This is a genomic window from Nostoc sp., assembly GCF_036919555.1.
Lineage (GTDB): Bacteria > Cyanobacteriota > Cyanobacteriia > Cyanobacteriales > Nostocaceae > Nostoc.
Map to the genome: position 1 here is coordinate 1 of NZ_JBALCS010000083.1, position 57,671 is coordinate 57,671.

Below are 57,671 nucleotides of genomic sequence, written 5' to 3' on the forward strand. Positions count from 1 at the left end.
GAATCCGCAAAAAACTAGCGCAGTTTGATTGTTTACGAGATGCCATTGAGCACGTCTTACATTTTACGTCCTAAGTACCTTGGCGGTTGCTATACGTCCAAGATAGTTAAAACAAGCCTTTAATCCCTGAGTAACTCCCAACTCTTCAACTCCAATGCCTTTCAAGGTCGAGTTATCGTAGCTGAAGCTGCCATTGAACGATTTGCCTGCTAACTATCCTTTGGTGACATTGATTGTGAAGTAATAGCTAACAGTAGAGTTTTGGGCTTGACTTGTTGCAATTACACCAGTGGTAAGAGCAGCAGTTGCGATCCAAATTGAAAATTTGGGCAATAGTTTGAGCATGGTAGTATTGATGGTTGAAGTTTAGTGCTTTCGGATAATTTGTATGATCGCCTATTGAAGCGATCACCATTTTTTATTTTACTGTCTAACCCCGATTTCTATTTTTCCTCTGCATAGAGTGAGTGACAAAAGAAGGTTAGTCAACTCTTCTAATACTGTTCGCTCTTCGGCTGTCAAGGTGACGATGTACTTTTTCTTTGGCATCAGTGCTAAGTTTTTTCAGTCACGATTCCTTTTAGATTATTTTCCCTGACTCTATCCCTCAATTCAAACTTTACAGAGTAGAGTCTGCCAAGCTAATTTTGCTAAGTAGCACCTCTAATTGGTAAACTTTTAAGAATTTGTATACTGTCAATGCCACATAGGAAGTAAGTAATGCGCCTATTTTCTACAAGAGGTTTGCCCAAGTCCCGTCTCTGGCGCAGAGCTGTCACCGCGCTAGTACTGGTAGGTGCGGTGACAGGTTTGATTGCCGATCATACTCGCAAGAGCAATGCCTTGTGGCGCATCGTCCATGAGGCTTGCGTCCCCAACCAAGAAAAGCAAGGCAATCCCGCGCCTTGCACCTTGGTTGATTTGAAACAGGGCTATGTCCTGTTGAAAGACCGGGTAGGAAAGACGCAATATCTGCTTCTACCAACTGCCCGGATTTCCGGCATTGAAAGCCCTAGCCTGCTGGTGAGGGATACCCAAAATTACTGGAAGGCCGCCTGGGACTCGCGCGCTCTAATATCGCAGCGCTTGGGACGAACGCTGGCGAGGGATGCGATAGGCATGGCGGTCAATTCCGCCTTTGGACGCAGCCAGAACCAGTTGCACATTCATATCGATTGCATAGCCCCCGACGTGCGGGCGCAACTACGCGCCCACTTAAGCGCCATCGGGTCGCACTGGGCGAATCTGCCTTTCCATCTGGATGGGCATTCCTATCGGGCTAGGCGCGTCGATTCCGCAAGTTTGCAAGGCGTGAATCCATTCGTGCTGCTGGCACAAGATGTACAACAATCCATGGTACATGACATGAAACGCCAGACTCTCGTGGTGCTGGGGGTGGTATTCGAGGATGGAAGCGATGGCTTCATTTTGCTGACAGATACGGCGGATGCACTGCAAGGCGACTTCGCCCATGGGGAGGAATTACTTGACCATGCCTGCACCATGACTCAGAAACCTTGACGATAGGCGTTGTTGCGTGAATAGGGAAAAATGGTAAATTTTACTTAGCCCTCTTTCATCATCAGTCTTGGAGAAAGCAATCGCTGCAAGGCTTACGAGACTTTGGTTTCCAAGTTTTAGCTATATTTTTGAATTTCTATTAGAAAATAAAGCCTCAAACCTTGATTGGGTGATAGTGGCAGCATAGTGCAAAGGGTGAAATGAGCAGTGATACCGAAAGTTACGCGCTTGGACTTGATGAGCCACTTTCAATACTGCGATCACCAAAACGCACACTATGACAAACCCCGAAAACCTCAGCGATTGCCGAAACGGGGAAATTGTTCGTTAAGGCTGTAATCGTAATCCTTTTACAGTAATAGTTTCAGCAATGTATATCTGGGGTGATATTTTGTCAATAACACAACGTAAGTGACCAAAAAGCTGATTATTTCGTTCACCAATCCAGGCGATTAACCCAGACTTATAAATAAGACACATAGCAAACCTACTTACATAGATTATATTGTTAAACCTCCTGAGCGATCGCTGGAGGAGTTTTGTCGCTGGGTGTAACACTTCATGGGTAATGCTCAGTTCATCTCTCTTTAACATTTAGCTGAACAACACCAGAAATTTGCTCGTGCATTAATAAATCGGTATTCTTCCAAAGCCACATAAATCAGGATGATTGACCGCCCAACTTCAACAGAAATTCTTGCCCAGTTTTTGTAATACAACCCTCTTGCGAATTCACCATAATTGCCTGCTTCAGAAAGGGACTGATCCTCACTATAACCAAGATGGAAATGCAGCGATAAATATTAGAGTAGAAGGTATTAGATGGCTATTGGGAGAAGGTTCAGCCGTCTCTGCTGTAAAAGGGGAGGTAAGACCTCATCCTGGGCGAAAGTCTAAGTAGAGGCACTGGCTAATTAGTACAGAAACTGGGTCTAACCCGGAACTCCGGGTTAGTGGTAGTTCACACTCAATCTTCATGCCGTAACTGCCATACTGCACCGAAAGCAGCCCCAGCCCCAGCTAACAATCCGGTACTCATCCCTTCGATAGTTTTTTGGATTGGATTTTGAGTTAGACACTCACTTGTAACCTTACTGTCTTCCAAGCAGAGACTACTTTCTGCCCAACCGGCAGTACCTCCTAAAATTACACCAGTTATACTACAGCAAATAACTAGCAGTAAAAGACGTTTATTTTTTCTAACCATAGATAGATGTTTCCAAGATTGAATATAGTAAATCCCACTCACTTACTTTACACATTCTTGCCAGCAAATGTCAGCTGGTTTCAAGAGAACTGGCTCCCCTGAAAAGCTCCCGATTTTTATAGACAAAAGTTTTATAGAGAGGTTAAAGTTTATTTTGCCTGTAATTAAGGATATAAATTTGACTGATATTACCTCTTTTGAGGTACTAATACAGGCAGTTGACGGGCGCCGGCTACGAATTTGGCGTGTTGTCCAACAGTCAAAACATTGAACTGACTGGATATAAGTTCTAAACTTTTATTCACTATTGCTAGCTTTTTGTAGGTGGGAACGCTCATACCAGGAAAGAATGATAGTTCTGGCACATCCTCTTGACTTAAAAAGTCTGTAGGATGGAGTAGCAAAGAAGGTTGGACGCGTGTAAGTTTACACAGCCATAGGGCAATTCGCAGGTAGAGTAACGCTACTTTCGAAGAAAATGTACTCAGATACATTATGTAACTGAAGTGAATTGGCACCTTAAAAATTGGCATAGTGGTAACGGGAATCTCAGTGAGTTTATCCTTACCCATCTGCCACTGGTAAGCTTTTAGAGGCTGCAAACCGTCTTTGAAACCGCCAAACAGAGCTTCCCGTTTCTTGCGTTCTTCCTTGCTCAGTTTACAAGTCATCAAATAATACGCTCGTGCTATCGGCCCCAAAAATGTGGGAAAAGTCGAAGCATCATATTCGTATCCCCGTCGTGCTAAGACTTTCAATACCGCAGGAGAAAAACTGTATCCAGGCCCCCGAAAGCCGATAGGATGTTGATGAGTGACCCGCTTGATATGTTCTTCAGCGATCGCCACTTCTTCTTCAATCTCATCCTCTGAATACAGATGTAGCCAAGGATCATGGTAAAATGAATGATTGCCAATTTCGTGACCAGCATTAGCGATCGCTTGTAATACCTTGGTGTTCTTTTCTAGCGCTGCATCCTGACCCACAATGAATACTGTGATTGTCAAATCCCATTGCCGGAGAATATCTAAAAAACGAGGTACTGCGATATCCAGGTAAGAGGGGAAAGTCTCCCAACCCGGAGCACCCTGATTTTTTAGATAAGACCAAATATTATCCAAATCTAAAGAAAGACTGGCTATTCGTTTGTTTACTGGTCGCTTGGTTTGCATTATTAGTTCAAGTATTTGGACAATTTTTTTTTGCGTAAATTATAGTCTTAGGTTTGGGCTTTATCGGTCAAGTTTCGCACTTCAACTCAGGGCTTGTAAGCACTTTAGTGTTTACTAGAAACCCTTGATTACTAGCTTGACAAAGTACTCGTATACTGTAGCGGAAGTTTGCCTACCTTTAACAACGAGTTTGAGTAGGGGCAATTCATGAATTGCCCCTACTTGTCTGGTTAATTGAGATAATAGCTGGATTTTTGCCAAGCTGTACTAGATATTGATTTGCTGCCTCTGAGTTAAACACATTGCAATTCCCTTTTCGTAGTAAGCTGCCTCATTAATAAAAATAGGCCAAACGGTAGATGTTCCCTCATAAATAATTGTTTTATCATCAAAGCCGATAAAAATTGGATCTCCTGGATTCAAGGGTTGATAATCCTTGTCCTGAAGCTCTGGATGAATCATTCCAAAGATTGTCCCATCCTGTTTTTTTGGATAGTCCACAACTGATAAGTGGTCATAGAGAATCAAAGTTTCGTTAGTTGATAGAATTTTACCTTGGTTAAATTGTTCCAGATAGTCCAAAACCGCATAAACAAGTTCCTCTGTTTGTTGGAACAGTGTCGCTGTTAAGATACCTTGGGCAATTGGACCAACCTCGATCGCAAAGCCTAATTCGCACAGAGAATTTACAAATGGGTTTTCTTCAATTGATTTAAAAGAGCAGCGATAAATCCTAATCAAAGGACTTATATGGCTCAGATAAGCAGCCAATTTTAAGTTTAAGGGATTACTGTTTACCAAAATAACTGTCAGACCCATATTAGCTGTACTGCTGTGCAAATCTAAGATGAAATCTGCTTGTTTATCCCCATTTGATGCTAGGGTGTCCTGGATTGATTTAGCTTGTAATTCTTCGTAACTGTTCCGAGTTGGATCTTGTAAATCTTGTTTGAGAAAACAGCGATTTAAATCCTTCTCTACATATCGCCTCCCCGCCGCAAAAGCGTGAGGATTTGCTAAGAGAGTGACTGTCTCAAAACTTGCTCTAGTAATTAAATGGGGAAACTGGGCAAATTTTTCGATCAGGTAAGCCCCTGTAAACTCATTGCCATGAGTTCCACCAACAATTGCAACTCGATTAATCTGGTTCACGATTACACCAACTCCCGAATGCAGCCATCGAGGTATCAGTTTTCAATGTACCTTATGAAGGATTCAGTTTGCCGATGCGATCGCGCCCATGTGGTTGATTAAGATCAGACATATCAGGCCCATCGGGAATTATCCCACCGGGATTGAGTGGGAATAGGTTCCCGTAGTAATCTCGTTTCACACTCTCTACATCGCAGGTGTCAGCAACACCTGGAAGCTGATATAGATCACGTAGATAAGCTCCCAGGTTCTGATAGTCTCGAATTCGCCGCCTATTACACTTAAACAACCCGTAGTAGGCACTATCAAACCGAAATAACGTTGTAAATAAACGGACATCTGCGAGTGTGAGATTGTCCCCACACAGATATCGACTATTTTGCAATGCAATCTCAATCTCATCAAGAGTTGCGAACAGTTCATTACAAGCTTGATTGTATGCTTCTTGAGTTTGGGCAAAACCGCAACGATATACACCGTTATTTACGGCGTGATAAATCTTCTCATTCCACCAGTCAATTTTTTCTTTAAGTTCTTCTGGGTAGAGATTTAGGGTCGGATTATTGGCGAACTCGTTAAACTGAGAGTTCAGGATCACGATAATCTCTGAACTCTCATTATTGACAATAGTTTTTGTTTGGTTATCCCATAAAATTGGAACTGTGACGCGTCCACTATAGCCAGGTTCTGCCAGCTGATAAAATTCAGCTAGTGTACGGCAACCCTGTTCTTCTTGGTTGAATATCCAACCGCCTTCAATGGGAGAAGGAGAGACGATACATACTGATATTACCGCTTCAAGTTTTTTGAGCGATCGCACAACCAGGGTTCGGTGCGCCCAAGGACAGCCCAGCCCAATATAGAGTTTGTAGCGCCCCGTTGCTGGTGGGTAAGGATTCCCTGACTCTGTGCCAATGAACTTCCGAAACTGGCTATTAGGACGAATATACGCTCCCGACTGATTGCTAGGAGCAAGCTTTGACATCATGATCTGCCACATAGTCGTCCAGACATACTTTCCCAGCCAGATGATCAGCTTGGGAGGGAGTGTCCTGCCCTTTTTCTTTGGGAGATTTTTCTCGTCATCCATTGGAGTTGAGTTGCTCATGGCGACAATCTTGCTTTGGGAGGGATTGACGTTACCACTGTTTCTACTCAGTAGGTTTCCATACTTACAACCCACTCTGAGTTTTACTACTTTACTTTACTACGCTTTGCCTGTGTTGTGTATCACGTTTCTTACAAAAAGTTTTTAAGCCAGGCCGAACGCACAGAATTCATGAAACACTTACTGGATAAGGATCTTGATGGAAAAATAGGCTAAACTAGAAAACGCCGAAACCCTTGCTATTAAAGGATTTTTATACTTTAGATGCGTTTGCCCTAGTTTTTAAGCTAATCGTCATTTGAATTGCATCTTGGTGTCTAGATTTAAAACCATCGTTCACCCTGACCTCAAAAACCCAGTGCAAGGCTTAATTGGATACTGGACAATATATAGTAATCCGAATTGAAACGTGAGAAAATACTGAGATTAAAAGTACGTATTTTAAAGCCTTTCAGCAATTTTCTGTCTCAGGAATGATTTAGGATTGCTATAGACATTTAACAGTGTGATTACATATTTATCAAGTTTATTTTACATGAACTTGATATAAAAAACATCGGATCTTGACATTAAGGAAGCCGAAAAAAGTATAAATGAGTATGGATATAAACTTAGAAGAAATTACTGAAAGAAAGAACAAGAACATCAAATTTATGTAGGAGCAATTGTAAATAAAGTGACTCAATCAAATCACGAGACTAACCTTCGAGAGGAAACGGATTTAGGGACTTTTATAGCTCAGGGTGTTGCTACAGACAAATGGCAGGTATTGTCGTACAGTCTTCCAATCCTACCTATTCATGCCGCTCTACTTCGTACTGGTAAGATATTATTTTTCTGTGGTTCAGGTAATGATCCCAATCAGTTAAATACTCCCTATGACAGTGTGGTCTGGGATGTAAACAAGGGAACCTTGTCCCATCAAGCGCCTTTATTGGATAGTAATAATCAACCTATTGACCTTTTTTGCGCCGGTCACTCCTTCACCCCTGATGGTCTGTTAATGGTTGCGGGTGGAACTCTGCGTTACGATCCATTTTATGGTTCATTCTCTGTTCTGGTGTTTGATCCCATTACCGAGAAATGGATGAAGAAGCCATCAATGAATAATGGCCGATGGTATCCTACTTTGTTAACACTAGGCAGTGGTCGGATATTCGCAGTGTCTGGATTGGATAAAGATGGCAACCTCAACAGACAACCAGAAATTTATTCTTCTACATTTGCAAATGGTTGGAACGCTTTTCCAACAACTAGTTCCATACCGCAATTCGCACACCTATTTCTACTAAGTAGTGGAAAGATATTTTATTCAGGTGCTTACATGGGCGGCAGTGGAGTAACATCAAGGATACTAACCCTGCCAGGGACATTTACCCAATCCATTACAGAAAAACCGGTGCCAGGGCTGCAAGCCCCAGATTTCGGTAATCAAGCTGCCAGTGTGCTTTTACCACCTGCACAAGATCAAAAGGTGATGATTATGGGTGGGGGTAATAGTACTACGACAACAAACCCTACGGCAACAAACAGGGTGAATATTGTAAATCTAAAAGCTACTAACCCAACTTACATACCAGCAAGGTCTCTAAAAAATGCTCGGATGCATCTCAGCGCCGTTTTGTTGCCCGATCGCACAGTGTTTGTTTGCAATGGTAGCAAAATGAATGAGGACATAACACAATCAATGCTACCAGCAGAAATCTACAATCCAGCCACAAATACGTGGACATCAGTAGCTAAACAAAATGTCCCCCGCGTATATCACTCGGTGGCCTTGCTCCTGCCAGATGGTAGGGTAGCCACAGCTGGGGGTAATCCCAAACGCAGGGTCAATGAACTGCGATTAGAAATCTACAGTCCTGCGTATATGTCGCAGTCACGACCAATCATTCAGAAGGCTCCTCAAAGATTGAGCTACGGGCTGCAATTTACGATTCAGACACCCCAGGCTGCAAATATTAAATGGGTTAGTCTGATTAGACCAACGGCAACCACCCATTCCTGCGATACAGAACAAAGGTTAGTGGATGTACCGATTAATTTTAGGAACTCTACTTCTCTGAATGTCACGGTGACAGACAATCGAAACATAGCACCACCAGGCTGGTATATGCTTTTTATTAGTGACAACAATGGCATACCCTCAGTAGCAACCTGGACGCAATTATCTTAGCCTTAGGGATTTCCAACAAATAAATTCAGTAGTTGAGTATTTTTTTATTTGTCAGTCTCTTGCGCGTTTATGTTCAATACACTGCACTTTAGCTAAATTCTAGGAGTGGAAATATGAGTTACAAGCTATCACGTCGAAAATTTGGCCAGTTGGCACTTGCTGGAACTGTAGTATCTGGACTTAGCTATCTAAGCAACAAAGCCTTGGCGCAAACACCAAGTTTAAAAATTATTGGTATAAGTTCTGGCAAGATCATCAGTACTGACCAAAGGGTTATTCCAGAGGTAAACACCACTGAATTAGACAGCACTGACTTAAACAGTCTACTTACAGATATTAAGCCTGTGGGACTAGGACTTGTTATGCAATCCTTAGTTTCAGGAAAGACTCAAGTTCTAACTCCACTAGCCTCTCAGATACTTGCCAAGCACGATACAGCTTTAGTAGAGTCTAATGATGCATTGAGTGTGTTCAGTTCTTTAAGTGATGGTACGCTTGCCGATCGCATTAGAGCTTTAGTAGACCCTAATCAGATATTGAGTAACTTGACTTCTTTAAGGGATGGCAAACCTGCCAATCACGTTACACCTTTAGTAGAGTCTAATGAGATATTGAGTGGTTTCACTTCTTTAAGCGATGGCACACTTGTCGTAGCCGTTACTCCTGTTAGCACTACTAGCATCCAGGCGCCAGCTACTCGCATTACATTTTTGAGTACACCTGTAAAAACTTTGATAGTCTCAGGACTTAACCAGGATCAAGAACTTGGGAGCTTGCTAGGCACTAATGATGGGCGACTCATCGGTTTAGTAGGTAAGAAGAACGGTACACCGCCGATCAGATTGGTAGATATTAACATTCAAACAGGAGAGATCAGTTCCATTAGTAAAGTTCAATTCCCAAGCGATGAGCGAGTCAGCAATCTAGCTCAGTCCCCAGACGGAATACTCTATACCTCTTTAGTTGGATTCGATGGTAGTACAACTCTGATACAGCTAGATTCAAATCAAAAAGAACCGATCAAACTGGCACAATTACAACTTAATGGTCAAGCATGGAATAATGGCTTACAAAGCTTGGTTTGCTCTGCAACAGGTCAACTCCTCGCTTTTGGAGTCATGAGGTATCAAACACCTAATGTTGTGTATAGCATAGATAAGAACAGTGGAAACATGACTCGGCTACAAGACTTTGATGCTACTCAAATTACGCTTGCTCGTAAGTAGAAAGGATTGAGCCGATATCTAGCAAAAAAGTGCCAAGCCCTCGTCTGCACTTGAGGGCTTTTTATCAACAATAGCTTCGCCAATTTACGAGTATTGATATAGAGCAAACCTAGATACAGCAGATTGCAACAAGCGTGAGGTAGAGATTATTGTAAGGGCACAACATTGTTGTGCCCTTATATCATGTCCGCTTGATTACTTATTAAACCCGAAGAACCCCACCCCGCCAAAGCTACACTTTGTCTCCCTGCCCCTAATCCTCAGAGGGGACACCGAGTTCCCCGCCGGCGGGGAGGGGCTGGGGGGTGGGGTGCAATGACTGTGGCAATCGTAACTAATTATGCGGACATGATATTACCTGTTGTCTTGGGCTATTTAGGCAAAAGCTAGACTACCTCTATTTTTGGCGAAGGTATTCTGACTTGGAGAGCATTTTAGGTATATAATCTGTTGGAGATCAACAATATGCCTCAAGTGAAAGTCTTTATCACTCGTCGCCTGCCCATCGAATTGGAGCAACTGCGATCGCTTGCTACTGTCGAAGTGTGGCCAGAACGTCAACCCCCTCCCTACGAAATTTTACTAGAAAAAGTCAAGGAAATAGATGGATTGCTCTGCCTGCTGACTGACCAAATTGATCGGCAACTGATAGAGTCTGGGAAACTCAAAGTTATCAGTCAAATGGCGGTGGGTTACGATAACATTGATATTTGTGCCGCTACTGGACGGCAGATTCCCGTCGGTCATACTCCAGGTGTGTTAACTGATGCTACCGCAGACTTTACCTGGGCATTATTGATGGCAGCTGCACGGCGAGTCGTGGAGGCAGATCGATTTACTCGTGCAGGGTTGTGGCAAACTTGGGAACCAGACTTGTTATTGGGGCCGAATGTTACAGGTGCTACCTTAGGGATTGTTGGTTTTGGGCGCATTGGTCAGGCGATCACTCGTCGTGCCAAAGGGTTTGAAATGCGGATTTTGTATACGAGTAGGCAACGATCCAAGCCAGAATTAGAACAATCTCTAGGTGTGGAGTTTGCGACGTTGGAACACGTACTTCAAGAGTCAGACTTTGTGACACTGCATACACCATCTGCTGATGATACTTATCATCTGATTAGCGATCGCCAATTTGAGTTGATGAAGCGATCGGCTATTTTGATTAATACAGCGCGGGGAAATATTGTAGATCCCGATTCTCTGTATCGTGCCCTTGCAAGTGGTCAAATTGCCGGTGCGGCTGTGGATGTCACCGAACCAGAACCGATTCCCACCGATAGCCTGTTGTTGACCTTAGATAATCTCATTATTGCACCTCATATTGGTAGTGCCAGCCACCAGACGCGCTCAAAAATGGCAACAATGGCGATCGCTAACTTAATCGCTGGACTGACAGGTGATCGTCTAGTTTATTGTGTCAACCCTGAAATTTATACCTACCCTTGAAAGCCTCATTTCCCCCACTCCCTACTGCCCACTTCTCTTTCCCTAAGAAACGCATCAAATGTAAACCTATCGGCTAGCGAAGTTTGTGCGCCTGGTTTTGTTGTCGCCAAAGCACCTGCTGCGGCACCCCAAACAACTGCCTGATGTAAAGAAAGTCCTTCAAAAAGTGCTGCCGTTAAGCCGCCATTAAAAGCATCGCCAGCAGCTACTGTGTCAACCGCATGAACTGGAAACGCCGGTACAAAAAACTTTTCCTCAGCAGTGGCACAAAAAACACCTTTAGCACCTAGTTTAACGATCGCACATTTCACACCCCGTTGTAATAAAACTCCAGCTGCTTTGGCTGCTTGTTCCTCTCCATCCACAGGAAAACCTACTAACTGCGCTGCTTCAACTTCATTCGGTGTGATAATGTCCACTAACGGGTAAAGTTCATCAGGGAAATCAGATTGTGCGGGTGCAGGGTCGAGAATTACGGTTATTTTGGTTTTTTTTGCGGCTTTAGCGGCTGCAACCACGCCAGTAATCGGAATTTCTAATTGTAAAAGCAGTGCTGTAGCTTCTGGTAATAAATGGGACAATCGTTCTACATCTTCTTGATTAACACACCCATTTGCACCAGGAATTACAATAATTTGATTTTCACCAGCATGATTTACGACGATGATCGCGACTCCCGAACTAACAGTCTCATCCACGAAAATATTGTCAATCTGCACACCAGATGCTTGCAAATTGTTGACAAGTTCTACACCAAAACCGTCTGCACCTACACGTCCCACCATTTGGGTAGGAATTCCCAATCTTGCTAATGCTACGGCTTGATTAGCTCCTTTACCTCCCGAAACTTGAAAAAAGTCTTCTCCTAGCAACGTTTCTCCTGGGACTGGCAACCGGGGTGTTGTTGCTACCAAGTCTATATTTATGCTGCCGAAGACGATAATGCTCATGATGCTTCTTTTTGTTGATCTTAAAGTCATTTAGCCTAATATTACAGTCAGCGATCGCAACTGTTGTTTTGCCAATGGTAGAGGTCGAATATTTGCGCTCCCATTTTTTGATTTTGACGCGAATATTATTTGGTATGAAACTAAAAAAATAATCTTGTTACTCAGTTAAATTTAAATCACTCTAAGCATTTAAATTTCTCTGAACCTGATTTGCAAAGAAAGCGGGTTTCTTAACGCTTCTATATTACCCTGAACAAATTACTAACGCTGAACTTGCTGAATCAGGGCTTGTGTTTGTTGATAAGCCTGGGTATCGCCTTTTTTAAGAAATAATCTTGCAGCTGACTGAAGGTCTGTGACAGCACTCTTACTATCTCCTAAAGCATATTTTGCCAGTCCTCGATTGCCGTAGGCATCAGCTAGGTTGGGATTGATTTGTAGTGCTTGGTTAAAGTCTGTGATCGCTTGTTGATGATTTCCCTGTCTAAAATGGGCTAGTCCTAGATTGTAATAACCATCTTGTGAGGTTGGATCAATTTTCACTGTCTGATTAAAGTCGGCAATGGCTTTCTGAAAATCTCCTAGTTCTACATAAGAGATTCCCCGACCATTATAAGCATCTGTATGCTTGGGATTTAAACGCAGCGCTAGGTTAAAGTCAGTAATTGCTGCACTGAAGTCTTTTAATTGAGATTTAGCCAAACCTCGAAGGCAAAAACCCTCATAAAATCGTGGATTCAGCCGCACTACAGAATCAAAATCTGCGATTGCTCCTTTGAAGTTGCCTTGCTCAAGCTTTTGCACCCCTTGGTTATAGTAATCTTGAAAGTTCGCCGCCTTCAAAGGTATTTGTGCTTCTTGTGCATAAACAGCAGGCATTACACTCAGTACACTCGTTATTCCCAAGAGGGCTATTGTTCGCTTGATATGGTTCATGGCTTTACCCCTTCATAACTTGCAGCACAACGTTGGATTGCCAAGGATCTGTTCAATCTGTTCCTTCACTCTAACAATTGAGCATTGGGGATTGAGGAGCATGAAAAACTTTTTATAAGGACAGACTTAGATATCTTAAGATTAATAAACAGAAATCGTTTTTTTTCGTTTTAAATTTGTAGCTTACTAAAACGTGAGATTATACTGCACTTGAGTAATTTATGACACGCCGTCAGTATTGTAATCCACCAATAGAAGAGGCGGTCTGTGAGTTTCGCTTTGCTCCTGGACAAGCATGGAATTTTACAGTGCCAGGCTTGTTCTATGAAAAAGTAAGAGATTTATACACAGGTGAGCCACAGCAGCAAAACTTAATAGCAACGGAATTTAATTTTGGGCAGATGCCGCTTGTAAAGCCTGAGATTACAGTAACACAAGGGCTGACCAAGACGTTGTTCCCTTCCGCCGATGCCACCAAATTAGTAGGTGTGGGGCCTGATGCACTGAGCATCCATAGCCTTCGCCCTTATGAAGGGTGGGATGAATTTAGTCACAGAATTGATCAGGCATTTCAATTTTATTTAGAAGTTGCTAAACCTGTTGGCATAACCCGTATTTCTCTTCGCTACATAAATCAAATAGTTATTTCAGTTGATGAGGCAGTTGACCTTAGTGAGTATTTCAATATATATCCTCAGTTTCCGGATACGCTTCCAAGCGGACTATCAGGATTTGTGATGCAAACTCAATCAATTTATGAAGATATTCCAATTAGGCTAATGATAACCTTATCGGATGCCGAACCACTATCTGAACAAGTTGTATTTCTACTTGATTTGGACATTTCTCAAACCTGGATAGAAAAGCCTCTATCCCTTAAAGAAATGCTTTCTAATTTACATGAATTAAAGAGTAGAGAAGGACAAGTATTTGAGAGTTTGATTACTGATCGCACAAGGGAGTTATTTGATGTTAAGTAAAGCCGCCTATTACACAAAGGACAAACGTCGCAATTCAGAGATAACAGCGCTATCTCAGATACGCGGCAAATTAACCCAACTTTCGCTTTCTCAATCAGCAGAAGGCTTACAAAGCGTATCGGTTGGGCAAAACGCCAATATTGTTATTCTTACCAGAGACAGAACATCAACCGTGGGAAGTTGGAAATATCAGTCTAAGAGAGTTGCCTCTTCAGTTCAAAGGGTCAAAGCTGTCTTTGAGCAATCTGATAATTATGCAGTCTTAGAACTTTCAAGCTGGAGCTATTCACCATCTCATAAAACTTACAGAAGAATTGCTGAACTAGGAGCCGACAATGAAACTTATAAATACGCCATAGAATGGTTGAAGCAACTACGCACGGTTGTTGCTGCTAACCAAATGTGGTGGGGTGAACCATTGGTAAATCTGAGCTTTGACTCAGAAATAGTTTTTGAGTGGTGGCACGAAACCAAAAAGTTAACTGTTTATATTCTGGGAAATACCGCAGAATACATCAAAGTTTGGGGGACTGACATTGACAATGAAATGGAAGACGGCACGTCTTCATCATCTGCTGAACTTACGGCTCTCTGGAAATGGTTAGTTTCATAGAGGTTTGCAGTGAGCGATGTGGTTACAGATGATGAGCTATTGTATCGGTGCATTTTCTGTGGATTAGACAAATATTACGGGATTGGAGAGTTTGGATTAGAACTTACCTCGCAAGCATTTACAGATAGAAATCAAGCTCCTTCTGTTGACAGAGCAAAGCTTTGTGGTTATGACCCGCAATGCACACAGAAAAACCAAGATGATGGTGTCGTGAGTCTAATTACTGGCGAAGTTCGGATGATAAATGTTTCTCAAAATGATCAAAAAGGAAAACCGCTTTTTGATTACAAGATTGATGTTTGCCCAAAGCCAACTAATGACAATCCATCTCACGCACAAATTGAGCCATCTCCTGATTACACGAACAGAAATGTTTTTAAAAAAGTTGCAGAAAAGCTGGCACGGCTTGCAACTGAGAGAATCAAGAAACAGGATTGGGAGATTAAGCCACAGGAATTACGAACTTAGGCGATGACGTATCACCTCGGCGTGCCTAAATACGGTAATTAAAAACTGTATCACTTTCAAAGAAGCATAATACCTTAGGATAAAAATGTTGTGGACGATAGGTCATTTCTAATGAGTAGCATTTGAGTAGCGCGATTGCAATGCCTGACAGCCCAATTCTATAAGTGCGATCGCTAAAAATTCATCTTACAGCAGATTGCAACTTGGTGAGGTATGATTTGGACACCATTACTATCACCTACCCAGATATAAGCCAAACCTAAAAGCCGTTTGGTGAGTAGAAAAGCATCTTCAACGCGCCAACGACGACGATATAATTCACTAGCTTTCTTCTCTGCGAGACGCTACGCGAACGCAATGCTTCCAGAGTTGAAGCATCAGCTATCCAAATGGCTGTGAATCTTTGACATACTGGCTGCCAATTCTCTGGAATTGCCTGATTTTTTGGTTGAGTACTGATTCTTTGGATTACTTGCTCAAAAACTTGTGTAAATAATTCAATTGGCAATGTTCGCAATCGTTTTGACACTGCTTGCACACTCACTTCCATTCGTTCCACCCATAACAATCCCTCTTGTGACAATACCCTTTGTACTTCTCTTAAGCCTGGAATTTGGCGATACACTAAACTCACAACGATCGCCATCATCACCGGTAAGGTCAATATTCTGTCTCGGAATTGTTTGTTTTGTTCGTTTTCATCCAATTTCAGAGGTTTAAAGTTGCAGGGCGATAGCAATGAAAATATCTCTTGCTCGATTTGTTCGATGGGCGGCGCTGGCAGATGTTTTTGCTGCCGCAGGTCTGGGTTTCCTTTTGGCGCTGGACGTTTTATACTCATGATGTATCACTAAGAACATCAATCAAGATGTTCTTAGTGATACATCTTATGGTTTCATTTTGCTTAAGTTGACACTAATGAGCATTGCTGTGCCCCTACGACAGATGTGGTTCAAGTACTTGAATTCTGCTGTAATTACCACCGTAGACATCGCCTTGAGAGTACCGCCTGAAATCGACTCTGCAAGAATTGCTATTTGCTGGGTAAATTGGGATATAGATGCGGAAAAATTTTCTCTGTAAACTTGACCAGCAAATGGTAATGAAAAACTATTATCAAGATTTTATAATTCGTGATTGGGTGGAAAGCGATCGCACTAGAGCCGCCGAAGTCATCAGTTATGTATTATCAGAATACGGTCTGGGTTGGGAACCGAAGGGCGCTGACCGAGATGTGCTGCAAGTAGAGGAATATTATTTAGATACTGGGGGAGAGTTTTGGGTAATTGAACACCAAAGCCAGTTAGTAGGTACTGGAGCTTACTACCCGATACACCGTGGCGAAAAAGCTGTAGAAATACGCAAAATGTATCTTTTGCCGAGCATCAGGGGTTTGGGACTGGGGAAATATTTGTTACAACAGCTAGAAGCAGCGATCGCACAGCGTGGATTTGAACAAATTTGGATTGAAACGGCCAGCGTTTTGGTGGAAGCAGTCAAGCTGTATGAAAGCAACGGCTACACTCCAGCAACGGTGGATGTAGAAACAACAAGGTGCGATCGCGTGTATGTTAAGTCACTGCACAACAGTTAAAGGAGTTAACTCCTAACTTTTAACAGACGCGATTAATCGCGTCTCTACTCCTAACTCCTGTACAGACGCGATTAATCGCGTCTCTACTTCTAACTCCTGTACAGACGCGATTAATCGCGTCTCCTAACTCTTAAAATGCACACTTGGACTAAAAATCTCACAGGCTTACTCAATCTTTTTCTCCAATCCCATTGCCCCCTATGTCAACGTGCAACTTCCCAAGAATTCTGTCAGAACTGCACCAGACAACTACAAAAATGTCAACGTCAAGACCCGATTTCTTTATGGCAAGAGCCAATACCAGTGTTTGGCTGGGGGGAGTATGGTGGCCCAGTGAAACGGGCGATCGCGGCGATGAAATACGAAAATCAACCCCAAATCGCTCGTCCTTTGGGTCAATGGTTAGGAGAAGCATGGTTATTAAATTCACCGAGGCGAGATAGCCAGCCTGTGGTAGTTCCCATCCCACTCCACGCTAGCAAGCAAAAGCAACGTAAATACAATCAAGCCGCACTCATAGCACAAAGCTTCTGCGAAATAACCGGATTAAAATTGAAACTAAACGGTTTAGCAAGAGTGCGAGAAACTGAAGCGCAGTTTGGTTTGTCGGGATCTAAACGAGAAAAAAACTTGGACAAAGCTTTTGCTGTTGGGCAACAATTTTGCGATCGTCCCCCAAATGCCCCAGTGCTTTTAGTGGACGACATTTATACTACTGGTGCTACTGCCAGGTCTGCTGTACAAACACTTCGTCAGCATGGAATTGTGGTCTTAGGATTAGTAGCAGTAGCCACTACGGTCAAAGACGGATAAATTAAGAATTAATGGGCAAGCTTTGACAGATAAGTGCAGAAATTGACTAAATTACCCTATTTTTGTGGAAAAATTGTTTGAAATGTATGAATAAAGTTTTTGCGGTGGGTTTAAAACAACTCATCATCATTCCTGCCACGTTGCTGGCAATAGGTATTAGTACAAGTGCAGCTTTTGCTCAAAATAAGTTGTATAGTCCAATCCCTTTATCTAACAGTACTGAAATTACTGATAGCCTCTCAGACAAAGACATTCCCACAGGTCAAGGTGGGTTTGCCCGTGATTACACAGTGAAGTTACAGAAGGGGGATAATTTAGCAGTTGACCTGTCATCGGAAAACTTTGACACCATCATCACACTGCTGGCACCTGATGGTTCGACTGTGGCAGAAAATGATGATGGGCCTGATGGTACTAGCAATTCCCTACTATTTACTCGCATTGTAGAGACAGGGAATTATGTTATTCGTGTCCGGTCTTTTGGGGAAACTGGGGTTGGGACTTTTAAACTCAAAGTGACAAAGTTGCAACCGATTAAATGAATTAGTCATTAGTCATTTGTCAGGAGTTAAAAATTCTTTTCCTGCTCCTGTGCTTCTTCCTCTATGCCCTTCATTTCTTAAAAGGCGGTCAGTACACAGAGAAATAAGGCTTCAGTCCACTCAACGACTGCGCCGTAAGTATCTCCAGTGTGTCCGCCTAATTTGTGGTTGAACCACGCACCAGTTAAAGTGGCGATCGCACTCCCAGCAACGATCATTCCCAGTGCGAGAAATAACTGCTGTTGATCTATCAGCCAAAGTAAACCACTCAAACCAAACAACAACAACAATCCTGGTAACAAATCTTTGTCAGAACGAATGGCTTGTTTGTGAAATGCACCTTTACCAGTTGGTTTTAAGTAAGGGTATCGCACGATTGCTAGCTGTTGTCCCCAACGTCCCCAGCCACAAGCAGCCATCAGCAATAACCAACGGTTTTCTGGCATATCCGTCAAAGCTGTTATTTTCAGTATCACCAAGGCGATCGCTGCCATTGCCCCAAATGCACCTGTGGCACTATCTGTCATCACTTTGAGTCGCCGATCTGGGTCGCCCACTGCCAAACCATCGGCGGTATCCATTGCCCCATCTAAGTGCAGTCCTCCAGTCATGGCAATCCAAATACTTACTACCAAAGCACTACGAGTTAACACGGGTATACCAATATAATTCATCCCCGTATCTAGTAACCCTAAAATTCCCCCAATCATCAACCCCACAAGCGAAGCAAGACGTGCTACTCCTCGAAAATCCAATCCGTTAAAATACGGGAGTGGAATAACAGTGTAAAAGATAATACTAGCTGCCAGATTTAACAACAGCTTTTTCCACCACTGTTGCTGTTTCGTCATCTGAATTACATTAATATTTGGTTAATTGCTGGATAATAGGCATAATTTCGGTACAACCGACATGAGCAAACTTTAAAGCTTTAAATAAGATTTACTTCTATTAGAAATTCTCCCTGAAAATTTTGTTATGCTGTTCTAAGTAATAGATAGATCAAGCAGTGTAACTTTATACAAAAAACAAAGGATTCAGGAAATTAAAATTCCATCAGGGATCAAAATTTGTGTTTTGTATACGTTAACTAAAAACTTACTCCAAATTGTTAGACGATTGCCCCACAAAATTGATATTTTTTTAAATGTGGGAGTAAACAAGCTATTCAATTATGACAGTTTAGCTATGTTGTCACTCTCCGTAGCTCTAAATCGCTATTTTCCTATGAGTCACCATCTACCCGACACCAGGATACCAGCTCCGTGCATTATTAACACGGGCGTCATTGTGAATAAGCTCGACATCCGGCGATTACTGGCAGATTTAGGTCGAGTCCACTACATCTACACCCAAGAAGATAAGGTACTGAGCGAGGGTGAAGGGGATGTGATGGAAGTTTTTGCTAATCCGCAAAGGTCTACTTTAGTGGCTAACCACGCGCTATATCTGAATGTTTATAGTTTTGATTATTTGGAACTAAAACAGTCGCCGCAACAAGAAACCTACTTCGATTTGATGCAAGACGGGGTTTGTCTGCGGTTGATTCCTCGCTCAACCCCTTTACAAGAGCGACGAGAGCGAAACTTCAATGTCAGCGCCATAGAAGCGATGATGGAGCAAGTACTCTCAGCCCGGTGGGATGCAGAAATTGACGATGACTGTTCTGATTCTTTCTAGTATTACGAGTCGTGATGCGTAAAGCCCCCGTGTTTCAACCGGGGGATATAAGCGAATAGCCGAATTTATTCGGCATTGAAAGATTCTTAATTTGGGCAGAAATCTGTTGTAAAATAGAGAAGTTACGCCAGATAATTTAGAGTAATTATGATCGTTCTTGAGGCAAAATTGAAAGGAAAGGCTGTGCAGTTCAAGGCTTTGGATGAAGCTTTGCGAACCGCTCAGTTTATCCGCAATTCTTGCCTCCGGTACTGGATGGAGAACATTGGAGTCAGCCGTAACGACTTATATAAATACTGCAAGATATTAGCGGATAACCCTGATTTCCCTTGGGCTAAAAAGCTCAACTCTCAAGCGCGACAAGCTCATGCTGAACGGGCTTGGTCTGCGATTGCTAGGTTTTTCGACAACTGCAAAAAACAAGTCCCAGGTAAAAAGGGATATCCCAAGTTTAAAAAGCATCAGACTCGCGCCTCAGTAGAGTATAAACTCACAGGCTGGAATCTGTCTAGTGACAGGAAGTACATCACATTCACTGATAAGTTTGGGGCTGGACGCTTCAAGATGATGGGAACCCGTGACTTGAACTTTTATCAGATTGAACAAATCAATCGAGTGAGAGTGGTGCGTCGCTCGGATGGCTACTACGCTCAATTTTTGATTAACGTAGAACGCACTGTAGAGAGAGAGCCAACCAAAAGAACAGTTGGCCTTGATATGGGGTTGAACCACTTCTACACTGATTCGGACGGGAACACTGTTGAGAATCCCCGCTATCTGCAAAAAGCCCAGAAGCGACTCAAACGAGTGCAACGCAGAGCTTCTAAAAAGGTGAAGGGATCTAAGAATCGTCGGAAAGCGGTTAACCGTTTGGGACGAGCGCATCTGAAGGTACAACGCCAGCGTCAAGACTTTGCAGTAAAAGCTGCCAGGTGCGTGGTGAGGTCTAACGACCTCGTGGTGTTGGAAGACTTGCAGATTTGCAATCTGGTGAGCCAGCGCGGTGGGCGGGTCCCCCGACTTGAAGCGACTGGCGAACCCGTAAGGGTCAAGAATCATCACTTGGCTAAGTCGATACATGATGCAGCTTGGGGTGATTTTCGGCGTTGGGTGGAGTACTTCGGCAAAGTGTACGGGGTGGTGACGGTTGCCGTTGCTCCACAATATACGAGCCAGAATTGCTCTAACTGCGGTGAGACAGTGAAGAAATCGCTTTCGACTCGGACTCATATTTGTCCTCATTGTGGGTATGTGCAAGACCGAGATCACAACGCGGCAATCAACATTCTAAAAAAGGGATTAAATACGGTGGGGCACACCGGAATCAAAGCTTGGGGAGAGAACGACCTCTATCTAAATCAGGTCACTGGTTCAGACAAGTTGGCTCGGTGAACCAAGAATCCCCGTCAATTTATTGCCGGGAGTGTCAACAGTTTTGATGTTTGTCCATAATTTAGCCAAATAAGATTAATTTTGCCCTAATACCATTTGGTTTTATGGCTGCTAGTTATGGATTTTTGAAACTCTTTACCGATTAGGGCTTCACAATCCAAAATCTAAAATCCTTCGGCTGAGGCTCACTACGAAGTCTAAAATCCAAAATGGTATGAGTGCGAATTTTTCCTTTGAATGTCTTGCCTGCTGTAGCCAAACCAAAGCTAGAGCCGGAGTATTTTTCACGCCTCACGGTGTTGTAGAAACCCCCAGATTTATGCCAGTGGGAACGCTAGCAAATGTCAAAACTATCACCCCAGCCCAGCTAAGAGATACTGGGGCGCAAATGATCTTATCCAATACTTATCATCTTCACCTACAACCAGGAGAAGCGATCGTGGCTGGGGGTGGTGGGTTGCACAAATTTATGGGGTGGAACGGGCCGATGCTCACAGATTCGGGTGGGTTTCAGGTGTTCAGCTTAAGCGAGATGCGAAAAATTACTGAAGAAAGCGTAACTTTTCGATCGCCCCATGATGGACGAATTATTAATTTGACACCAGAGCTATCCATTCAGATTCAAAATACTTTGGGGGCAGATGTGATTATGGCCTTTGATGAGTGTCCGCCCTACCCAGCGACTCGCCAAGAGGTAGAAACTGCAACTGAGCGGACTTATCGCTGGTTAGAACGCTGCATAACGGCTCATCAACGCAGTGAGCAGGCGTTATTTGGAATAGTGCAAGGGGGCGTGTATTTGGATTTGCGTTGCCGTGCGGCTGAAGCTTTGGCTAAGTTGGATTTGCCCGGATATGCCATTGGTGGGGTAAGTGTCGGAGAACCGCCAGAATTGATGGCTGAGATTGTAAAAGTCACAGCACCGCTTCTACCCCCCGAAAAACCGCGTTACTTAATGGGTGTGGGAACTTTTCGGGAAATGGCGATCGCGATCGCATCTGGTGTAGATTTATTTGATTGCGTAATTCCCACACGCTGGGCCAGACATGGGACGGCAATAGTCCAGGGCGGACGCTGGAATTTAAAAAATGCTAAGTTTCGTGAAGATTTTACGCCATTAGATGAAACTTGCCCATGCTACACTTGTCAAAATTTTAGCTGTGCTTATATATCTCATTTAGTGCGATCGCAGGAAATTTTAGCTTATACCTTGTTGAGCATTCACAACATTACCGAACTAATTCGCTTTACGCAGCATATTAGAGAAGCAATATTGAGCGATCGCTTCACCACAGAATTTGGTCACTGGCTCAACGAAGAAAGTGCTGAGTTATGAATAGTGAGTGCTAAGTATAAAAATGCTTGTCTTGTAGTAGGGTCGTAAACAAGCAAAATCTTTATTACTCAGCACTCAGCACTGACCAAACCATGTTAAGATACTTCTCAATTATGAAAGCTGTGTTGGATAGGTGGATTTAAACAAACATGGAAGCAGCACTTTTATTAGCAAAACTGCCTGAAGCTTACCAAATCTTTGATCCCTTGGTGGACGTTCTCCCTGTTATTCCCGTATTCTTCTTGTTGCTTGCTTTCGTTTGGCAAGCAGCCGTGGGATTTAGGTAAGTTAATCTATTTTTCAATTTATAGGACAGGTAGAGTACCCGTCCTATTTTTTTGTGTCGTCAGATTTGATAAAATTAATATTTATTAATATTTTGTGATGAATTAAGATAATAAATAAGATCTAAATCAAGCCATGTCAATATGAAGCCTTGAAAGCAAGCTTAGAGTCAACGAGGAATCGGTTATGGGTAATATCAAATTCGTTAAAGAGAATAAAGAAGTAGTAGCGGCGGATGGTGCAAATCTTCGGCTCAAGGCAATGCAAAACGACATTGATATATATACATTGATTGGCAAGATGACTAATTGCGGTGGTAATGGTCAATGTGGCACTTGCGTTGTCCAGATAGTCGAAGGACTAGAAAATCTTTCCCCCCGCACAGACGTAGAAAACCGGAAATTTAAGAAAAAGCCGGAAAATTACCGCCTTGCCTGTCAAACCTTAGTGAATGGCTCAGTCAGTGTAGTCACAAAGCCTTAAATTCTCAAATCTGCCATTGCTCCAATTTGTATCCAGTCAGTAGTCAAAATACTTACCAAAATTGAGTTTTTTGATTTTGAATTTTGTTAGCGCAGCGTTAGCGAGTCCGCGAGCGTCATTTTGAATTTTGAATTGGTATAACTTTGTCATCAATAATGCTATCCTAATCTTGTTGACTGGAAATTTAAGAGAGGTTTTCTTGCCATGCAAGTTAATGACCTGGGGTTCATAGCGAGCATTTTGTTCGTACTAGTCCCTGCTGTGTTTTTACTAATTCTGTACATCCAAACTGCTAGCCGCGAAGGTGGAAAAGATAGTTAAGAGTTTGTGTATAAAATAAATGACCCCTGCACCAGTAGTGTAGGGGTTTTTATTTATCAACTGCTAACTCTATTTTGACTTTAAGCGATTGTCCGCGCCAACAATACTGGACAAGTGGCATTGACTCGAACATAGTCAGACAGAGAAGTGCCGATGAGTCGGTCTATATCAACAAAACTCTTAGCGATCGATGGACGACGATCTGGAGAACCAAGCAATAATAAATCTATATTCAATTCCTCTGCCAACCGACAAATTTCTTCACCAGGTTTACCACTGCTGATATAAGAACGAGATTGGATGCCCTGTTTTTCAGCTTCTGCAACTGCGGCTGCTAGAACTGGATTTTTATCTGAGTTAACCTCGGTTATTTCCGATTTTTTCCCGCCTAAATCTGTACTAACATTTGCTAAAATTAACTGGCCGCCCTGAATATCTCGCAACAAGAAGAGAGCCAATTTTAAGCAATTTTTTGCTGAATCAGAGTTGTCTATTGCCACCATAATACGCTTAATTCTTTTTACATAAATATCATCCTTTACTAGCAACATGGGGCGAGAAGATAGCTGGAAAACATACTGACTGACTGAGTTAGATAAAATCGATTGCAGCCGCTTCAGTCCGCGTGAACCCATAATAATCAAGTCAGCGTCGATTTCATCAGCTACTTGGCAAACCACATCTTTGGGTTCGCCTTCACGCAAAATTGAAGAAACCTGGCTAGGATCTAAGTTCAAAGTTTGAATGGCATTGGCTAGAATTTTACCACCATTTTCCCATTTAGCTGTCATGGTAGCAGCAGCATTTTGTGCAGGAACAACATGTAAAATTGTAACTTTGGCAGATTGAATTGAAGGGATTTCTTTCAGGGTTTTGAGCATTTCTTCTGCGTGTCCCAATCCCGATACAGCCAGCAAAATTCTTCTGATCATCTTACGTAGTATTTGTGAAGTTTACTTTTGTTTTCGCTGTTAGTACTTGGCTTAGGTCGGATTTTTACCGCCTTGCTTGACAACCTAGTTAGTAAGTTGGCACAAATAAACTTTGTTTTTTAGTATTTAACACTCAAACAAATGGCAAAGTATAAAAAAATCAACAAATATTTAAGTTTATTTGCATTTAGTTACTTAAATTCTCAACTAGACTGTGAAATCCGGCTCTTAGTACTTGCTTGGCGTTAATTTCTCCAGCATGGGCGTAAGTGCGATCGCCCCGATAATTCTGACTGCATCTATCTAGGGTTATAGGGATTATGATTATGTACTACATCAACTATCATGCAAGCTATTTAAGCTAGTAATAGAGTTGTTTCAATCCAGGGTATGAGAATATGAAGGTTTGGCTTGCCTGCTTTTTGGTGCTGTTTGCCTTGGCGGAACTGTTTGACTGGTTGCAAGAATTTAATCTCCCATTACCTATCTATATTTTGGGTGGGACTTTTTTAGCTGTTGCTTCTAACTATGATAAAATGTTTGGCTCCTATTTTGCTGATTCAAGCATTGAAGCATCAGTCGAACAACCTCAGTTAGATTCACTAACCCCATCTACTAATCCTATTTCTTTCCCAATTGCCAGTCCTGTTGAAGATGCTCAAACTTCTCAAACAGATGATTAGCCGCATGGCGCGTAAGCTTGCTTTTAGAGTAGGTAGGAATACACCAAGGTCTTGAAGGAGCGAGTAAATTGCTACATTAATAGAAGCTCAGGTTAATTAGCTTTTAACCTAGAGTCGGAAAATTAACTTTTGCGCCTGCAATATCTACCCAATTCAGGCTAACGTCGCAACGCCGTGATTAGTGGACTATTAGAAAAACTTCGTGTCCCCTTTGTCAAACTTCAGGATTATCGTAAAACTGACAAGAGCAAAAGCTGGCTGCAAATTATTTTGGTTACTAGTGTAGGAGTCACCGCCTTTATCTGGGGAATTAGGGAACTCAAATGGTTGCAGCCTTGGGAGTTAAGAGTTTATGACCAGATGTTGCGATCGCGTCCAGCACAAGCACCCGATCGGCGGATTTTGTTAGTAAAAATCACTGACGACGATCTCAAACGAGAGAAATGGACTCTATCAGCTCGTAGAATCAATCAGCTGTTAAACAAAATAGAGTCTTATCAACCGCGAATTGTTGGTTTATATCTTTTCCAACCAGAAGACAACAATTTGGCAGCTAATCTCCAAAATCAAGATAACATCATCAGCACCTGTTTGTTCAGCAGCTTGGGTAGAGATGAAATTCCGCCACCACCTAATTTTCCTATAGATAATGTTGGCTTTAGCGATGTGGTTACTGACAATGAAAACGACCAAATTCTCCGCCGCAGTTTGTTATTTGCTAACTCTACAGACAAGAAATGTACAGCATCATTTGCATTTGGTGCCCTAATTGCAATTAATTATCTGGAAAAACAAGGCATTGAATACCAGTTCACTAAGAAAGGAGATTTTCAGTTAGGTAAAACCCTGTTCCCGCGTTTACAAGCTAATTCTGGTAGTTATCGACATCTGGATGCAGATGGCTATCAAATATTATTAAATTACCGTCACCCCAACAGCCTCGCCGACCAAGTAACCCTCACACAAGTCCTCAGTGGCCAAGTCAACCCCAATTTAGTCAAAGACCGTCTTGTAATTATTGGCACTACAGCAGCTAATCTCCCTCCAGGTGGCTTTTATACGCCCTACAGCGCTTTACCAGATCAACCAGCCAGAATGCCTGCTCTGTTTATTCATGCACAGATAGCAAGTCAACTCATCAGTACAGTGTTGGATGGGCGACCTCTAATTTGGTACTGGCCTGACTGGGCAGAACTTATTTGGGTGTGGAGCTGGTCGCTCTTAGGTAGTGTTTTAGCATGGCGGTGGCAAAATCCGTTGCTTTTGCTAGTGGTAGTAGGGACAACTCTACTTGGCTTAGTCGGAATCTGCGTTGCTTTGTTTTTGCAAGCCGGATGGGTGCCATTAATCCCTTCTGCTCTTGCTTTGGTGATTAGTAGTATCTGTGTGATTGCTTATACTAGCTACCAAAATCAGTGGCAAACTCAGGTGATAATTCTGCAAGTTGAAAAACAACAAGAAGCGATCGCTCAATTAAATGTACTCTTAGAAGACAAAACAGCAATTCCCGACTCCTATCTTGATTTTCTTCCCCCAATTGATTTCCCAGAAATAAAATCTGGTGATTTGCTTTTGAGTGGACGCTACAAAATTTATAAAACTCTCGGTGCAGGTGGATTTGGCCGCACTTATTTAGCACATGATACTCAACGACCGGGTAATCCCATTTGTGTAGTTAAAAAGTTAATGCCAGCCCGTCAAGATACACGATTTTTGCAAGTTGCTCGCAGGTTGTTTAATAGTGAAGCTGAAATATTAGAATCTTTGGGTAAACATGATCAGATTCCCGAACTACTTGCTTATTTTGAAGATGACCAAGAATTCTATTTAATTCAACAATATATTGAGGGACATACCCTAAGTGAAGAATTACCACCTGTGCAGAATGTGCAGAACGAATCATTTGTGATCGAGATGCTCAAACAAGTTTTAGAAGTTCTAGAATTTATTCACCAGCATCAAGTGATTCATCGTGATATCAAACCGACTAATATTATTAGATGCGCTGAAGATAATCGGCTGGTGTTGATTGACTTTGGTGCTGTCAAATTAATGCAACCGCCGAGTAGTGAGCAAACAGAATTAGCGACAGTAGCCATCGGGACGAGGGGTTATGCACCTCCAGAACAATTTGCCGGTCATCCCCGCTTATGCAGTGATATTTACGCTTTAGGAATGATTGCCATTCAAGCCATAACTGGGATACCACCGCAAGAACTCCACCCAGATCCAGAAACGGGTAATCTGATGTGGCGGCAAACGGTGCAAGTGAGTGAAGAATTAGCAGTGATTTTAGATAAAATGGTTTGCTATCATTTTAGCGATCGCTATCAATCAGCCGCCGATGTTTTACAAGATTTGAAACGGATGTAGCCCTGGCGATAATCGTCTGGTGCTATTTAAACGCAACCTTCTGCATTGTTATTGCATCGACTAACAATGCGATTGTATCGGCTAACAATGTGATTGTATCGGCTAACAATGCGATTGTATCGACTAACAATGCGATCGCGTCGAGTAATAATGCGATTGCATCGAGTAACAATGCGATTGTATCGACTAACAATGCGATCGCATCGGCTGACAATGGCATGTGTGTCAAATCAGAGCCAGGGCGAATGGAATTCGCGGCTACATAGGTAAAGTCCGCCTCCACAGACTAAGGAAAATTGAGGGTTTAAAATTCACGGAGGTAGGTGTTGCTTGTCTAAAGGCGGTTTCTAATCGCCGATGTAACTTTCCGTAAAATTGCTACAATACACTACAAAAGCAATACATGGTTGCAGCAAATGCTCAAGCGGCTTTGGCGGTGGCTCAAGAGGTCTTTTCAACGCTTATTTGGCAAAAAGCAGACTCCTCCGTTAGAGAAACAGAGGAGAGTAGAACCACCTAAACAGCTAACAGATGCGGAGTATGAATCGTTGTTTCTCCAGTTGTTGGCAGAAATCAATGATGGCTTGAGTAGAGGAGGGGCAAAAGGTTTCTTGGCTGCAAACCGCATCAATGAAGTTAAGTTGGTAGAGTGGTTGCGGGGTTTTGGCGAAAGATTGTTAGCTTTACCTACACCGAATGATGAGTTAGCAAAGCGGATGATGCGACTGGGTGAGTTGAGTATTGGGGAAGTTAGTATTGTTGCTGATGATATTGGGAGGCGGTTGGGAGGAGGAGAAACGAACCACCAAGGCGCAGAGGACGCGGAAGAAGGAGGGGAGGAAGAAGCAGATGTTTGGTTTAATCAAGGTTATGAACAGTGCATAGCAGGGGATTTTGCAGGTGCGATCGCATCCTACGACAGTGCCCTCAAAATTAAATCCGATAAACACGAAGCTTGGTATAACCGGGGTGTGGCGCTAAAGAATTTAGGGCGATTTGAAGATGCGATCGCATCCTACGACAGTGCCATAAAAATCAAACCCGACGATCACGATCCTTGGTACAACCGGGGTTTGGCACTGGGTAATTTAGAACGATTTGAAGAAGCGATTGCATCTTTTGACAGTGCAATAAAAATCAAACCCGACGATCACGATCCTTGGTACAACCGGGGTGTGGTGCTAGGTAATTTAGGGCGATTTGAAGATGCGATCGCATCCTACGACAGTGCCATAAAAATCAAACGTGACTACCACGAAGCTTGGCACAACCGGGGTGTGGCACTGTATAATTTAGGGCGATTTGAAGATGCGATCGCATCTTTTGACAGTGCAATAAAAATCAAACCCGACTTACACGACCCTTGGAACAACCGGGGTTTGGTGCTGGATAATTTAGGACAACACGAAGAAGCGCTCGCATCCTACGACAGTGCCCTCAAAATCAAACCTGACTTACACGACGCTTGGAACAACCGGGGTGTGACGCTGGATAATTTAGGACAACATGAAGAAGCGCTCGCATCCTACGACAGTGCCCTCAAAATCAAACCTGACAAACACGAAGCTTGGTACAGCCGGGGTGTGGCACTGTATAATTTAGGGCGATTTGAAGATGCGATCGCATCCTACGACAGTGCCATAAAAATCAAACCTGACTTACACGACGCTTGGAACAACCGGGGTGCAATGCTGGATAATTTAGGACAACATGAAGAAGCGCTCGCATCCTACGACAGTGCCCTCAAAATCAAACGTGACTACCACGAAGCTTGATACAACCGGGGTGCGATGCTGGGTAATTTAGGGCGATTTGAAGATGCGATCGCATCTTTTGACAGTGCCATAAAAATCAAACGTGACTACCACGAAGCTTGGTACAACCGGGGTGCGATGCTGGGTAATTTAGGGCAATATGAAGAAGCGCTCGCATCTTTTGACAAAGCCCTCGAAATCAAACGTGACTACCACGAAGCTTGGTACAACCGGGGTTTAGCGGCAAGTGATTCAGTTAGTTGTAATCGCTTGTTGGCTTTCTCTAGTTCTATTGCCAGACAAAATCCCCAGCTTAACCAGCGCGGGTATGATGGAAAATTGGCAAGCTACGAGGAAGGGTTAAAGCATTGTCACCAAGATACGCACCCAGAAGATTGGGGAAAATTACATCAGGCGATAGGTAAGGCTCATTACTTCCAAGGGCGAGGAAATTCTAACGCCCGCTTTTTTTGGCGCAAAGCCGTCAATAGTTACAAAACGGCACTGCAAAGTCTCACAGCAACAGATTTTCCTGAATTACATCTAGAGGTTTTGCGAGATTTAATTCGCGTTCAGTTAGATTTGAAGGAAACAGCCGAAGCCACAGAACTCCAGCGACAGGGTACTGATTTATTGCGGCGCTTATTAAATGAATCAAATCGCTCTGATCAAAGTAAAAAACAACTAGCTCTAAAATTTGCCTGGCTTCAACAGTTAACTGTTGATCTAGCTGTGCAGTCTGAGAAGCTAGTACAAGCTGTTGAATTAGCAGAACAGAGCAAAAATACCTGCTTGCGTTGGCTTTTGGATGAATGGAGTGATGAAATTTCCTCTCCCAGTTATTCAGAAATGCAACAACTGCTGAATCCCTCAACTGCTGTTGTTTATTGGCATCTCAGCCCTTACGCCTTACACACTTTCATCCTGAAACACAACACACCATCACCCATCATCCTCTCTACTCCCTCCTTTTCCAGCCAGAATGAAAATGCTCCTCCAACTCCTCCCTTCTTAAGCGGGGCTGGGGGGAATCTCCGCTTACGCGATTTTGAAGGCTGGGTGAAAAACTGGAATCAACAATACACAAATTTTCGCAAAGGCAAAGATAAACTAGGTGAACAAGTAAGAACTTGGCGCGACAACTTGCCGGAAATGCTTCGCAACTTGAGTAATATCCTTGATATCAACGCTGTTGTTTCAGAAATACCAGAAATTACTCAGCTAATCCTCATTCCTCACCGCGATTTGCACCGCTTTCCTCTCCATGCACTATTTCCACCTAAATTCACCATCACCTATCTACCCAGCGCCAAAATAGGATTAATTTCCCAAACTCACCTGGAAAACAGAGGCGATGAGCAGCACAATTTACTCAGCATCGAACATCCCAACAGCAAAGGTTATCCCCATCTGGAGTTTGCCCAAATTGAATCGGAAGCCATCAGCCGGATGTTCCCCAACCACACCCGCAAGCGTTCTGAGAAAGCGACAAAAGCAGCAATAATCAACGCTTTGCTCCAAGACTACAGTATTTTGCACTTTACAGGGCATGGCGAATATAATTTCCAAAATCCTGCGTTATCTCATTTGGCGTTAGCGGGTGAAGATAAACTAACTCTCGCGGATATCCGCAATCTTAATTTGCAAAGCTACCAACTCGTCACTCTCGCAGCTTGCGAAACTGCGATTACAGGTAATCACACCATCACTACAGAATATGTCGGGCTTGTCAGTGGCTTTATGGGTTGCGGTGTGGCTCATGTTGTTAGCACCCTATGGACTGTAGAATCAGCCGCTAGCGCTTTGATGATGATTCAGTTTTATCAATTGCTGCAACAAGGTAAATCAGAAGTAGTGGCTTTGGCTGAAGCTACCCAATGGCTGCGAAATGTCACAAATGCACAACTTGCAGAATGGTATGCAGCGAAAATTGCTAGATTACCCCAAGATGAAGGGATCATTCGTCCTTTTTTACAAGATCAGTTAGATGATATTAAGATCAGACAAACAACTGATCAACCCTATAGTCATCATTACCAGTGGGCAGCTTTTACAATTATTGGAGTTTTTTGATCATGCAACTTTTAGAAGCCTATAATCTCAAAGCTTTTGTCTTTGCATTGTCTTACCTTGATGCACCATTACCAGAAGATGTGCAAACAGAGGTTAATCAAGTAAATATTCCCGATGACATTGGTAAACTAGATGCGATCGCACGCAATTATCCGCCGTTAGCTGAACATTATTTAACTGCTCGCCAAAATTTAAAACAGGAAGCTGAAATCCGCAGCAAAGGACCTTTACCCGCTAAAATTAATCAGGCTGCCGAACAGCAAAACACAGAAATAAATAATATTCTTGTTGCCATTAATGAACTAGATGATCAAAATTTAACTGAAATTGCTCAACCCATTCTCAATGATTCTGATTCTGTAACTGTCGCTAAAGACACGTGGGCAAGAATTATTCTCTCTCTACAAAAGCCTATGCTATGAATCAACAGTATAATCTCATCTATCCAACTATTGATTTATTTGTCTATGACCTGCAACAAGCTTTAGGACAAACAGATGAGCAAGTTAACCAAAATCGTCATTATTTTTGGCGTAAAATTAAACCAGATTTAAATAAAGATTACGATAAAGTTAAAGATGATGATTTGCTGAAACAACTCGCTACTTTAGAAAAAACCGAAGCAGATTACGTCGAATTACTCGTACCCGAAAAACAAGAAAATTTTCAGCCAGATATAGCAGGTTATTATTACGCATTGCAAATAGGTGATACCTATGCCCTGCAAGTAGATAGCGGTGTTACTGATTATCTGGGCAAACCTATGAGTAAATTTCAAGATATTAAAGAAAACATAGAATCTCGTATCAATCATCAAAAAGGTAAAATTGGTCAAACTTGGTTTGTTTGGGGACAGTTGGAAAAAATTTATAACCCGGAAGAAATTAGAGCGATCGCTGAACAATGCTATAAACAAATAAATCCCAGCTTTCAGGGTAAAATAGCTTTGCAAAGCCAGAGCAGTTTTTTAGGTGCATCTGCATTTGAAGTCTGGGAACAGCCCAGTGATTGGGCAAATGAACAGAACTTTAAAGATAGCTTGCATATATTAATATGTTTGTTTCCGCCCCAGCAATCTATCAAAAATATTACAGAAAGTATCGCTAATATATATTTTGATTTAATCCGGCTGTTTTGTTATCGTTATAAAATTCTTTGGGCTTATCACCAAAGCCGCAAATTGAAAAGCCGAATCAAGAAAGATTTTAACGAAGTGCAAGAGACTGTCAAAAAAATCAGAGATTTAGGACAACAACTAAACAATGGTAGACTCAATCTTGAGGAATTACAAAAAACCCTAACTGATACGCTAACAATCTTATCGGAATACGCGATTAATTTAAGCTATCTAGATGACCAAGGACGCACAATCAAAGTTAATCTGAATAATTATAAAAAGCGGCTAGAGAAGATTTCACAAGAAAATAGCAACAGCCAACTACAATCTATGCAGCAATTTGGCGAATTTAGTGCTGATAAATATCTGCTGCAAATAGAAACAGATTATATTAACCTCAGCCCAGGCTTGACCCTGCTGCAAAATTTAATTAGTACAATTCAAGGTACTATTGATATCTACCAAGCAAAAAGCGATCGCAACTTAGAAAACTTCATCGGTAGCGCAGGTATCGGACTAGCAACCAGCCAAATCGCATCTTCAGTATTAGTTGCTCAATACCCACCCAATAGCAAAACACCATTTTTCCTCACAACAGCCTTCATGTGGAGCGTTGTTGCTGGAGTGCTAACCATTATAATAGCCTGGATATTCTTTAAAAAAATTCGCCGCTAATCACTCTTGCCTTAGCGTCCTTAGCGGGTTCGATACTCTAACCATGTCCACCCAACCCACAATCCAAAGCATATACACCGATGGTGCTTGCACCGGGAACCCTGGCCCTGGCGGTTGGGGTGTTGTCGTCTACTTCAACGATGGCTCAATCCACGAAATGGGTGATGCATCTCCTCATACCACTAATAATAAAATGGAAATGCAAGCGGCGATCGCCGCCTTACAATTCCTGCAAACATCTCAACAAGCTCAACCCATTACCCTTCATACCGATAGCGAATACCTGATTAACTGTGTTACCAAGTGGGTGAAAGGCTGGAAAAAGAAAGGTTGGAAAAAGTCAGATGGTAAACCCGTTCAAAACCAAGACCTTTTAGAAACTCTCGACGACCTCAATACCCAACAGGTAAAATGGCAACACGTTAGGGGACATTCTGGTAACATAGGTAACGAACGTTGTGATGCGATCGCTCGCACCTATGCCACTGGCAAAATCCCTTCCCTACAACAATTATCTCCCACAGATTTTTACAACTCTTTACCTGATTCCAGCCAACTAAATGTAGCAAAAGTAGCTGATTCTGAAAAAAACTCTCGAATAATTAACCAAACTACCCAAGAAGTCAGTACTTCTGCACCAGAAATAACTGTTATGGAACTATCAACTGGGCTAGCTGCGGCTGCAACCGATGAAAAACCCTCAGAAATGAGGGTTTTGCAACTCCGCAGCTTGGTCGAAACTCTGCGTATCGCTGACGAAATTTCTGAAAAAGGCTACTTAATCACCAGTTCTGAGTTAGCAGACTTGATGGATGTCCACGCCAGCGCTGTCACCAGTCGCGGAGATCAATGGCGCTGGCGAAACTGGATAGTGTCACGGGTACGCCGTGAAGGAAATCAAATTCTTTGGGAACTGGAACGCGGGGATCAAATAGGAGGTGAAGAGGAGTGAGGAGTTGAAAATTCATAACTCATAACTCATAACTAAGCACTATATTTCCGTCCTCGCCACTCGCGCGGGGTGCGGAACGCAGATAAGAAGATTCGCAGCACAGCTAAGGGATCAGCCAAAGGCGAAAGCCAGAATAACCAACTGCCTTTGGTGCTTTTGCGATCGTAGGAAGGTGCGATCGCTATTAGCATAGCAAAGCGAATTACCAGGAGAAATAAATTCAGTCCCAGCAGAAGAAGTGGGGGAGTGGGTGAGTGGGTGAGTGGGGGAGAAATCAACAAAAAAGTCAGGACAATTAAAAGGGGTAGACCTTGAACAGATGTGAGTAGCCATAAATCTCCCCACAACTGCGAACGAGAAGTTGCATCTTTGAGGTCGAGACTCCGCCCCCATTCCTTCCACGTCTCTATCGCCCCTTCATACATCCGTACCTTCAACACCTTTGCGCCATCTAAAAAGCCCACCTTATACCCTTGAGCAGCAATATTCCGTGCCAAAGTGACATCATCACAAAAAGAACTACTCGCACTGCTATAGCCACCCACAGCAGCTAAAACGGAGCGACGACACAAAAAACACTGCCCATTTGCCATCACCCGTTCTGGCTGCTCTGTATTGATCCCGGCTGGGTCAAATCGATAAAGCAGAGTCATCAACAAAGCCGGTTGTAGCCAGCACTCCCCAGGATATTTGAGGATGAACTGGGGTGAAAGGGAAACGAGATCATAGCCTTGTGCTTCGGCCGTCTTCACCAAACCAGCAACCAAACCCGGATGCGGTTGGATATCAGCATCCAGTCCGAGAAACCACTGACTCGCCTCAGAACTATATAGAAAACCGTTATGCAACGCCCAAGGACGCCCCACCCAACCAGAGGGTAAGGGATCATCTGTCATCAGGCGAAAGCGCGGATCTTTCTGCTGTATCGCTTTTACCAAGTCGGGGGTGCCATCACCAGATTTGCTGTCTACAACGATTATTTCCCGAACTTCGTAGCTTTGCTGACTTAAACCAGCTAACAGAGGGCTAATGCGAAGCGCCTCGTTTAATGTGGGAACGACGACACTAACCCTACCCAAAATATCTGGCGTCGGCTGTTGCGGTTCTATTGGAGGAAGGCGTCTTGGCCCCTTTAGCAGGCGCGAAAACAGAATCGCCGTTGCTGGTACTTGGATAAGTAGCAACAAAAGGGAGATGGCGCTTTCTACTATCAAAGCGTTGTCATTATTCATTGGGCATGGGCCAAACAGGGCATGGGCCAAACAGGGCATGGGCCAAACAGGGCAATTCAATTTTGGATTTTGGATTTTAAATTTTGGATTAAATTTCAATCTAAAATCCAAAATCTAAAATTCTTGCTCCCCCACTCCCCACTCCCCACTCCCTAATTTCTAAACTTATTTCAAGGCAACTTCAACCTTTGCCACTGATACTTCCTTACTTGCTGTTTCAACAGCAACTTGAGTGGGTGTAGTTGAACTGCTTAACCACAGCGCCACGGCGGGAGTCACACCTAGCGATAAGCCTAGCAACACAGGGATGGAGAACCCAGAGGCCAAGCTTAGTCCGGCGGCGAAGGCAAAGTTAGTTAAATAAACGACTAAGGGTAAACTGAGTTGCGATCGCTCTAATTTAATCGATGTATTTCTCCACAATAATCCTGCCACACTCATAAACAGGGCGCTAGTGCCAAACCAACCTACATAGTTCTGGTAAGGTGTCCCAAAGAAAGCTCCTGGTTGTTCCCAATACCAGAACGGCAGAGAAGATTGACTCATAGCTGGCTCAAGGGCAAAATCCCAACAAGTGAAGAGCAAAGCACCAACGGCTATAGCAGCAATATGGCGTCCCCAACTGGGTTTTTGAGCCACTTTCAAACCAGTTCTAGCAATTAAGTAAGACGACAGCCCAACATAGAACCAAGATAAAGGAATTGTGAAAGGAACTAGCCCACCAATCTTATAGCCCAAGCCACTTAAGTAGCTATAATCGCCAAATGGAAAACCTGTGCTAGTTCCCAGTAGTTCACTTCCCAAAGAGATAAACACAGCCGGCAGCATAAATGCTAGCCAAGTTCCCAATCCCAAAGTCCGGTAGGCATAAATAGAGACAGCTATTGTCCCCAAGATGATATCAACTACACCACCACCTGCCATACTTAACTGCATGGCAGTTTCTCCAACCTGCGATAAGTTGAAAATTATTTCGGCATTAGGTATGACCAGTAGCATCCCTACCAATCCAAAGGCTTTTGACACGATATGACCAATGAGGCATACGCGTTCAGCAATAACAAGTTGTCTCATGATAATTCCTTAACAAGATGTGACACGCGGCTACTCGGCTGCTAACAGTTTACAAATGTTTAACAACATATTTAACTACTTTGTGCCGCAATTCTCTACAAACTTGTTTGGCTTTCTTGCGAACAGCATAACAGCCTATTGATTGAAGCTATAAGAAATATGATGATAAACCTACTATTTTAAGCCATATAGTCAAAATCTACATAATTTCATCTACAAAAACTTCTGGTTTTTTGTCCCACTGAATCCCTATATGATGAAAAACTCCTTCAATGCAGGGATCTTGTTGAGGGGGGACAACTATCATAAATTAAGCAAGCATTAAAGTAAAATAAAGTCTTCAGTTAAGTAAGTGGGCAAGAATAAATCAAACTATGTTACGCATCTAAGATTAATTAAATTATCTCATAGTAAGGACTTCAGCCCTTACCCTTCTCCTGACGGTGACGCTGTGGGTAGCTTTCTTCCCCGTAGGAGTACGGGTGAGGCTCGTGACGCTCGATAGCGTCCCTTGCGCGTCTCCCAGAGTTGCATTAGCGACTGTGCCTAGCGTCTGACTCGCTAACGCTGCGGCATCGTCTCACGCCACTTGCTACAACTCTTGGAACCCCGGCAACGCAGTGGCTCCCCTTGTCTACGAGACGCTACGCAAAGGGAGAAGATCACGCTAACTCACTACAAACCTTTAATTATTCACGCTCACTTACTTAATTGACTATTTACTAAATGACTCACAGACGCAAATTTTTAAAAGAGATGGCAGCACTTTCTAGCTTATCTTTAGCTGGTTGTGGCTGGAGGCTGGCTGAAGTACGTGCTAATTCTAATCCGAATGGTCAACGTGACCAACTTTATATCTTTACCTGGACGCAATATACCGACAACCAATTACTGAAAACTTTTAGCACCCAAACCGGCATGAAAGTGCTAGCGGATGTATATGATTCCAATGATGTCATGCTGGCTAAGTTGCAAGCTGGAGGCGGTGGCACTTACAGCATCATCTACCCATCCGATTACATGGTGCAGAAGATGGTAAGCAAAGGTTTGTTAACAGAAATAAATCACGATCGCTTAATCGGTTTAGAGAATTTATTCCCGCGGTTTCAGAATCCTAGCTATGACCCCAATAACCGATATAGTATCCCTTTTAACTGGGGGACAACTGGTTTAGTTTATAATTCCGAAAAACTCAAAGATGCACCACAAGACTGGGATTACCTTTGGCAAAACCAAAAGCAACTTAGTCAGCAGATGACCTTGCTCAATGATGTTCGAGAAGTGATGGGTGCAACGTTACGGATGCTAGGTTATTCTTACAACTCAAAAAATGAACGAGAAATCAAACAAGCTTATGAAAAGTTGAAGGTGCTAAAACCTGCGATCGCACGTTTTGACACCGACGCTTGGCAAAATCAAATTCTAGGAGGAGATTTACTATTGGCAATGTGTTATTCAGCAGATGCGGTGAAAATCTCTCAAGAAAACCCTAAATTAAAATATGTGATTCCCCGCAGTGGTTCTTCATTATGGACAGACACTATTGTTATTCCCAAAACAGCCCCCAACCAGGCTGGAGCTTATGCTTGGATTAACATGATTCTGCAACCAGAATTAGCAGCCAAAATCAGTCAACGCCTGAGTATTTCTACACCTAATAGTGCTGGATTCGAGCAATTGCCAAAAAGAATACAGAACAATACTAATTTGTTTCCCTCAGAGTCGGTTTTAGCAAATTGCGAACGTGTTAGTCCTGTAGGAGAATTTGAAGAGGTTTATGATCGTTATTGGACTCAATTAACTAGTAGCTAAAATACTTAGGGAGTGGAGAGTGGGGAGTTAGGAGTAGAGACGCGATTAATCGCGTCTGTTAGAAGTTAGGAAAGACGCGATTAATCGCGTCTGTACAGGAGTTAGGAGTTATAAATGATGAATTTTCAAGAAAATGATATTTCTAAAATAGAAGAATCGCATCGTCTGCGAGGAAACTGGCTCCAACCTTTGGTATTACTTGCACCATCTGGGATTTGGTTATTACTTTTGTTGGTGCTGCCAACTTTGATAATTTTCGAGTTAAGTTTAGTTGCAGACATCCGGCCGGGAGATTTGGTTAATCCCAACGGATTCAAAAACTACATCCGAATATTTGACCCCCTTTACTTGCAAGTAATCGTGCGATCGCTATTTTTTGCGTTTGGCACTACAATAATTTGTTTAATTTTGGGCTTTCCTGTCGCCTATTGGATTGCTCAGATAGCACCGCAACGTTGGCGGAATTTGCTCCTATTAGCCTTTATATTACCTTTGTGGACTTCCTCATTACTTCGCTCCTATGCTTGGATTACAATTCTTCGTCCTACTGGTTTATTGAACAGTTTACTCAGCAATTTAGGCTTGCCTACTTTGGAATTGCTTAACCAAAGTCAAGCTGTATTTATTGGCATGAGTTACAGCTTGTTACCCTATATGGTTTTGATTTTATATGCTTCTCTCGAAAAGCTAGACAAGCGGTTGCTAGAAGCAGCAGCTGATTTAGGTGCAGATCCGGTGGAAACTTTTTCGCAAGTAACCGTACCGCAAATTTTTCCGGGAATTGCAGCTGCTTCCATGCTTGTATTCATCACAGGCTTGGGGGATTTTGTCGATCCAGAATTACTTGGTGGTGCTTCTAGTATGACGGCGGCGCGATTAGTTTATAACCAGTTTTTGGGAGCAACGCAAAATTGGGGATTTGGTTCAGCTTTGAGTATGACGTTAATTTTGCTTGTTAGTATTGCGATCGCGCTTTTAATTAAGTTTGGTGAAACTACACCTAAACGCTAAACTTTCCTTCACTTATAATAAGGGCATCAAACGCCAGCGAGACAACGGTTATGCTCTCACCTGATCTCAAAAATGCGTTACCAACTACTGATGAACTTCCCTGTTCAGACGATACGCCAGTGGATAACGAAGACCAAAACTTTTTGCCCAACATTTTACTTTTCCTACTGAACTCCATTTGGGCAAATCGCATGGATTGGTACTTCGGAGTAGATATGGGAGTCTATCACACCACAGGAGTAAATTCTAGAGTACCTGTAGGCCAGATGCTTTTTTAAGTCTGGGAGTAGAACGGAAAAAGGGTGGTAAATCACGCAAAAGTTACGCGGTTTGGGAAGAAAATGGGATAGTTCCAATATTCACATTAGAAATTGTATCCCACACCCCAGGAGGTGAATACGACGAGAAGCTAGATATATACAGAAAACTCGGTGTATTGTACTACGTAATTTATAACCCTGAGTTTTGGCGACGCGACCAACATCAACCCTTTGAAGTGTATAAGTTGATAGATGGAAACTACCAACTACAAATTGGTGAACCCTATTTGATGCCAGAGGTAGGGTTAGGTATTGGGCGACACCAAGCTGTAATTGCTGGGATACAACAGGAGTTTTTATGTTGGTATGATCAGCAAGGAAACCGCTATTTGACAGATGTAGAACAAGCACAACAAGAACGGCAAAGGGCTGAACAATTAGCGCAGTATTTACGTTCTCTAGGTGTAGATCCAAATAATCTACCTGATAAGTAACGCGATCGCGTCCCAAGGATTGATACACTTTATAGATACACCATGCTTCTCTCGCCAGTGTGGTATCACTTAACTTAAACTCTCACAGATAACTTACCGATAGCACTCAACTAAAATTAAGATTAATATCAATGATTTGCCGCCATAAGTAAATGGTTTAAATCATCTGTATTACTGTTAATTAAACCCTTAATTGTAGAAAGCAACTCATCCTCTAAATAAGGCTTGGTTAAATAAGCCTTTGCACCCAATTCTTGGGCAAGCTGGCGGTGTTTTTCAGCGCTGCGAGAAGTAAGAATCACTACAGGTATTTTTGCTAAATTCGGGTATTGACGGAAATTGCTCAACAACTCAAAACCATTCATTCGTGGCATCTCTAAATCGGAGATAACAACTTGTATTTCAGGATGTAACTGTAACTTTTCTAGAGCTTCTATACCATTTTGAGCTTGTATTACTTGATAGCCAAATTTTTGCAGAGTGAGAGAGAGAGTTTGCCGCAAACTAATTGCGTCATCTACTACTAAAACAACTTTTGGTGATTTATGATCTGGCTCTTGAGAATAACTGGGTTGGGTTTCTATAGTTGTTGTGGAAGTAGATGCAGTAAGTAATGGTGTAGATAAAAAAGTATGTCCTGATATCGGTAAGGCTTTTTTATTTGAAGAAGCTATTGGTAGCGCCCTGATATCAACTGTTGTTTGTTGGATCTCGCTAGACTTTACTAGCAATAAAGCATCAATCACTAAGATGAGATTACCATTGGCTAAACTACTACAACCATAAATATATTTTGGCGGTGCGATCGCATTTCCTAAAGGTCTGATTACCAGTTCTTGTTCACCAATTATTTGGTCAACTTCTAAAGCAAACATTGCCTGATTTCGTCGTAGAAAAAGCACCGGATTTTTCGCTATGCTTGGGTCGTGAGTATTTGATGTGTTGTATGAAGTAGCACTATTAATGAATGAACCATTATAATCAATCAAGTTTGAAAGTTGGCGAATGCTGACCATAGTCTCATCATTCTCTGTGTTCCAATGCAACACTTTTTTACCTTCAATTTCTTTAATCTGTTGTTCAGAGGGAATCAATATTTTTTCAATACTGTCCAAAATAAGACCATAAACAACACCTTTGGCTTGAACTAGCATTAATTTTTCTGTAGTCATAGAAAAAGGAATTTTGAGTATGAATATTGTTCCTTGGTTGGGGAAGGATTCAACTGAAATTGAGCCATTTAGTGCGTCCATCTGAGTACGCACAATATCTAAACCCATACCGCGCCCAGAAATTTCGCTCACTTGATTAGCAGTAGAAAATCCAGGCGAAAATATCAAATCTAAAAGTTCAGGATCAGCCAGATTAGAAGCAGAGCTTCTAGTTTTTTCTCCAGTTTGTATGGGATGAAATTCAACAGCTTTTCTGCGAATTCTGTCTAAATTCAATCCCTGACCATCATCCCGAACTTCGATAACAGTTTGGCTACCCTGATGATAGGCACAGATTTCAATTAAACCTTGTTCTGGTTTACCATGCTCTCGGCGAACTTCCGGAGTTTCAATACCGTGGTCAAAAGCATTACGCACTAAGTGTAATAAGGGATCGTAGAGCTTTTCTGCGATCGCTTTATCCACTAGCACCGCAGTACCAGTAAGTTTCAATTCTACAAGTTTGGCATAAACATTCCCCAACTTATTTACCATATGGGGGAAGCGATTCAGGATATTGCCCAAAGGCGACATTCGTGCTTCTACTAAGCTATCTATAATATTAAGAGTTAAATTCTCTTGTTTTTCACTAATTTGAGCAGCTTGCGTCACGAGCAAGTCAAGAGATTCTGTGGTTTCTTGTAGTTGCAGTATCTCTTCTATTGCTTCATGCAATGTCATATGGAATTCTGTATATACATCCATCTCTAAAGAGTCAAAATTCACTGCAAAATCTTGCGTTTGTTGTGAGGTAATATTTTGTATTTGTAATGGTAAATCACGTAATTCATTTAAAGTTGTTTGGTGTCTAGTGAGTTGCTGTTCTAATTGCTCAATTATTTCTTTCACTTGTTCATCTTGCAAACTACGCCGTTTTTGGTAAATCAGCAATTCTCCTGCTAGATAATTGAGGTGTTGCAGTCTCTCTGTATCTACTCGAATAAATGAAGGTTGGCGCAAATTTTTAGTTTGAACATACTGTGATTTATCTTCTATTTCTTTATTAATTTGTGTAGCTAAATCAGGCATGGCTTCAATAGCTGTTTCAGAAACTACCGGCTCACTGACAGTTAATAAATCAGGCTTTTCTGAAGAATCATCAGTCTGGCTCGTCACCACTTCAGCAGCAAGGTTTTCGCTAGCTTCTTCTCCCCATATTGCTTCTAGTAAGTTATCAGTTACTTGAGGAGATACGGATTTAAATATTTCTTTAAAAACTAATAGTGTTTGTAGCCTAGGACTATCAAGCCAATTTTTCTCTTTGCTAGTAATAGGAGGATAATTTTTATATTCTTGTGCTAATGTATGAATTTGCTTTTGTAATATTTTAATTGCTAAGATGTAGCTATCAGATGGTTTAAGAGAATATTGAAATTTTGCAACTGCAAATAGGATAATTAAGATGATCCCACGTCGATAAATACAAATACTTTCACTATCTCCTTCATCTTGGATAAAATCAAGAAACTTTTTCAGCCAGTTTTCAATATAATTAAGTAGACTTATTCTTTCTAATGTGGGAACCAACAAAGTCAAAGTGAGTTCTGGCTCTGGTATTTCCATCTGGTGATTAAACCAGCCAAAAATGTAGCGAATTACTTTTAAATAAAACTTGGCAGTTGTTGGGTTTACAGGTTGGTTTTTATTGTTATTAGATGTAGTGATAAACTGGTAAAATTGTTCTTCATTGATGATAAATGTGCCAGGAGATGAATTATTTTGTAATTCTCTAGATAATTCATTATTTGCCACTGTCGTGAGTTTTCGCAAACCTGGAGAAGATTCTCCACCAGAAGTGCGATCGCCTTCTAATACTAATTTTTGTGCTTGTTGCAAATCTGCAAGGGCAATTTCTGCAATTTGCTGCACCTGGGTAGGATTTGCTTGTAGCGCTGATAGAATTGTTTGGGCAATTTCTCCCAATCCAGGTAAATTTAGAGATTCTGCCAAGCCGAAAAATACTTCAGCTTGAGAGTGTAAAAACTCGATAAATTCGTGATTATTTGGTGGATTGTTAACAGTGTCAGCAATAGTGTTTAGACGTTGTTCTACTCCAACTTCAAAAACGGATTGCACAATATCAAATCCCAATTCTTCAGAACTAGGAATATGAGATTCAGCGCCAAAGGCATCACCCAGTTTTTCTTGCAACTGTGCAAAGACTGAAGTTGCTCGATGGAGCAGTTCTTCATCATTAACAGTGCTGCCTATTAGCTCGGTATTTAATGCTATGCTCAGACATTCATAACCTTGTAATAAAAGTGTTTGTAATTCGCCATCAATTACCACTTTTGGATTATATAGAGCCTTAAATACATCTTCTAAAAAATGAGCTATCATTTTAATTACTTCTAGCCCAACATTAGCGGCGCCACCCTTAAGTGTATGAGTAGCCCGCATTAAGTTGTGAACTTTGGCAATGCTATAACCTTCCGATAAGCTAAATAGTTCTTGTTCAATAATTTGGACTAATTCCGGGGCTTCAGCCAGAAAGTAGATGTATCCTTGTTCGCGAATTTCTTTATCTGTAATCATAATTAGGGAGTGGGGAGTGGGGAATGGGGAATGGGGAGTGAGGAATGGCGAGTTGCTTTCAAGGGTAGATATTTAGGTTTGGGAGAAACAATTGAGAATATTCCTAATTATTGAAGCTACTTTTAAGGTTTCAGATAATCATTTTGGTTCTAAAACCCCAAAAATCGGTCTAATCTGAAAAACCTACTCCCTACTCCCCTTATTGTCTAAAGAACGAATCAAAGCACGGAGTAGTCTTCCTACAGATTCACATTGCCTCAAAATGGGAGTGACTAGTTGAGTATCTGTAAGTCCAACTTTGGCTCTAGCTGATAGTAACAAGTGAGTTTATAGCTCTTTGAGAGAGCCTTGGGCTATTCGGAGAAATTTTATGTATTCCGGGCGATACTCTCGTCCATAACCCTCAGCTATATTTGCTGGAACTGATGTAGCGGACCGACGAATCTGTGAAGTCATTCCGTAAAGTTCGTATTTCGGGAATGCAATCGTTAGCTGATAGCAAGCTTCAGCTAAATTCATGCCTTCTTGCCAAACTTTTAAATCTTGATAAGAGCAAATTTTAGAACCTGTCATTTCCCACTCCCCACTCCCTACTTAATTAATTGACTTTAAACTTACCAGCAGTTGTTAATAAGTCTTGTGCCATTCTTGATAAATCTTGGAACACAGTAGCAATTTCTTGAGATTCAGCAAAAGTTTTATTAGCAATTCCTGCTACATCTTGCATTGATTTAGTTACTGTTACAGATTGCGCCATTTGTTTTTGAGTCGCTGCGGTAATTCGCTCGATTAGCTGACTAATTTCGGCAGTTGCAGAAACGATCGCATTTAAGTTTTGGCGAGTGTCATTGACAAGATTTGTGCCTTCTACCACCTGTTGAATACCAGTTTCCATCGCTACTGCAACTTCCCCAGTTTCTGCTTGAATCTCTTGGACTAATTTTTCTATTTCGATGCTGGCTGCTGCTGACTGGCGAGATAACGAACGGACTTCATCAGCTACAACTGCAAAGCCTTTGCCATATTCACCGGCACGGGTGGCTTCAATGGCTGCATTCAAAGCCAATACGTTTGTCTGTGTGGCAAAATTACCAATCAAATTCACCACTTTCGAGATTTTTTGCGAAGATTCACTCAGGCGTTTAATCTTTTTGCTGGTTTGAGCAACGGTTTCACGAATTCCTTGGATTGCTTTGACAGTCAGGTTCATCGCAGTATCGCCAGACTCTACAGTTTGATTGGCTTGTTTTACTGCTAGTTGCACCAACTCGGCATTCGCCACTACAGCTTGAGTAGAGTCCACCATATGTTGAATTTCGCCTAAAGCTGCGGTAATTTCCTCAGACTGTTGTTGCGCCAGATTGGTCAATCCCGCCAGTGAAGCGTCGCTATTGCTAGAAGTTTGGGCAACTTGTTGAGCAGCCCCCTGTACCTGAATAACGATTTGTCGCAGTGCTTGCAGAGTACTATTGTAAGCATCAGCGATCGTGCCTAGCTCGTCTTCTGTAATCGGTGCGCGTACTGTTAAGTCGCCGGTGAGAGCGGGTCTAAGGGCTATTAGGAGTTGAATAGACCGTTGTTGTAGTAATTCTTTGGCTGCCTTTTCTCGTGCTGCTGCTTCTGCTAATTTTGCTGACTGCGCTTGTACTTGTTGCAAATATTCCGTCTGTTGTAATGTCAGTCCTAACTGACTGCCAATGCGTGCTAACAAACTGACTTGGGATTCGTCCCAATCACGAGTTCCCGAATTTTGGTAAGCTGCCAGCAAACCCCACAATTGTTCCCCAGCAAATATAGGAACAACTACATAAGCTTTGACTTCAAACTGTTCTAATATCTCAATATGGCAGGGTAAATGACCCATCTTATAGATATCATTTACAACAAAGTTTTCACCTTGGGCATATCGGCCTCCCTGAGTTTCTTGTAAGTGGGTATCTTGCCAGACAGTTTTGACATCGGGGCCTACCAGTTTTACCCAACTCTGACCTACTGACTCAGACACAAATTCGCCACTCCAGTCAGGATTGAAGCGATAGACAGAGACGCGATCGCATCGCAATAATTGTCGCGCTTCTTGAGTGGTTATCTTGAAAATATCTTCTACATCTAAAGATTGCCGGATGCGGTTGCTGATCTTTGTAACAGCTTTCTCTTGTTCCGCTAACTGAGCTAGTTTCTCAGATTTTACCCGAACTAATTCCAAATAGTCTATCTGTGATTTAGCTAGGCTAAATTGCAAGCTAGTCTGAACCAAAAAGTTAAGTTCCCAGCTTTGCCATTCACGGGTGCTGGAATTTTGATACGCTGCCAGCAAGCCCCACAATTTATCTCCGAAGAATACAGGAACAATTATGTAAGCTTTGGCTTCAAACTGCTCTAAAATCTCAATGTGGCAGGGAGCAAGCCCTGCTTTATAGATGTCATTAACGATAAAACTTTCACCTTTGACATACCGACCTCCCTGAGTTTCTTGCAAGTAGGTATCGTCTAAAAAGGTTTTAATATCAGGGCCTACCAGTTTTGTCCAAGCATTACCCACAGACTCAGACACAAATTCGCCACCCCAGTCAGGGTTAAAGCGATAGACAGCGACGCGATCGCATCGCAGTGATTGACGCACTTCATGAGTGGTTGTTTTGAAGACGCTATCTACATCTAAAGATTGGCGGATGCGATTGACTATCTTAGTAAAAGCTTTCTCTTGATCCGCTAACTGAGCTAGTTGTGCAGATCTAACTCGCACTTGTTCAAGATATTCTGCCTGTGATACAGCTACACCAAATTGAGAGCCAATTTGAATCAAAAAGCTAACTTCCCAAGGTTGCCAATCACGAGGTATAAAGTTTTGATAAATTGCTAATAATCCCCACAATTTTTCCCCAGAAAATACAGGTACAATCACATAAGCTCTAATTTCCAACTGCTCTAACATCTCAACATGGCATGAAGAATGACCTACCTCATGGATGTCATTAGCGATAAAGCTTTCACCTTGGACATATCGACCCCCTTTATTTTCTTGTATGTAGGTATCTGCCCAGACGGTTTTAATATCAGGGCCTACCAGTTTTATCGAATTACTAACCACTGACTCAGCGACAAATTCACCACTCCAGTCGGGATTGAAGCGAAAAACTACAACGCGATCGCATTTTAGTAATTGCCGTACTTCTTGAGTGGTTATTTTAAAGACATTATCTACATCTAAGGTTTGTCGGATACGATCGACTATCTTGGTTAAAGCTTTCTCTTGTTCAAGTATTTGAGCTAGTTGATCAGATTTCCTCTGCACTTCCTCGACATATTCTCTTTGTGATATGGCCACACCAAATTGCAAGCCAATCTGAGTTAAAAAGCTTTCTTCCCAAGATTGCCAATCACGCGGCCCAGAATTTTGATAAGCTCCCAGCAAGCCCCATAATTTCTCTCCACTGAATATCGGCGCAATGATGTAAGCCTTCATTTCAAACTGCTCTAAAATATCAATGTGACATTGAGCATGACCCATTTGATAGATGTCCTTGACCACAAAGCTTTCACCCTTGGCATAACGTCCTCCTTGGGTGTCTTGTAAGTGGCTATCTTCCCAGACCATTTTAAAATCCGGGCCGACCATTTTTATCCAACCATTACCCACTGTCTCCGCGATAAACTCGCCACTCCAGTCAGGTTTAAAGCGATAAACACCCACACGATCGCATTTTAGTAATTGACGCACTTCTTGAGTGGTTGTTTGGAAAATCTTATCCACATTTGATACGTGGAGAATTTTATCGATGACTTTAGCTACTGATTTCTTTGCCTGTGCTTGATTTTGTAGTTCTTTGTGAAATTCAAAGCTCTGCAATCTGTAGATCAGTTCTGTTGTAATTTGAGATAGGAGACTAATTTCTACCTCTTGCCACTGCCGCGTTGATTGGCAATTATTTACTGCCAGTAACCCCCATACTTTACCTTCTACTACAATCGGTAAACTCAAACTAGCTTTAATTTGAAATTTATCTAGTAGTTGCTTTTGATAAGGGGTAAGTTGAATCTGATTGATATCGTTAATAACTACAGGTTCTACATAGTCTTGATTTCTATATAAACCAAAAAGAATTCCAGGAATATTTTCGCCTAAAGTTGGTGTCCAACCTAGTGTTCTCGATTCTGCTAAAACATTACCTGATTCTATGGAAGTAAACTGATAAATTAAGGCGCGATCGCAGCCAATCTTTTCTCTAATTTGCGCTACAGTGATTTTGAGTAGTATATCAAGGTCTGGGGCTTGGCGCATATAAGTTGTGATGTCTTGCAACTGTCGCCGCCAACTTTTAAATTCCTCAGCGATCGCATTTAATAAAGATATTTCATGACTGGCAATATTCGCTATATCTGGAGCACCATTAATATTTTCTGTTTCCGAAATTAGATTCTCATTTTCTTGGCTATTTTTATACAAAAATGTCATTTGATTAACCTCAAAACTTGTGATTGGTAATAATTTGATATTTGGCAGGTAAGAATGATCTGGATATTTGGTTATTAAGGATTAGTAATTGTCAAAATCCTATGCCTAATCACCCATTACTAAATGTTCAATTATGAATTGCCCACATGGGAGCTTCGATAATCGTTATGGCATCCAAATTAAAAATCATCTCCTCCGAATCATTAATAAAGTACCCCTGTAAGAAAGGTGAGCTTTTAGGATAAAATAATTCAGTCGTTGCGGGTTTCATTTGCTTAGTATCCAGCCATTCAATATCGATAAGCTGTCGCACCAATAGCCCCAAATACTTACCCTTATTTTCCAGAACAATCCCCATCATTATTGAAAGTAAATTTGATCCTTGCGAAATTGGAGGATAACCTAACATTGCCTCTAAATCTACCAACCAAAGCATCTCACCACGCCAGTTATAAATACCCAAGACGCTACTGGGCATCTCAGGAACGCCACATATTTCTGGTAATGATACTTGCAAAACTTCTGTGATGTGTTGTAACGAAATTACGGCTGTATCCATTAATCCCAAATTAAAACTTAAAAACTTTTCCTTGGTTTCCAAAGTTATTGATCCTTTGTTCTTGATAATTTATCTTTAGCCACTATTTGCAGTTATTATTTAATTGAGAAATAGGGACTTTTATTGACTATTTATTTATTGCATTTTTACTTATTAATCAATTGGTTCAAGATTACCAATAATTCCTCTCGTTCAACCGGTTTTGATAGATAACCATCAGCGCCCAACATATTACCCCAAATTTTATCTACATCAGTATTTTTGGTAGAGCAAAAAACCACAGGTATTTTGCTAGTGTTGGGATTGCTTTTCAGTTCTCGGCAAATTTCAAAGCCACTTTTCCCCGGTAAAATTACGTCGAGTAATATTAGGTCTGGCTTATTTTTATCTATTTTATTTTGAGCCTCTTCACTGCTTGTGGCGCTAATCACAGAATAACCTGCCTGTTGTAAGTAACGGCTGATTATTTCCATATCGGTTAAGCCATCTTCAACAACTAAAACAGTATTCATGACAATTACTCGTTAAACCTTTCTCAGAATGTAAACAAATTAGACATCCAAATCCCAAATGATTCCTCAACAAAGACATACAAGGGACTAGCCCCTAACCCCTTTGCCCTAACCACTATTTCACAACTAAAACAGGACTGTTATAAAATACAAAAATTTGTATTTGTCTAATTTTGATTCAATCTTTACGTATCAACCTCAGCAAAAATACGCACTAAACATAACTTAATATAGGAATTGTAAATTGTTTTTGAAAAAATCTAAATAGTCTTGTAGAGTGTGTTAGATAAGAGTACAGCACCATTCCAGGCTTTTAGTACCGTATTCTCATCTAACACACTTTACACTTAATATTTTGTTTATAAATAAGTAAGTGGGCGTGAATAATTAAAGGCTTATAGTAAGAGCTTTAACCCTTACTATAAGCCTTTAATTTATTTCAAATTGTATAATATAAGACAGTATTATTGATTATTGCCAACTTACTTAGCATCTAATTTCGCCTAATTATAAACCTCTAAATTAGAGTTATTCTTGTCGATGGATACACTCGGTGCAGGTAAATATTTACGTACTATAGCCATCACCTTATCAGTCACTACGGGTTTAGTGAGAAAATCTGTAGAACCGACTACCTTGGCACGAACTCTATCTAAAAAACCATCATTGCCAGTTAATATAATGATTGGTGTGTTGGCAAAGGTAGATATTCGTCGCAACTGAGTGCAAATTTCATAACCACTAGCAACTGGCATAATCAAATCCAAGAAAATCAGGTCTGGTTTTTCCTGAATGAGGGTTGGTAGAGCTTGTACAGCATCTTGAATCTTGACAAACCTCAATCCATTGGAAGTGATAATATCCTCTAGCATTTTACATACCTGAGGGCTATCATCGACGCAAGCCACTAGGTGAGCAGTCTGCTTCTTTAGTTGTGTGGTGGTAAAGTTATTGTTGACTTCAGTAACTACTAAGGGCAAGTCAGATACTTCCATCAATTCAATAATTCCTTTAAGGATATAGGGAAGCAATGAACGGGTGAGTGGCATTACACCCTGCTTCATTTTCACGGCTAAATCTCGCAGAGTAAATTTGCCGTTGATTAAATTGACAAAGTTTTTGTAGACAGATGCACTTACCATCTGCTGGAGTATTTCTGGTCGCCGCAGAAATGGTGCCAAGTCAGGAGAAAAACTTGCTAAACCAGCTTCTGACCAAATTTTCCACGAGTCTTGCATCTGCTTTACAGACATTTCTGTACTTGTGAAGCTCATTGGTGCTTCTAAGATAACTTCTTGGCTACGATTGCAACTTATAGAAGCAAAATTTCCTTGCATAGCTACGTCAAATAATAGTTCTGCTATCGTGTTATCGACAATAGAGTTAATCTGTTCTCTCTGGATTTTCTGCCTTTTGTACAAGATTTCTAAAAGGCGATAATCCCAGTAATCGATTGATAGGTCTTGCAAACGCATCTGCAACTTATCAACATCAATCTGGGGACAATTTTGAGCTATATGTCTACGCCAGCGTCGGAAGGGATGAGTTCCTCCCGTTGCCCAAACTATGCGTCCTAGCCGATAGTAAAAAGTCCATTGGCTGCCCTTTGAACTTTTAATATTTAATTTGCCGTTATATTGCAGCTGAGTACAAGTTTGAAATTCATTTACTAGATTATTTGAAATAACTTCCCGGTCGGACATAGTTTGTTCCTTTTATTAAAAAGCCAACCCTTGAAAAACCTACACAAACTATATAGTACTCAGCAGATATGTGAATAAGTGCAAATACATTTGGTATATAGCAGTTTAAATCAAGATTATTAAAAGCAAGGTAGATGAGAAGACAGCAAAACTATTGCTAGCAAATAATTTATCTAGCATAGAATTTTTATTAGCGGACTTTAGTTTTCTGTTAATATCCATGACTCAAGTAGGTTGCCATAGTCCACATCATGATGTATAGAGTATTGATATACTAATTTTAATAATTTTCATACTGAATTATATCCGTATAAGTTCGGAATTTTTGTTCAAAAGATAATTAGTAGTCTCCAGATATTTGGGCTTTAGTTATTGAGATTGCCAAGAAATCGTCAAAATATTGATTTAAATTTATATTTCTTAATTTATATCAGTTTTAGTGAACTTTTCTAGGGAATATTTAAGTAAGTCGGCAAGAAAATTTCAATGTATGTAAACAAATATAAATTAACTTAGTTAGAAATATTCCCACTTACCTACTTATCCTGAAAAAAAGGCGTGCTACTAATATCATGTCCGCATAATTAGTTACGATTCCCACAGTCATTGCACCCCATCCCTTAATCCCCTCCCCGCTTGCGGGGAGGGGAGACAAAGCATAGCTTTGACGGGGTGGGGTTCTTCGGGTTTAATAAGCAATCAAGCGGACATGATATGAGATAAGTAGCAGCCATATATAAATATTTAAACCTCATCCATTTTGAAACCTGGGGTAGTGTAGGCATTTTGTCCGCTACTACCAGCAGGGAGCAAGATGTTCCCACTACTTTTAAAAACTATGGTTCTCAAAGTAAATGTGGTTTATTTAGGAAAATTTTTTTAAGGTTGGTTGTGGTTTTGATAACTGATAACAGCTGCTCTGAGATTACTTTGGTGTTCTGAAAGAAGCCGATCGCCCTCGTCTTTTTCTAAACCAGTCCAGTGCATCAATAGCGCTAGCTTAACCCACTTGCCACTACGTTCTAGTAAAAAACCAGCAGCTTCCCGACTTAAACCTGTGAGGTCTTGTAAAATTCCCAAAGCGCGATCGCGTAACTTTTGATTTGTTACTGCCACATCTACCATGCGATTGCCATAAACTTTGCCTAGCTTGACCATTACCCCAGTAGAAAGGACATTTAAAGCTAACTTCGTGGCTGTACCAGCTTTCAGGCGAGTTGATCCGGCGATTATTTCTGGCCCTGTCAATAGGCGAATGTCAATATCGCCATCAAAGCTAACTTGTTCCGCCGGAACACAGGCGATAAAAATAGTAGTGGCACCCCGTTGACGAGCAGCATGAAGCGCACCGTGGACATAAGGTGTTGTCCCACCAGCAGTAATGCCAACTACTACATCTAGTTGGGTAATATGTCGCCCAGCGATCGCCGCCTCACCATCTTCGATGCTGTCTTCTAAATCTTCCGAACTGCGTACCAGCGCCCCCGCACCACCAGCAATAATCCCCTGTACCAACTCTGGAGGCGTACAAAAAGTAGGTGGACACTCAGCAGCATCTAACACCCCTAGCCTGCCACTTGTACCCGCACCGATATAAAATAGGCGTCCTCCGTGGCGCAAACGCTCTGCGGTACGCTCAATTGCTTGTGCTAACTGAATTTTCGCCGCCGCAACCGCCGCAACTGCCTTTTGGTCTTCGCTATTAAACAGCTCCACCAATTCCAGAGAACTGAGCTGGTCTAAGTTAAGACTGTTAGGATTTACCATCTCGGTTAAAAGATGTCCGCGTTCCTGCAAATTTGTCATTTGTCCTCTGTCATTTGTCCTTAATCTTTTGTCCTACCCTATGGGGAACCGCCCTTTGGACGTTTATATCATTAGTCAAGCGACCAATGGCTAATAACCAATAACCAATGACTAATGACTAATGACAAATTACAACAATCCTTCCAATTTGCGACGCATCTTCTCTAGTTCAGAATCAGACAATTCTGGTTCTTCTAGTGGCTGTTGATTGAAAGGGAAGGTATCTTCAATAGTATCCTCCTTCTGGGCATCTGCTTGCCAGTCGGTTTGTTCCACGTTAAGTTCTGGGGGAGTGACAACTAAATTGGTATTTTCTGGGATGATTTCCCATTCATATCCAGCACTTTCGCAAAATTCCTTGATTTCCTCAGCATCGATGGGTTCTGGTGTCGGTGAGGGGAAATCCTGAGCTTCCAACATCAGGGCAAAGCGCGTGGCGTCGTCTTCTGACTCGAACATCAGAATTTTATTGCGATCGCCCTCCCGAATTGTGTGAATCCCCTCATTTTCCGTTCGAGCATTAAAAATTAACACAAAAAGACGCATAGGTGTAATCATCTGTCTTTTTTAAGGTCTATTAACATTAAAGTTCTAGGTTGTGACTCAGGGAAAGTCACAGGAACAATTTTGACTCTATTCAACTCAGATTTTCCTGAAAAGGCCAATATTATTAAGCATAAGTGTTAGATCAAGCAAATTCCGTAACTCAACCAATGAGGTCTTAGATTTAGTTGGCGTATCCTGGAAATGGCATAGTGAATCAATGTGCCAGTTAACGCTTGTGTGTGCCAGCGATATCCGGCAATTAATACTGTGAAAGCAAATGACTAACTTTTCCAATCAAGATCATCACTCCCTTTCCCCTATCCGCAAACCTCTGTGGTTGCTGGTGTTGAGGCGGGGTAGCATTGCCTTGGGCGGACTTTTACTATTAGCAATTGTCATCGGTATTTGGCGGTTGTGGACTTTTGTGCAAACAGAATTAACACCCTTGGCACAACAAAGTCTCACGACTACACTCAACCGGCCGGTAAAACTGGGAAGAGTCAGACAATTTTCGTTGACGGGAGTGCAGTTTACAGCTTCAGCTATCCCAGCCACACCCACAGATCCAGATCGGGCGGCAATCGAATCTGTGGAGGTGAGTTTTGACCTATTACAACTAATCTTTAACCGCCACCTCAAGCTAGATGTCACCTTAGTCAACCCAGATATTTACATTGAACAGGATAAACAAGGGCGCTGGGTTTCCACTAAGATATCGCCGTCTGGTGAACGCGGCGCAATTAAAACCGATTTGGACAACCTGCGGTTTCGCAATGCCAAGCTGGCGTTGATGCCGCAGAAAAGAGCAGGGGTAGCAACATCCTCCTCATCCCCCGTAACATTTTCTCAACTGAATGGCTCTGCCCAACTTTTAGCAAATAACCAGTTCATCAGGTTTGAAGTGGGGGGTCAAGCAGACAGTGGTGGCAGTATTTCCATTCAGGGAGAGACACGTTCTCGGGTGCTAGCAGGCAACTTTCAGGTGCGATCGCCAGATTTGCAGGCTGCGGATATTACTCGCTTAATCAAGTTACCAGTGAACTTACAGGCGGGTCGAGCCAATGGCGACTTGCTGATTAAGTTAACACCAGGACAGCAGACTTTATTGTATGGCAGTGCGGCTGTGCAAGGGGTAACAGTTCAAATACCCAAAGTCCCGCAACTGTTGAGCAATAGCCAAGGAAACCTGCACTTCCAGGGAACGGAGTTGCAGTTAAATAATGTTACTACCAACTACGGCAAAATTCCCCTAGTGGCTGCGGGAATTATCGACACTAAAGCCGGCTTTAAGTTGGCGGGGCGTGTAAATGCGGTGAGTTTGGCTAATGCCCAAGAGACTCTGAAGGTAAAACTACCTGTGCCGATCGCTGGACAAGTACAAGCTTCTTTGCAGATTACCGGATCAATAAAAGAGCCAATTCTCTCAGGTACAGTTGCCACAATCCAAACTGCCCGGATTGACAAAGTTGATTTTAATAACATCACTAGTAAATTTGAGCTTGTTACTAGTTCCTCTTTAATTACCTTAAAAGATATTCAAGGTCAAGCCAAAGTTGGTGGTGAAATCACCGGCGCTGGTACAATTCAACTCGGTAAAAACCCGCGACTGGATTTAAATTTCGCTGCCCAGAATCTTCCAGGGGATGCGATCGCAAAAGTTTACGAGATCACACCCAATTTCCAAATCGGCAATGTCTCAGCTACAGCCCAACTAACTGGCACTCCTACCAATGCCCAAACTGCGGTACAATTCCAAGCTCCTAACGGAACTTACCCCGGAACTGGCGAAGTTGCGATCGCTAGCGATCGCACCGTCTCTTTCCGTAATGTGGCTCTGAATGTAAGTGGTGGTACAGTCCGGGCAACTGGTAGTTATGCTAATCAGCGTTGGCAAGCTGTGGCTGTTGCCTCTGGGGTAAAATTAGAACCCTTTGTAAACAAAAGTCAACTGCAAAATGTCTCTTTGGCGGGGGTAGAGTACAATGGTCGTCTCATCCTCTCAGGTAGTACAGCACCATTTAAAATTGCCACGATTCGCACTGAAGGCGGAGGAGTTGAAATTGGTAGCGGCATAGTTGCAGTTTCTAATATCCAACTGCAAGACCAAAGCTTCTCTGCTCAACTTGTAGCTAATGCTGTGCGGTTGGGACAAATATTGAAACAGTCTCCCCCAGCTTTAAATAATCCATTGGCGGGTACATTCCAAATCGCAGGCAACAGAGATAATTTCAGCCTGAAAACCATGCGTGGCAGTGGTGAGGGTCGCCTTGCTATTGGCGGCGGGACTATTACAGCCTCGAATATTCAAATTGCTAATGGTCTATATCAGGCGCAAGTCCAGGCTAAGAATGTTCCTGTGCAGCAGTTGGCAACAGTACCAAAGCAGTTCCAAGGAACGTTAAATGGTCAGTTCAACGTCGCCGGTGCTGTTGATCCTTTTAAACCGCAAAATATTCAAGCCAATGGTCAGGCACTAATTAATGTTGCAGGTGGGACGATCGCAGCCTCTAATATCCAAGTGGCTAATCGTGTATATCAGGCGCAAGTTCAAGCAAATAATGTACCGTTGCAGCAGTTGGTAGCAGTACCACCACAGTTACGGGGAACCTTAACTGGTCAAGCAAACGTGGCGGGTTCTGTTGACTCTTTTAAACCGCAAACTATTCAAGCCAATGGTCAGGGACGGTTAAATGTTGCAGGTGGAACGATTGCAGCCTCTAATATCCAATTGGCCAATGGTCGCTATCAAGCTGTAGTTAATGCTTCAGGTGTGGAATTAAATCGGTTAAATCAGCAATTGCGGGGTGAATTTGGCGGTCAGTTGCAATTAGTTGGCACGCTAGGATCATCCAAATTAGCTGATGTGCGTGCTGCTGGACAGGTGCAATTATCGCAAGGTATCCCTGGTCTTGAGCAACCCCTGACAGCTGCGATCGCTTGGAGTGGTGAAAGGCTGACCATTGAGCGAGCAACTGCTCCAGGTTTAAATGTTACTGGTAACATATTAGCCAATGCAAGAAAGGCGGGTATACCGGAAATTACTGCCCTAAATCTCAACGTCCAAGCCCAGAATTACAACCTAAAACAGTTACCGATCAATCTTCCTAATCAGGTTGCTGTGGCGGGGAGAGTAGATTTTAATGGTCAAATCACTGGTAAGCTACCCCTACCAAATGTGGTAGGGCAAATCAACCTACGAGACTTGGTTGTTCAAAATATTGCTTTTGAGCCGTTGTTAACTGGAAACATTGATTCAGTACAGGGACGCGGGTTGAATTTGAACTTGGCAGGTAATCGCGTAGACCCGAAGGGGCTTTTCGCCAGAGATCGCCTGGACTTCAATTTAGATGCCAATAATCGCCCGAAATCCTTCTTAGTACAATGGCAGCAAGCATTAGCCACAGGTAATGTTGAAGGGAATGATTGGACACTCAAAGTTGCAAATTTCCCCTTACAAATATTGAATTTGACTCCGCCACCAATTACTCGTTTGGGTACTGGTAAGATAACTGGGTTGTTAACTGGGGATTTGCTCTTTAATCAGCAGACATTGGCAGCTACGGGGAATTTAGCGATCGCCAATCCGCAAATTGGCCGAGTTAAAGGCGATCGAATAGCTGCTCAATTCCGCTACGCTAACGGTAAAGCTATACTCACCAGTAGTGAATTTGTCAAAGACAACAGTAGCTACGCCCTGGTTGGTACTTTGGCTCAAACCCCTAAAGGACCTCAACTAGAAGGTAAACTGAACGTCAACCAGGGTAAAATCCAAGATGTTCTAGCTGTAGCACAGGTATTTGATTTACAAAATTTGCCAGGTGGTTCAGCAGAAATCTACGGCACAGCAGCCGATCTAACCACCACCCCCCAAGGAGCGCCAAATCAGCCCTTGTTCAACCAAATCCAACGCTTTTCTGAAATTGAAGCTTTGGTAGCAGAACAGGAAGAAAAGCGACTTAATTCCACCCCCATACCGGATTTGGCAGACTTAAAGGGGACTTTCAACGGAGAAGTGGCTGTAAATACAGCTACAGCCAATGGATTGTCAGTGGAATTTAATTTGAATGGACAAAACTTTACCTGGGGTAAAGAGGAGGAACGAAATCGTTTTTATACTGCCGACAACGTGATTGCCGAAGGCAACTTTGAGAACGGTGTTTTAAGTTTGCGACCTTTACGAATCGAGTCAAAAAACAGGCTGATTGCCTTCACGGGTAACGTTGGCGGTGATGAGCAATCCGGTCAGTTGCGGGTGAATAATTTTCCGGTACAAATACTGAATAATTTTGTCAAACTGCCAGTTGGAATCACAGGTAATCTTAACGCTACAGCAGCTTTAGCAGGCAACATTGCAAATCCCCAAGCTAGAGGGGAATTGCAAATCACAGAAGGAATACTAAATCAGAACAAAATAGAGTCAGCGAGGGCAAGTTTCAGCTATGCCAACGGACGCTTAGACTTTGGTAGTACTGTAGCAGTTGCTGGCCCAAAACCTGTTGA

Annotated in this window: 47 protein-coding genes and 2 pseudogenes (1 of these 49 running past the window's edge); 28 read left to right on the forward strand and 21 right to left on the reverse strand. The window is 42.2% G+C overall.

Annotation, left to right across the window (positions count from 1 at the left end):
* Positions 1-213: 213 nt before the first annotated feature.
* Positions 214-345, reverse strand: a complete 132-nt coding sequence (locus V7K36_RS22620) for a hypothetical protein (RefSeq protein WP_335119487.1) — start codon at positions 343-345, stop codon at positions 214-216.
* A gap of 375 nt (positions 346-720) precedes the next feature.
* Between V7K36_RS22620 and V7K36_RS22625 the strand changes: the two genes are divergently transcribed.
* Positions 721-1,521, forward strand: a complete 801-nt coding sequence (locus V7K36_RS22625) for a CDP-diacylglycerol diphosphatase (protein ID WP_335119489.1) — start codon at positions 721-723, stop codon at positions 1,519-1,521.
* Between the two features lie 967 nt (positions 1,522-2,488).
* On the opposite strand, the gene V7K36_RS22635 is transcribed toward V7K36_RS22625, so the two are convergent.
* From V7K36_RS22635 to V7K36_RS22650, 4 genes are all read right to left on the reverse strand, one after another.
* Positions 2,489-2,728, reverse strand: a complete 240-nt coding sequence (locus V7K36_RS22635; protein ID WP_335119491.1) for a hypothetical protein — start codon at positions 2,726-2,728, stop codon at positions 2,489-2,491.
* Between the two features lie 188 nt (positions 2,729-2,916).
* Positions 2,917-3,900: a polysaccharide deacetylase family protein gene (locus V7K36_RS22640; RefSeq protein WP_335119493.1), complete on the reverse strand. Its 984-nt coding sequence runs from the start codon at positions 3,898-3,900 to the stop codon at positions 2,917-2,919.
* Positions 3,901-4,167: 267 nt separating this feature from the next.
* Positions 4,168-5,052, reverse strand: a complete 885-nt coding sequence (locus V7K36_RS22645; RefSeq protein WP_335119495.1) for an aspartoacylase — start codon at positions 5,050-5,052, stop codon at positions 4,168-4,170.
* Positions 5,053-5,104: 52 nt separating this feature from the next.
* Positions 5,105-6,160, reverse strand: coding sequence for a glutathione S-transferase family protein (locus V7K36_RS22650; RefSeq protein ID WP_335119497.1), 1,056 nt, complete (start codon positions 6,158-6,160; stop codon positions 5,105-5,107).
* Positions 6,161-6,836: 676 nt separating this feature from the next.
* On the opposite strand from V7K36_RS22650, the gene V7K36_RS22655 reads away from it, so the two are divergent.
* From V7K36_RS22655 to V7K36_RS22665, 3 genes are all read left to right on the forward strand, one after another.
* On the forward strand, positions 6,837-8,336 hold the full coding sequence (locus tag V7K36_RS22655) for a galactose oxidase-like domain-containing protein (RefSeq protein WP_335119499.1): 1,500 nt from the start codon (positions 6,837-6,839) through the stop codon (positions 8,334-8,336).
* Between the two features lie 113 nt (positions 8,337-8,449).
* Positions 8,450-9,562: a hypothetical protein gene (locus V7K36_RS22660; protein WP_335119501.1), complete on the forward strand. Its 1,113-nt coding sequence runs from the start codon at positions 8,450-8,452 to the stop codon at positions 9,560-9,562.
* Between the two features lie 465 nt (positions 9,563-10,027).
* Positions 10,028-11,008: a 2-hydroxyacid dehydrogenase gene (locus V7K36_RS22665; RefSeq protein WP_335119502.1), complete on the forward strand. Its 981-nt coding sequence runs from the start codon at positions 10,028-10,030 to the stop codon at positions 11,006-11,008.
* Between the two features lie 5 nt (positions 11,009-11,013).
* On the opposite strand, the gene rbsK is transcribed toward V7K36_RS22665, so the two are convergent.
* The gene (gene rbsK, locus V7K36_RS22670; protein WP_335119504.1) at positions 11,014-11,958 is read right to left on the reverse strand and encodes a ribokinase; all 945 of its coding nucleotides are present in this window, start codon (positions 11,956-11,958) and stop codon (positions 11,014-11,016) included.
* Between the two features lie 261 nt (positions 11,959-12,219).
* Positions 12,220-12,894, reverse strand: a complete 675-nt coding sequence (locus V7K36_RS22675; protein ID WP_335119506.1) for a tetratricopeptide repeat protein — start codon at positions 12,892-12,894, stop codon at positions 12,220-12,222.
* Positions 12,895-13,115: 221 nt separating this feature from the next.
* Between V7K36_RS22675 and V7K36_RS22680 the strand changes: the two genes are divergently transcribed.
* The 3 genes from V7K36_RS22680 to V7K36_RS22690 are packed head-to-tail and all read left to right on the forward strand — an operon-like array spanning position 13,116 to position 14,955.
* On the forward strand, positions 13,116-13,874 hold the full coding sequence (locus V7K36_RS22680; RefSeq protein WP_335119507.1) for a TIGR04255 family protein: 759 nt from the start codon (positions 13,116-13,118) through the stop codon (positions 13,872-13,874).
* Complete coding sequence (locus tag V7K36_RS22685) at positions 13,864-14,487, forward strand: hypothetical protein (protein WP_335119509.1); 624 nt, start codon at positions 13,864-13,866, stop codon at positions 14,485-14,487. Before V7K36_RS22680 ends, V7K36_RS22685 begins: the two co-directional genes overlap by 11 nt.
* 9 nt (positions 14,488-14,496) lie before the next feature.
* A complete protein-coding gene (locus tag V7K36_RS22690) occupies positions 14,497-14,955 on the forward strand; it encodes a hypothetical protein (RefSeq protein ID WP_335119511.1) in 459 nt (152 codons plus the stop codon).
* Between the two features lie 346 nt (positions 14,956-15,301).
* Here V7K36_RS22690 and V7K36_RS22695 read toward each other — a convergent pair.
* Positions 15,302-15,796: pseudogene (locus tag V7K36_RS22695) on the reverse strand (IS4 family transposase); the annotation flags it as partial.
* A 77-nt stretch (positions 15,797-15,873) separates the two neighbouring features.
* On the opposite strand from V7K36_RS22695, the gene V7K36_RS22700 reads away from it, so the two are divergent.
* From V7K36_RS22700 to V7K36_RS22715, 4 genes are all read left to right on the forward strand, one after another.
* Positions 15,874-16,038 carry a hypothetical protein gene (locus V7K36_RS22700; protein WP_335119513.1) on the forward strand — a complete coding sequence of 55 codons (165 nt, stop codon included), beginning with the start codon at positions 15,874-15,876 and terminating at the stop codon, positions 16,036-16,038.
* Between the two features lie 19 nt (positions 16,039-16,057).
* Positions 16,058-16,549 carry a GNAT family N-acetyltransferase gene (locus V7K36_RS22705; protein ID WP_335119515.1) on the forward strand — a complete coding sequence of 164 codons (492 nt, stop codon included), beginning with the start codon at positions 16,058-16,060 and terminating at the stop codon, positions 16,547-16,549.
* Positions 16,550-16,684: 135 nt separating this feature from the next.
* Positions 16,685-17,362: a ComF family protein gene (locus V7K36_RS22710; RefSeq protein ID WP_335119517.1), complete on the forward strand. Its 678-nt coding sequence runs from the start codon at positions 16,685-16,687 to the stop codon at positions 17,360-17,362.
* Positions 17,363-17,448: 86 nt separating this feature from the next.
* The gene (locus V7K36_RS22715) at positions 17,449-17,904 is read left to right on the forward strand and encodes a PPC domain-containing protein (protein ID WP_335119519.1); all 456 of its coding nucleotides are present in this window, start codon (positions 17,449-17,451) and stop codon (positions 17,902-17,904) included.
* 77 nt (positions 17,905-17,981) lie between these two features.
* Here the strand turns inward: V7K36_RS22715 and cobS are convergent, their stop codons facing one another.
* Positions 17,982-18,755, reverse strand: a complete 774-nt coding sequence (gene cobS / locus V7K36_RS22720) for an adenosylcobinamide-GDP ribazoletransferase (protein ID WP_335119521.1) — start codon at positions 18,753-18,755, stop codon at positions 17,982-17,984.
* A gap of 376 nt (positions 18,756-19,131) precedes the next feature.
* Between cobS and V7K36_RS22725 the strand changes: the two genes are divergently transcribed.
* The 6 genes from V7K36_RS22725 (at position 19,132) to psbM (ending at position 23,401) form a co-directional block, all read left to right on the forward strand.
* On the forward strand, positions 19,132-19,584 hold the full coding sequence (locus V7K36_RS22725) for a hypothetical protein (RefSeq protein ID WP_334945793.1): 453 nt from the start codon (positions 19,132-19,134) through the stop codon (positions 19,582-19,584).
* A 147-nt stretch (positions 19,585-19,731) separates the two neighbouring features.
* Complete coding sequence (locus tag V7K36_RS22730) at positions 19,732-20,976, forward strand: RNA-guided endonuclease InsQ/TnpB family protein (protein ID WP_335119523.1); 1,245 nt, start codon at positions 19,732-19,734, stop codon at positions 20,974-20,976.
* A 214-nt stretch (positions 20,977-21,190) separates the two neighbouring features.
* Positions 21,191-22,312 carry a tRNA guanosine(34) transglycosylase Tgt gene (gene tgt, locus V7K36_RS22735; RefSeq protein ID WP_335119525.1) on the forward strand — a complete coding sequence of 374 codons (1,122 nt, stop codon included), beginning with the start codon at positions 21,191-21,193 and terminating at the stop codon, positions 22,310-22,312.
* A 149-nt stretch (positions 22,313-22,461) separates the two neighbouring features.
* Positions 22,462-22,599 (forward strand): photosystem II reaction center protein K, encoded by a 138-nt coding sequence (locus V7K36_RS22740; RefSeq protein WP_006195022.1) that lies wholly within the window; start codon positions 22,462-22,464, stop codon positions 22,597-22,599.
* Between the two features lie 184 nt (positions 22,600-22,783).
* Positions 22,784-23,080 carry a 2Fe-2S iron-sulfur cluster-binding protein gene (locus V7K36_RS22745; protein ID WP_334828959.1) on the forward strand — a complete coding sequence of 99 codons (297 nt, stop codon included), beginning with the start codon at positions 22,784-22,786 and terminating at the stop codon, positions 23,078-23,080.
* A 204-nt stretch (positions 23,081-23,284) separates the two neighbouring features.
* Positions 23,285-23,401: a photosystem II reaction center protein PsbM gene (gene psbM / locus V7K36_RS22750; RefSeq protein ID WP_084227279.1), complete on the forward strand. Its 117-nt coding sequence runs from the start codon at positions 23,285-23,287 to the stop codon at positions 23,399-23,401.
* 80 nt (positions 23,402-23,481) lie between these two features.
* Here psbM and V7K36_RS22755 read toward each other — a convergent pair whose 3' ends face one another.
* The gene (locus tag V7K36_RS22755; protein ID WP_334945968.1) at positions 23,482-24,333 is read right to left on the reverse strand and encodes a universal stress protein; all 852 of its coding nucleotides are present in this window, start codon (positions 24,331-24,333) and stop codon (positions 23,482-23,484) included.
* A 398-nt stretch (positions 24,334-24,731) separates the two neighbouring features.
* Here V7K36_RS22755 and V7K36_RS22760 point away from each other — a divergent pair, with 398 nt between their 5' ends.
* Positions 24,732-25,016, forward strand: a complete 285-nt coding sequence (locus tag V7K36_RS22760; protein WP_335119528.1) for a hypothetical protein — start codon at positions 24,732-24,734, stop codon at positions 25,014-25,016.
* Positions 25,017-25,190: 174 nt separating this feature from the next.
* The gene (locus V7K36_RS22765; protein WP_335119530.1) at positions 25,191-27,389 is read left to right on the forward strand and encodes a CHASE2 domain-containing protein; all 2,199 of its coding nucleotides are present in this window, start codon (positions 25,191-25,193) and stop codon (positions 27,387-27,389) included.
* Positions 27,390-27,411: 22 nt separating this feature from the next.
* Here the strand turns inward: V7K36_RS22765 and V7K36_RS22770 are convergent, their stop codons facing one another.
* Positions 27,412-27,672 (reverse strand): hypothetical protein, encoded by a 261-nt coding sequence (locus V7K36_RS22770; protein ID WP_335119532.1) that lies wholly within the window; start codon positions 27,670-27,672, stop codon positions 27,412-27,414.
* A 133-nt stretch (positions 27,673-27,805) separates the two neighbouring features.
* Here V7K36_RS22770 and V7K36_RS22775 point away from each other — a divergent pair, with 133 nt between their 5' ends.
* The 5 genes from V7K36_RS22775 to rnhA are packed head-to-tail and all read left to right on the forward strand — an operon-like array spanning position 27,806 to position 33,960.
* The gene (locus V7K36_RS22775) at positions 27,806-29,164 is read left to right on the forward strand and encodes a tetratricopeptide repeat protein (RefSeq protein WP_335119534.1); all 1,359 of its coding nucleotides are present in this window, start codon (positions 27,806-27,808) and stop codon (positions 29,162-29,164) included.
* A 15-nt stretch (positions 29,165-29,179) separates the two neighbouring features.
* Positions 29,180-31,216: a CHAT domain-containing protein gene (locus V7K36_RS22780; protein WP_335119536.1), complete on the forward strand. Its 2,037-nt coding sequence runs from the start codon at positions 29,180-29,182 to the stop codon at positions 31,214-31,216.
* Between the two features lie 2 nt (positions 31,217-31,218).
* Entirely contained in the window at positions 31,219-31,638 is a 420-nt protein-coding gene (locus tag V7K36_RS22785; protein ID WP_335119538.1) for a hypothetical protein, read from the forward strand.
* Positions 31,635-33,008 (forward strand): hypothetical protein, encoded by a 1,374-nt coding sequence (locus V7K36_RS22790; protein WP_335119539.1) that lies wholly within the window; start codon positions 31,635-31,637, stop codon positions 33,006-33,008. The genes V7K36_RS22785 and V7K36_RS22790 overlap by 4 nt, the downstream gene beginning before the upstream one ends.
* Before the next feature lie 43 nt (positions 33,009-33,051).
* The gene (gene rnhA / locus V7K36_RS22795) at positions 33,052-33,960 is read left to right on the forward strand and encodes a ribonuclease HI (protein WP_335119541.1); all 909 of its coding nucleotides are present in this window, start codon (positions 33,052-33,054) and stop codon (positions 33,958-33,960) included.
* A gap of 32 nt (positions 33,961-33,992) precedes the next feature.
* On the opposite strand, the gene cruG is transcribed toward rnhA, so the two are convergent.
* Both cruG and cruF read right to left on the reverse strand, forming a co-directional pair.
* Positions 33,993-35,192, reverse strand: coding sequence for a 2'-O-glycosyltransferase CruG (gene cruG / locus V7K36_RS22800; protein ID WP_335119543.1), 1,200 nt, complete (start codon positions 35,190-35,192; stop codon positions 33,993-33,995).
* A gap of 165 nt (positions 35,193-35,357) precedes the next feature.
* A complete protein-coding gene (cruF, locus tag V7K36_RS22805) occupies positions 35,358-36,266 on the reverse strand; it encodes a gamma-carotene 1'-hydroxylase CruF (protein WP_335119545.1) in 909 nt (302 codons plus the stop codon).
* Positions 36,267-36,992: 726 nt separating this feature from the next.
* Between cruF and V7K36_RS22810 the strand changes: the two genes are divergently transcribed.
* From V7K36_RS22810 to V7K36_RS22820, 3 genes and pseudogenes are all read left to right on the forward strand, one after another.
* Positions 36,993-38,078 carry a polyamine ABC transporter substrate-binding protein gene (locus tag V7K36_RS22810; RefSeq protein WP_335119547.1) on the forward strand — a complete coding sequence of 362 codons (1,086 nt, stop codon included), beginning with the start codon at positions 36,993-36,995 and terminating at the stop codon, positions 38,076-38,078.
* Positions 38,079-38,195: 117 nt separating this feature from the next.
* Positions 38,196-39,089, forward strand: coding sequence for an ABC transporter permease (locus tag V7K36_RS22815; RefSeq protein WP_335119565.1), 894 nt, complete (start codon positions 38,196-38,198; stop codon positions 39,087-39,089).
* Positions 39,090-39,139: 50 nt separating this feature from the next.
* Positions 39,140-39,843: pseudogene (locus tag V7K36_RS22820) on the forward strand (Uma2 family endonuclease).
* A 128-nt stretch (positions 39,844-39,971) separates the two neighbouring features.
* On the opposite strand, the gene V7K36_RS22825 reads toward V7K36_RS22820, so the two are convergent.
* The 8 genes from V7K36_RS22825 to V7K36_RS22860 form a co-directional block, all read right to left on the reverse strand.
* Positions 39,972-43,589 (reverse strand): hybrid sensor histidine kinase/response regulator, encoded by a 3,618-nt coding sequence (locus V7K36_RS22825; protein ID WP_335119549.1) that lies wholly within the window; start codon positions 43,587-43,589, stop codon positions 39,972-39,974.
* A 327-nt stretch (positions 43,590-43,916) separates the two neighbouring features.
* On the reverse strand, positions 43,917-44,162 hold the full coding sequence (locus V7K36_RS22830; protein WP_335119551.1) for a four helix bundle protein: 246 nt from the start codon (positions 44,160-44,162) through the stop codon (positions 43,917-43,919).
* 25 nt (positions 44,163-44,187) lie between these two features.
* The gene (locus V7K36_RS22835) at positions 44,188-48,045 is read right to left on the reverse strand and encodes a GAF domain-containing protein (protein ID WP_335119553.1); all 3,858 of its coding nucleotides are present in this window, start codon (positions 48,043-48,045) and stop codon (positions 44,188-44,190) included.
* 127 nt (positions 48,046-48,172) lie between these two features.
* Positions 48,173-48,646 (reverse strand): chemotaxis protein CheW, encoded by a 474-nt coding sequence (locus tag V7K36_RS22840; RefSeq protein ID WP_335119555.1) that lies wholly within the window; start codon positions 48,644-48,646, stop codon positions 48,173-48,175.
* Between the two features lie 104 nt (positions 48,647-48,750).
* Entirely contained in the window at positions 48,751-49,116 is a 366-nt protein-coding gene (locus V7K36_RS22845) for a response regulator transcription factor (protein ID WP_335119557.1), read from the reverse strand.
* 503 nt (positions 49,117-49,619) lie between these two features.
* Positions 49,620-50,819 carry a response regulator gene (locus V7K36_RS22850; RefSeq protein WP_335119559.1) on the reverse strand — a complete coding sequence of 400 codons (1,200 nt, stop codon included), beginning with the start codon at positions 50,817-50,819 and terminating at the stop codon, positions 49,620-49,622.
* 879 nt (positions 50,820-51,698) lie between these two features.
* Positions 51,699-52,625: an N-acetylmuramic acid 6-phosphate etherase gene (murQ, locus tag V7K36_RS22855; protein ID WP_334946005.1), complete on the reverse strand. Its 927-nt coding sequence runs from the start codon at positions 52,623-52,625 to the stop codon at positions 51,699-51,701.
* Between the two features lie 129 nt (positions 52,626-52,754).
* On the reverse strand, positions 52,755-53,183 hold the full coding sequence (locus V7K36_RS22860) for a DUF3110 domain-containing protein (protein ID WP_335119561.1): 429 nt from the start codon (positions 53,181-53,183) through the stop codon (positions 52,755-52,757).
* Positions 53,184-53,448: 265 nt separating this feature from the next.
* On the opposite strand from V7K36_RS22860, the gene V7K36_RS22865 reads away from it, so the two are divergent.
* Positions 53,449-57,671, forward strand: the 5' portion of a protein-coding gene (locus tag V7K36_RS22865; RefSeq protein WP_335119563.1) for a translocation/assembly module TamB domain-containing protein. 1,495 nt of this gene lie beyond the right edge of the window; 4,223 of the gene's 5,718 nt are visible here — the first part of the coding sequence; the start codon lies at positions 53,449-53,451; its stop codon lies off the right edge, out of view.

Coding starts and splice junctions, on each gene's coding strand:
- V7K36_RS22620 (WP_335119487.1), bottom strand. CDS start 345: ATGCTCAAACTATTGCCCAAATTTTCAATTTGGATCGCAACTGCTGCT.
- V7K36_RS22625 (WP_335119489.1), top strand. CDS start 721: ATGCGCCTATTTTCTACAAGAGGTTTGCCCAAGTCCCGTCTCTGGCGC.
- V7K36_RS22635 (WP_335119491.1), bottom strand. CDS start 2,728: ATGGTTAGAAAAAATAAACGTCTTTTACTGCTAGTTATTTGCTGTAGT.
- V7K36_RS22640 (WP_335119493.1), bottom strand. CDS start 3,900: ATGCAAACCAAGCGACCAGTAAACAAACGAATAGCCAGTCTTTCTTTA.
- V7K36_RS22650 (WP_335119497.1), bottom strand. CDS start 6,160: ATGAGCAACTCAACTCCAATGGATGACGAGAAAAATCTCCCAAAGAAA.
- V7K36_RS22660 (WP_335119501.1), top strand. CDS start 8,450: ATGAGTTACAAGCTATCACGTCGAAAATTTGGCCAGTTGGCACTTGCT.
- V7K36_RS22665 (WP_335119502.1), top strand. CDS start 10,028: ATGCCTCAAGTGAAAGTCTTTATCACTCGTCGCCTGCCCATCGAATTG.
- rbsK (WP_335119504.1), bottom strand. CDS start 11,958: ATGAGCATTATCGTCTTCGGCAGCATAAATATAGACTTGGTAGCAACA.
- V7K36_RS22675 (WP_335119506.1), bottom strand. CDS start 12,894: ATGAACCATATCAAGCGAACAATAGCCCTCTTGGGAATAACGAGTGTA.
- V7K36_RS22680 (WP_335119507.1), top strand. CDS start 13,116: ATGACACGCCGTCAGTATTGTAATCCACCAATAGAAGAGGCGGTCTGT.
- V7K36_RS22685 (WP_335119509.1), top strand. CDS start 13,864: ATGTTAAGTAAAGCCGCCTATTACACAAAGGACAAACGTCGCAATTCA.
- V7K36_RS22700 (WP_335119513.1), top strand. CDS start 15,874: ATGAGCATTGCTGTGCCCCTACGACAGATGTGGTTCAAGTACTTGAAT.
- V7K36_RS22705 (WP_335119515.1), top strand. CDS start 16,058: ATGAAAAACTATTATCAAGATTTTATAATTCGTGATTGGGTGGAAAGC.
- V7K36_RS22710 (WP_335119517.1), top strand. CDS start 16,685: ATGCACACTTGGACTAAAAATCTCACAGGCTTACTCAATCTTTTTCTC.
- V7K36_RS22715 (WP_335119519.1), top strand. CDS start 17,449: ATGAATAAAGTTTTTGCGGTGGGTTTAAAACAACTCATCATCATTCCT.
- cobS (WP_335119521.1), bottom strand. CDS start 18,755: ATGACGAAACAGCAACAGTGGTGGAAAAAGCTGTTGTTAAATCTGGCA.
- V7K36_RS22725 (WP_334945793.1), top strand. CDS start 19,132: ATGAGTCACCATCTACCCGACACCAGGATACCAGCTCCGTGCATTATT.
- V7K36_RS22730 (WP_335119523.1), top strand. CDS start 19,732: ATGATCGTTCTTGAGGCAAAATTGAAAGGAAAGGCTGTGCAGTTCAAG.
- tgt (WP_335119525.1), top strand. CDS start 21,191: ATGAGTGCGAATTTTTCCTTTGAATGTCTTGCCTGCTGTAGCCAAACC.
- V7K36_RS22740 (WP_006195022.1), top strand. CDS start 22,462: ATGGAAGCAGCACTTTTATTAGCAAAACTGCCTGAAGCTTACCAAATC.
- V7K36_RS22745 (WP_334828959.1), top strand. CDS start 22,784: ATGGGTAATATCAAATTCGTTAAAGAGAATAAAGAAGTAGTAGCGGCG.
- psbM (WP_084227279.1), top strand. CDS start 23,285: ATGCAAGTTAATGACCTGGGGTTCATAGCGAGCATTTTGTTCGTACTA.
- V7K36_RS22755 (WP_334945968.1), bottom strand. CDS start 24,333: ATGATCAGAAGAATTTTGCTGGCTGTATCGGGATTGGGACACGCAGAA.
- V7K36_RS22760 (WP_335119528.1), top strand. CDS start 24,732: ATGAAGGTTTGGCTTGCCTGCTTTTTGGTGCTGTTTGCCTTGGCGGAA.
- V7K36_RS22775 (WP_335119534.1), top strand. CDS start 27,806: ATGCTCAAGCGGCTTTGGCGGTGGCTCAAGAGGTCTTTTCAACGCTTA.
- V7K36_RS22780 (WP_335119536.1), top strand. CDS start 29,180: ATGCTGGGTAATTTAGGGCGATTTGAAGATGCGATCGCATCTTTTGAC.
- V7K36_RS22785 (WP_335119538.1), top strand. CDS start 31,219: ATGCAACTTTTAGAAGCCTATAATCTCAAAGCTTTTGTCTTTGCATTG.
- V7K36_RS22790 (WP_335119539.1), top strand. CDS start 31,635: ATGAATCAACAGTATAATCTCATCTATCCAACTATTGATTTATTTGTC.
- rnhA (WP_335119541.1), top strand. CDS start 33,052: ATGTCCACCCAACCCACAATCCAAAGCATATACACCGATGGTGCTTGC.
- cruG (WP_335119543.1), bottom strand. CDS start 35,192: ATGAATAATGACAACGCTTTGATAGTAGAAAGCGCCATCTCCCTTTTG.
- cruF (WP_335119545.1), bottom strand. CDS start 36,266: ATGAGACAACTTGTTATTGCTGAACGCGTATGCCTCATTGGTCATATC.
- V7K36_RS22810 (WP_335119547.1), top strand. CDS start 36,993: ATGACTCACAGACGCAAATTTTTAAAAGAGATGGCAGCACTTTCTAGC.
- V7K36_RS22815 (WP_335119565.1), top strand. CDS start 38,196: ATGAATTTTCAAGAAAATGATATTTCTAAAATAGAAGAATCGCATCGT.
- V7K36_RS22825 (WP_335119549.1), bottom strand. CDS start 43,589: ATGATTACAGATAAAGAAATTCGCGAACAAGGATACATCTACTTTCTG.
- V7K36_RS22830 (WP_335119551.1), bottom strand. CDS start 44,162: ATGACAGGTTCTAAAATTTGCTCTTATCAAGATTTAAAAGTTTGGCAA.
- V7K36_RS22835 (WP_335119553.1), bottom strand. CDS start 48,045: ATGACATTTTTGTATAAAAATAGCCAAGAAAATGAGAATCTAATTTCG.
- V7K36_RS22845 (WP_335119557.1), bottom strand. CDS start 49,116: ATGAATACTGTTTTAGTTGTTGAAGATGGCTTAACCGATATGGAAATA.
- V7K36_RS22850 (WP_335119559.1), bottom strand. CDS start 50,819: ATGTCCGACCGGGAAGTTATTTCAAATAATCTAGTAAATGAATTTCAA.
- murQ (WP_334946005.1), bottom strand. CDS start 52,625: ATGACAAATTTGCAGGAACGCGGACATCTTTTAACCGAGATGGTAAAT.
- V7K36_RS22860 (WP_335119561.1), bottom strand. CDS start 53,183: ATGATTACACCTATGCGTCTTTTTGTGTTAATTTTTAATGCTCGAACG.